This is a genomic window from Mesorhizobium metallidurans STM 2683, assembly GCF_000350085.1.
In the GTDB taxonomy this organism is placed as follows: domain Bacteria; phylum Pseudomonadota; class Alphaproteobacteria; order Rhizobiales; family Rhizobiaceae; genus Mesorhizobium; species Mesorhizobium metallidurans.
Genome location: NZ_CAUM01000093.1, coordinates 1 through 55,011, shown reverse-complemented (window position 1 = coordinate 55,011; position 55,011 = coordinate 1). Strand labels below are relative to the sequence as shown.

Here is a 55,011-nt window from a genome sequence, read left to right as displayed (position 1 = left end):
GGATGAGGGGGCACCTTGTGGGGAGGGGCTAGGGGTCTGCCGCAACAAAGGATGGCTCATCCCTTGCTCCCCAGCTTCGGCCCCACCACCATGATCGACGGCTCTGGCGAAAGCAGCTTCTTCGCCACCGCCTTGACCTGATCCAGCGTCACCCCGTTGATGAGCGCGGCGCGGCGCTGGATATAGTCGATGCCGAGCTTGTCGAGCTGCAGTTCGAGCAGCGTCGAGGCAATGGAGCTGGAAGAATCCAGATTGCTGATGGCATAGGCGCCGACCATGTATTTCTTGGTCGCTTCGAGTTCGGCCTCGGTCGGGCCCTCATCGGCCATCTGCTTGACCACCTTGCGCACCAGCGCCAGCGTCTCGGCCGCGCGGTCGGAACGCGTCGCGGTGGAGATGACCAAAGCATTGGCATGCCGGTGGTCGACAAGGCCGGAGCTGACGCTGTAGGCCAGGCCGCGCTTTTCGCGCACTTCGTCGTAAAGGCGCGAGGTGAAGGCCGAGCCGCCGAGGATCTCGTTCATCAGCGCGGCGGCGAAGAAATCCGGCGCCTGGCGCTTGACGCCGGGATAAGCGAGCTGCAGCGAGGTCTGCGGCAAATCGTAATCGACCGCGACCTGCTCGCCGAGCTTGGGGGCGATATCGGCGACGGGGGCGAGCGCCGGCTTTTCCGGCAGGTCGCCGAAGACGGCGTCGAGTTTCTTCTTCAGCGTCTCGGCGTCGATGGCGCCGACCACCGCCACATGCAGGCCGCCACGGGCGAAGTTCGCCTTGTGGAAGGCGGCGAGATCGGCCGGCGTGATGGTGGCGATGCTTTGCCTGGTGCCCTGGTCGGGCCTGGAATAGGGATGCGCGCCGTAGATCGCGCGCAGCCATTTGGTCTGGGCGATCGTGTTGGGGTCGCGCTCACTGGCGATGATGCCGGACAGGACTTGGGAGCGGATGCGGTCGATCGGCGCCTGGTCGAAGCGCGGATGGTTGATCGCCATGCCGAGCAGGTCGAATGCCCCGTCGCGCTGCTCGGCCAGCATGCGCATCGAACCATAGGTGCCGTCGCGCTGCGCATCGAAGCTCATCTCGGCGCCGACCTCGTCCAGTTTTGCCTGGAAGGCCTCGCTGTCGAGATCGCCGGCGCCCTCGTCGAACAGGCCGGTCATCAGATTGGCCAGCCCCTCCTTGCCCGCGGGGTCCTGCGTGGAGCCGCCATCGAAAGCGAAGCGGATGGCGATGATGGGCACGGAATAATCCTCCACCAGCCAGGCGGTGATGCCCTTGGGCGAAGTCACCTGCTGGATGTTCATCGCCGCGCGGGCGGTGAGTGGGGGGAGGATGAGGAAGAGGATGGCGAGGAAGAGGGTGGAGAGGGCGACGCGCCACTTGCCAAGGTCGGCGCTCCCCCTCACCCAGCCTCCGCTTCGCTCGGCTGACCTCTCCCCGTGGGGGAGAGGAGCTTGCCAGCGCCGGCGGAACTCTCTTCTCCCCCACGGGGAGAGGGTGGCCGCCAAGCGGCCGGATGAGGGGGCGGTCTCGCGAACAGGCATGATGCTCAAGCTCATCATCAAATCAATTCCCCGCCTGTGTCTGCGGCAGCAGATACCCCGTCGTCGAATGATCGAGCTTGAGATACCTCGCGGCGACCGCCTTGACCTGGTCGGCGGTGACCTTGCGGATCCGGTCCGGCCATTCCTGGACATCCCTGACATTGCCGCCGGTGGCCAGCGTCGCGCCATACATGTTGGCCATGTCGTCCTGCTTGTCGCGGGCGAAGATCATCGACCTGATATAGCGGTCCTTGGCCTTCTCCAGCTCGCTGTCGGTGACGCCGCCGCTGGCGATGCGGGCGATCTCGGCATAGACCGCGGCCTCGACATCGGCCAGCCTGGCATCGCCGCGCGGCGCGCCGTAGACGGTGAAATTGGTGGCGTCGAGCATGCTGCCCTGGAACCAGGCGCCGGCAGTGGCGGCGATGCCCTGGCTGACGACAAGCTGCTGGTAGAGCCGGCTGCGATTGCCGCCGCCGAGGATCTCGGCCAGCAGATCGAGGGCTTCCGCCTCGCCGGGCTTTGCCGTGTGATAGGACGGCACCACCCATTGCGTGGTAAAGGCCGGCACGGAAACGCGCGCGTCGGTCAGCGTCACCGTGCGCCTGGTGTTCTGCTCGGGCTCGACCGGACGGATGCGCGGCGGCAGATCGGGCCCACGCGCGACCTTGCCATAGGTTTTTTCGGCCAGCGCCTTGACCGTTTCCGGCGTCACGTCGCCGGCAACGATCAGCACCGCGTTGTTGGGCGTGTAATATTTGTCGTAAAAGGCCTTGGCGTCGGCGCGGTTCAACTGCTCCATCTCCTTCATCCAGCCGATCACCGGAATGCGGTAGGGCTGGTTCTGCCAGAGCGTGGCGTCGACCTCCTCCTCCAGCACCGCTTGCGGATTGCTGTCGATGCGCGAGCGGCGCTCCTCCAGGATGACATCGCGCTCGGTCTTGATGACATCGTCGGTGAGGATGAGGTTGCGCATGCGGTCGGCCTCGAAGCTCATCATTTCACCGAGCGCGGACGGCGCCACCGTCTCGTGGAAGGCGGTGTAGTCATAGGAGGTGAAGGCGTTGTTGGAGCCGCCGATGGCCGAGACGGCGCGGTCGAACGCGCCGGCGGCATGGTTGGTCGTCGCCTTGAACATCAGGTGCTCGAAGAAATGCGCGATGCCGGATTTGCCCGGCGGCTCGTCGGCGCTGCCGATCTTGTACCACACCATATGGGTGACGATCGGCGCGCGGTGATCGGGGATGACCACCACCTCCATGCCGTTGTCGAGCAGGAAATTCGTCACCGTGCCATCGCCGGCGGCGAGTGCGGGCGTCGTCGCCAGGGCCAGCGTCAGCAGCGTTCCGCGCAGCCATTCAGAAGGTTTCATCGATGGCTCCGGTTGTTGTGGCGAGACGATAGGCAGGGTTGCTGGCCGAGGCAAAGTGAATTGTTCGTCATTTTGAAGGCGCTGCGCTTCCTCGCCCCGCTCCATGGCCACGTCCGGCAAATGCTGGCGGAACTCGGGCCTAGCGGAATACAACACCCCTCACCCAACCTCGATAAACCGGATCACCGTCTCGCCATAACCGCGCTCGTCGACCACCACAAAGCCTGGCCCAACCTCAAACGGCGCCGCCGCGGCTTCCTCGACCACGCAGAGGGCGCGCGGCAAAAGCCAGCCGCCGTCCCTGGCCGAGCGCAGGGCGCGCTCGCCGAGGCCTTTGCCATAGGGCGGATCGGCGAAGACCAGTCCAAAAGGCGAAAGCGTGCCAGCCTCGCCCAGTGCCGTGGCGTCGCGTCGAAAAATCTTGGTGCGTCCGGTGAGCCCAAAGGCCTCGACATTGGTGCGGATCAGGCCGCGTCCTTCGGCCGATTCCTCGATGAAGACGCCATAGCCAGCACCCCGCGACAGCGCTTCGAGGCCAAGCGCTCCGGTGCCGGCGAAGAGGTCGAGCACGCGCGCGCCTTCAAGGCTCTGCGGAAAGCGATGCGCCAGCACGTTGAAGAGAGCCTCGCGGGTGCGGTCGGTGGTCGGGCGGATGGCATGATCGCGCGGCGTCGCCAGCGGGCGCCCGCGAAACTCGCCGCCGACGATTCTCATCTCGTCCTGGGTCCCTTGGGGCCGCCGCCCCGTCGCTCACCGTCCCTGCCGCCACCTTCAGGCCTGTCGCCACGCGGCTTGCCGAATGGCTTGGCGCCACCAGGCTTGCCATAGGCCGGCTTGAACGAGGCCTTGCGCGCCTTGGCCTCGGCCGCCTTGGCGGCATCGGCTTCCGCCCTGCCCTTGCCGATGGGACGCGAGCCGGGCGCCATCCAGACATTGGCCTTGCGCTGGCCCGGCGGCTCGATCGGCCGCTGCTCGCGCTCGGATTTCTTGCCGCCGAAACGGGGCTTGTCGCCAAAGCCGCCACGCGGTTTGTCGCCGAAGCCGCCGCGCGGTTTATCGCCAAAGTCGCTGCGCTCAGGTCTCGGGCCGCGCTCGCCAAAACTCTTTTCCGGCCGCGCGCTTCTTTCGGGACTTGTCGAAAGCTTGCCCAACGCCTCGTCGCGGCTGCCCTCGCGACGCTTGCGGTTCTTGATCAGCCCGCCCTCGCCGATCGGACGGCGGTCGACCCCGTCCCGCGCAAATTTCGGCCGCTCGACCTCTTCGTGGCGCGGCTCGGTGCGCCGCACCGGCTTGTTGGAAAACGGCTTGGTGATCTCGGCGTCGAAATTGGCGCCGGATTCCTCGACCAGGCGCTCGCCGAGCTGGTCGCGCAGCACGCGGCCCTTGATCTCCAGCACGTGGCCCTCCGGCAATTCGTCGAGTTGGAACGGCCCGTAGGAAATGCGGATCAGCCGTGTGACATCAAGGCCGAGGGAACCGAGGATGTTTTTTACTTCCCGGTTCTTGCCCTCGCGCAAGCCGATCGTCAGCCAGGCGTTGGAGCCCTGCTCGCGGTCGAGGCTCGCCTCGATCGCGCCATAGAAGACGCCATCGACGGCGATGCCTTCACGCAGACCGGCGAGCGCGCTTTCCTCGACCTTGCCGTGGACGCGCACGCGGTAGCGCCTGAGCCAGCCGGTGGCCGGCAATTCGAGCACGCGCGACAGGCCGCCATCATTGGTGAGCAGCAGCAGGCCTTCGGTGTTGATGTCGAGCCGGCCAATGGTCATCAGCCGCGGCAAATCGGCCGGCAGCACGTCGAAGACGGTTTTGCGCCCCTCGGGGTCGCGATTGGTGGTCACCACGCCGGCCGGCTTGTGGAACAGGAACAGCCGCGTGCGCTCGATCGGCGGGATCTCCATGCCGTCGAGATGGATGATGTCGCCCGGCATGACGTTGAAGGCCGGCGAGGTGAGAGCCCGGCCGTTGACCTTGACGCGGCCGGCCGCGATCAGCTCCTCGGCATCGCGGCGCGAGGCGAGGCCGGCACGGGCGAGCCGCTTGGCGATGCGCTCGCCGGCCTCTTCCGTTGCCTCGGCGGGACGCGGGCGCGGCTTGAAGCCGGCTTTTGAGGTCGGCGGCCGATCTCCACCGAAGTCCCGCTTCGGGCGATCGCTGAAGTCGCGCTTGGGACGCTCGAAGCGCTTTTCGCCACCGGCCGCTGCGGAAGCCGGCCGGTCGCCGCGTGGCGCGTAAGGTTTGCGCGCGCCCTCGCGCTTCTCATAGGGCTTGCGCTCCGGGCGCGGACCTTTGTGGAACGGTCTTTCGGCGCGCGCTTCGCCTGGCTCGCGCGGCTTGTACTCGCGCTTGAAATCGCGCTGCGGCCGCTCGCTTTCGGCTGCCATCGGACGATCGCCGCGCGGCGCGTAAGGCTTGCGCGGACCTTCCCGCTTCTCGAAGGGCTTGCCTTCGGGACGCGGTCCTTTGTGAAACGGCTTGTCACCGCTTTTGAAATCGCGCTGCGGCCGCTCGCCTTCGGCCGCCATGGGCCGGGCGCCGCGCGGTGCATAAGGTTTCTTGGCGCCGAAGCCGCCACCCTTGCCGGCGCCATCGCGGCGCGGCCCGGCCGCTCTCGGGCCGCTTTTGCCCGGACCTTTTTGGCGCGGGAATTTCTTGTCGTTGTCGTCCATGTGGCCTTTGCTCGTTTGCGCCGCTACAGCGCCGTGGGTCCTCACGGACGCGCAAATGACGCTGCAGTACTTTGATTTTGCGCACGATCCCCAGCGAAAACCGATTCCGGTTTTCAGGGATCATGCGCTAGATAACAGGATCGCCGTCGAGTAGCGAGGGGATAATCGGAATGGAAACCGCGTGAAGCGGCCGGATTTCATGGCGCTGGCGCTGCGCGAGGCCGAGGCTGCCGCCTTACGCGGCGAAGTGCCGGTCGGCGCCGTCATCGCCAGCGGCGATACGGTCGTGGCAAAAGCCGGCAACCGCACCCGCGAGCTTGCCGACCCCACCGCGCACGCCGAAATACTGGCGATCCGCGAAGCTTGCCGCAAGCTCTCCAGCGAGCGGCTCACCGGCCATGATCTCTATGTCACGCTGGAGCCTTGCGCCATGTGCGCCGGCGCCATTTCCTTCGCCAGGCTGCGCCGGCTCTATTTCGGCGCCGCCGACGAAAAAGGCGGCGCGGTGGTCAATGGCGTGCGCTTCTTTACATCGCCCACCTGCCATCATGTGCCCGACATCTATCCGGGCCTGGCGGAAAGCGAGGCAGCCTTGCTGCTGAAGGATTTCTTCCGGGAGCGGCGCGAACCCTGAACGGATCGGCGTCGTCAAAGCGACGAAATATCGGCGGTACCTACCAGGTCGGTAGCCAGTCGAACCAGCCGCTGCCGCCCTTGCTCTTGGCGGCCGCCTCCTTCTTGAGGCGACGCTCCTTCTTGTACTCGTCCTCGCCGAGCTCATTTTGCGGCGCGGTGTCAGAGGCAACACGGTATTGCAACGGCGGTTCGCTGAGATATTTGCGGGTGTTCGGATCACCCTGGTTGGCTTCGGCCTGGCGGCGCTTGATCTCATCGGCGCGGCCCTTGTCCGAATCCGACGGTGACCAGGCCGGCGGGTGGCTGGAGGCCGAGTCCGCCATCGCCTTCTTCACCGAGGCGGGATCGGTCTGCACATCATCGACGATCTGCGCCTGGTAGGACGGATCGTCCTGATTGGCGGTGGCATCGGCGCGCAGGCGGGCGCGGCGCTGCTCGGGCGATTCGGGCCAGTCGGCGCTCGCCGTCTCGATGCTTTCCTGCGGCGGCGGCAGGTTTTCCTTCTGCCCCGGTCCCGGCTTCACCAATTCGGGGCGCGGCTTGTAGTCGATCCGCTCCTTGCGCTGGGGCGAGATCGAAAAGGCGCTGGTCAGATCGCCGGCAAGCTGTTCGCCGGCGGTCTTGTCGGTGCCGTAGGTCGGAGAGCCCATGCAGCCGGAGAGGGCGAAGCCCGATACGACAAGCGGCGCCAGCAGCGCAATGCGCGCGCAAGTTCTTTCGGTCATGCCAAAAAGTCCCACTCTAGACTGCCTCTCGATCGCCACCGGCCGAAGGTCCGATCCCCATCATCCATGCACTTGCGACGGAAATCCGGCGACAATTTGTCGGCCGGAGTTTCGCGTGTTTACCTCAACCACCCGTTAAGGGCAACGCGCGGGGGCCGATCAGCCGCCCCCCGTGGCACTTTTGCACCGATATGGTGGCCATGCATTTCGTTATCCCAAAACCGCTTCGCACTTTTGGGCGACATGACTCTTTGCTCGATGCATGTCGTTGTCCCAAAACCGCTACGCACTTTTGGGCGACATGCATCAGATACGACCGAGAGCCTTCAACTCGTGCAGCACAGCGGCGTCCCGTGCCGAAACATCGGGGAATTCCGCGTCGCTGCCGACATCGGCGGTATAGCGCCAGGAGCGCGCGCATTTGACCAGGCCCCGATCCTCGGCCTTCTCCACCACCACGGCGACGCCCTTGACGTCGTCCAGCGTGAAGGCCTCTGCCGGCGCCTGGCCATGGACAATGACCAGGTCGCTGGTGATCGCCATCTCGGCCATGTCGACATCAGAAATCGCTGCTTCCAGCGCCGCATCGTCGAGGGTGACGACCGGCACCGCCTCCAGCGACGAACCGATGACCTTCCGGGCGCGCGCGATCTCGAGTGCACCGGTCACGACACGGCGAACCTGCCGCACCTTGCGCCATTTTTCCGCCAGCGCGTCATTCTTCCAGTCTGCCGGGATCTGTGGAAACTGGTCGAGATGCAACGAGACAGCGTCGGGATGACGGTCGAGCCAGGCTTCTTCCATGGTAAAGGGCAGCATCGGCGCCAGCCATTTCACCAGGCAATCGAAAAGATGGCGCACCACCTGCACGGAAGCCTTGCGCTTCACGCTGGACGGCGCGTCGCAATAAAGCGCGTCCTTGCGGATGTCGAAATAGAAGGCCGACAGCTCGACCACCATGAAGTCGAGCAGCGCGCGGGTGATGCGCTTGAACTCGAAGGCGTCGTAGCCCTGACGCACGACTTCATCCAACTCGGCAAGCCGGTGCAGCATCAGCCGCTCCAGCTCCGGCATCTTGTCCAGCGGCACTTCCTCGCCATCGTCATGGGCGAGCGTACCCAGCATCCAGCGGATGGTGTTCCTGAGTTTGCGGTAGGCGTCGATGTTGGTCTGCAACACGTTCTTGCCGAGCCGCTGGTCTTCCCAGTAATCGGTCGTCACCACCCACAGGCGCAGGATGTCGGCGCCCGACTGCTTGATGACGTCCTGCGGCACGACGGTGTTGCCGAGCGACTTCGACATTTTGCGCCCTTCCTCGTCCATGGTGAAGCCATGGGTGACGACGGTGTCATAAGGCGCCCTGCCCCTGGTGCCGCAGCTTTCGAGCAGCGAGGAGTGGAACCAGCCGCGATGCTGATCGGAGCCTTCGAGGTAGAGGTCGGCCGGCCATTTCAGGTCCGGACGGTCCTCAAGCGTGAAGACATGGCTCGAGCCGGAATCGAACCAGACGTCGAGGATGTCCATGACCTGATGCCATTTCGAACCATCGTGGTTGCCGAGGAAACGCTCCTTGGCGCCGGCAGCGAACCAGGCGTCGGCGCCCTCGGTCTCGAAGGCATCCATGATGCGCTGGTTGACCGCTTCGTCCTTCAACACATTGCCGTCCTCGTCGGCGAAGACGGCGATCGGCACGCCCCAGGCGCGCTGGCGCGACAGCACCCAATCCGGGCGCTCCTCGATCATGGCGCGGATGCGGTTCTGGCCCGCCCCCGGCACGAAGCGGGTGTCGTCGATGGCCTTCAGCGCGCGGCTGCGCAGCGTCGTGCCATCGCCGAGATCCTTGTCCATGTAGACGAACCATTGCGGCGTGTTGCGGAAGATGATCGGCTTCTTCGAGCGCCAGGAATGCGGGTAGCTGTGCTTCAGCCGGCCACGCGCGAACAGCGCGTTGCGCTTGATCAGCTCGTCGATGACCGCCTGGTTGGCATTGCCCTTCTTGCCGTTGTCGTCGATGACGCGCGCCGGCCCACCCTCGCGATCCGGGCCAAAGCCCGGCGCGTCCTTGGTGAAGAAGCCGGCATCGTCGACGGGGAACGGGATCGCCGTGTCGATGCCGCGCGCCTGCAGATCCGATACGGCATCCGTCCAGGCATCGAAATCCTCACGGCCATGGCTTGGCGAGGTGTGGACGAAGCCGGTGCCGGCATCGTCGGTGACATGGTCGCCGGCAAGCATCGGCACCGGGAATTCGTAACCACCGTTCAACCCCTTGAAGGGATGCGAAAGCGTAAGGCTTCCAAGCTGTTCGGCCGAAACGCTATGAAGACGATTCAAGGTGACTTTTGCCTTGGCGGCGGCATCCTCGGCCAGCGCGTCGGCGAAAATCAGCTTTTCTCCGGGCTGCGGGCCGAACGCATTCTCAGCCGCCGTCACCTCGTAAAGGCCATAGGCGACGCGCGGCGAATAGTTGACGGCGCGGTTGCCGGGGATGGTCCATGGCGTCGTCGTCCAGATGACGACATGGGCCTCGAGCAAGTCGAGCGCGGTCTCGCTCAGCGTTGCCGGCTGCCCGTCTTCGGCAGAGATGACAGGCCGCGCGAGGCTGACGACGGGGAACTTCGCCCAGATCGTGTCGCTCTCATAGTCCTGGTACTCGACTTCGGCCTCGGCCAGCGCGGTGCGCTCGACCACGCTCCACATCACAGGCTTGGAGCCGCGATAGAGTTGGCCCGACAGAGCGAATTTCAACAGCTCGCCGGCGATGCGCGCCTCGGCATGGAAGGCCATGGTCGTATAGGGATTGTCGAAGTCGCCGACGACGCCCAGCCGCTGGAATTCGCCGCCCTGGACCTTGATCCAGTGGGCGGCGAATTCCCGGCATTCCTTGCGGAATTCGTTGACCGGCACCTCGTCCTTGTTCTTGCCCTTGGCGCGGTACTGTTCCTCGATCTTCCATTCGATCGGCAGGCCATGGCAGTCCCAGCCGGGCACGTAATTCGAATCGTAGCCGCGCATCTGGAACGAGCGGGTGATGACGTCCTTGAGGATCTTGTTCAGCGCATGGCCGATATGGATGTTGCCGTTGGCGTAGGGCGGGCCGTCATGCAGCACGTATTTGGTGCGGCCGGCAGCACTTTCGCGCAACTTGCGATAGAGGTCCATGTCCTGCCAGCGCTTGACCAGCAGCGGTTCCTTCTCGGGCAAGCCGGCGCGCATCGGGAAATCCGTCTGCGGCAGATAAAGCGTCTTGGAATAGTCGATCGTTTCAACAGTATCGGTCATTGCGGTGTCGGTCATTGGTCTGCCATGTGCGTTGCCCGGCGGCAAAGGAGCTCGGGCGTTGAAATCTTCGCTTTGACACATATCGTTTTCCCAAAACCGGACCCACTTTTGGGCGATATGCGTTGATGATCAGGAGAAAGCGCGAGAGGGCACGCGCAAGACACCCGGCGGCTCCGGCGGCGCTCAGGCCGCAGGGAACACCGGGCTCGTAATTCGTATCGCAATCGCCAAGGTGTGGGTAAACTGCGTCATAATCGGGCTTTTAGACGAGGCCGGCCCCGTTGGAAAGCCCGAACTCGTGCCCGCTTTCCTGTCGCCGGCTTTCCTGTGGGGATTCTTGCAGTCCGTGCCAATTGCGCCTATGTATATGGGCAAATGGCAACGGAGCCAAACCGATGTCCAGCTTGCGCCTCAAGGTCCAGCCAAACTCGAAAACAGAACGCTCCGGCGCGAATGCCGCTATCCCGGATGCAGCGACAGAGCGGTTTCTGGTTCACATCTCCAGGGTCGAAGGGCTTCGTCAGATCGGCTTCAGCAATGATGAAATCTTTCAAATCGTTGGCCCGCGGCGCACGCTGGCGCGGCGCAAGGAGCGAAACGAAACGCTGACGATCGCCGAATCCGACCGCGTGGTGCGGCTTGAACGGATCTCGGCGATGGCGGATCGGGTTTTCGGCAATCACGAGAAGGCACAGCGCTGGCTGCGCAAGCGCAGCAGGGTGCTCAACGAGACACCGATCAACCTGATGCAGTCCGAAACGGGCGCAGTCCTGGTGGAGGAAGAACTCCATCGTATCGACCATGGCATCTTTGCCTGACTTATGCGGCTTTGGCGCATTTCCGGTTACGCCGACCTTTCAGGCATTGGCGGCCTAGTCAGTGCCGGCCGCTGGAACGTCATGGGAGTGCCTATAGTCTACTGCGCCGATCATCCGGCCACCGCGCTGCTCGAAATCCTGGTGCATGTCGACGCGGAAGACATGCCCGAGACCTATCAGCTGCTGGAGATCAGCGTGCCGGACGACATTGCCGTCACATCTGCGGAACTACCCGATGACTGGAAGGACGATCTGGCCACAACGCAGCGGCTCGGGACGGAGTTTGTTGCTGCCGCCAGCCATTCCGTCATGGAAGTCCCTTGTGCAATTATCCCGTTCACAAGGAACTATCTCCTCAACCCGGATCTGCTGGCTCGCGACGGCATCCACATCGTTGGCGTCACGACGCACCCGATCGATACGCGCTTGCTGGGATAGAACCTACATCGAAAAGTCGAAGCGGTAAGTGGTCGACACGCCGACGGTGAACTGGTTGCGGTCGCCGCGCTCCTTGACCAGGCTGGAATCGGCCGCTGGACCCATCAGGCGCGAATACTCGCCGAACAGGCTGGCCGTCATCGGCTCGGTCACCTTCCAGGTCACCGCGCCGCCGAGACCCGCCGATTTCACGCCGCCGCCCGGATGGTACTCGCTGAGGCCTGAAGCCACGGCCTCCTCGGCATTGACCCCGTAATAGGCGTCGAAATAGTCCGATGAGGCGAACGAAACACGCGGCCCCCCCGAAAGCCTGACCTCCGGCGTCACATCATAGAAGGCGTCGGCGGCAATGTCGGCGACAAAGCCGTTATGGGCGCGAATACCGCGTCGCAACTCGGCGCGGGCGCGCAGCCAGTCCAGCGGATAGAATTCGAAGAAGCCGCCGGCCTCGCCGCCCCAGCGTACCGGGTCGAGGCCTTTCAGTTCGTCGGCGTCGCCGCCGTCGCGCGAAAACAGGATCTTGCCGGTCAAGCCTGCGCGGACACCACCCTCATCGATCAGCGCCAGCGAGATGTTGTCGTTGCGCGAGGTGAAGCGGGCCTGGGGGCCAGCCTTGCCGAGCGAGATGATCGGCTGGGCGCCGAGCATATAGCTCTTGGCGCCTTCGAAGTCCGGGGCGACCAGGCCGGTGGCGCCGACCGTCAGGTACCAGTCGCCGGAGAGCCAGCCGAAAGCGCCCTCGCCGGCTTGGGCGATATCCGGCGCGCTTAACAGAGAGGCGGCCACAATCGCCGGGATCGCTCGAACGGAACGCATCGTTGCCTCATACGCGAAACACGCCGGGGAAAATACCCGGCATCACCCAAGCCATGGCGCCAGTTCGGTAAAATTTGACTTAATAGCCGTAACATCGGGGCGAGACTCTTCGACATTGTCGCCAACCATATGGCGCGCCAGACCGAAACCTCAGGCGCCAGAAACCGCTTCAGGGAGATTACAAATATTCGCGGACGAATGTGCCGGCGCTGTGGAGAGCGCGGCGGCCGGCGCTCAAACCCGCATTCCAGACCGGCCAGGCGTGGATCATATGCGGCCAGATTTCGAGGCGCACCTTGACGTCAGCCACGCCGGCGGCTTCCGCGAGCCGCGTCGCATCCGATAACAGCGCCTCGGCGGAACCGACTTGTATCAGCACAGGGGGAAATCCACTCAGATCGGCAAACAGCGGCGAGATCAGGGGATCGCGCCGGCCAACACCATGCGGGACATAGGCTGCCGCCAGTTCCTCCAGATATGCCCGGTGAATGACGGGGTCGATCGCGTCCTTGCTCGACAGTGTCGCGCCGGACATCGAAAGGTCCGTCCAGGGCGAAACCAGCCAAAGACAGCGCGGCAACCGCTCGCCTGCCGCGCGCAATCTGCCGGCCAGGCACAGGGTCAGGTTGCCGCCCGCACTGTCTCCGCCAGCCACAATGCGATCCGGTGCGATTCCCTCCCGGGTCAGAAAGCGCCATGCGGTGAGCGCGTCTTCATGCTGCGCAGGAAAGGCATGTTCCGGTGCGCGTCGATAGTCGATCGCAAGCGTGCGCATCCCCATTGCCCGGCCTGCCTCGGTCACCATTCGACGATGACTTTTGAGCGAGCCCGAGCAATAGCCGCCTCCGTGGAAAAAGAGCAGAACCTTGTCCCTGTCGCACCCGGGCGCCAGGGACCACTCTCCCGCGAGGCCGTCGAAAACCACATCCTCGCATCGGATGTCATCGGCGACCGGCCAGACCGAACCGACCTCATCGAGCCGCGCCCGGCGCTCGTCCCAGCCCACCGGCCGTGGCTTTGACGTGAGCAATTGGCGGACGGTGTTGATCTCGCTGAGATCGAGGTGTTCGTCGACATTGCTCATTTTGAACCAGCGGTTCCCATTAGATCAGCCTTCGGCAATCTTGCGTCGATATGCTCCCAATCCTCTCGATGCCGAAACATATTGACGTGGTAGAACCAGTTGATGAACGGTCATTATCATGCCGGGGGCAAGCGCCTTCCGCAGCGCAGAAATGTGCACCTGCAGAGTATTGTCCCCTACCACCATATCGGGCCAGACGCTGTCCAAGAGTTCGGTCTTACCGACCACCGCGTCCGGCCTGTCCAGCAAGGTGACCAGGATATCGAAGGAACGCGCGGCAAGCTCCACCGATCCGTCCGGGCCGAGCAATTGCCGTTCCGCGCGTTTCAGCCGGTAATGTCCGAAGTGGTTGTCCATTCGACAGGTTCCCGCCCGAGGACAGGAGCTTAGCCGAAGCCGCGATGAAAGCGAACTTCAGTTTGTTCAGCACTTTTCAGGAACGCGCCGACCTGAAGCAGGTGTGGTGCTCGCAAGCTGCTCGCTTTACGGGCAAGCCTATCGGCGTTACCTTCCAAGCCGGCAAAAAGCCAAATAATTTTGAGGGAGAAGGGCGATGACACTGCAGGGCGATGCCTTGAAAGACGCAATCAGCCAGACGAAGGCGAAATGGGGATGGTTCGTCGCACTCGGCGTGCTGCTTTTGATCTTCGGCGGTATCGCCTTCGGCAATCTGTTCATCGCCACTGTAGCTTCAGTCTATGTCGTCGGCTGGCTGATGCTGATGGCCGGCGTCATCGAGATTATCCATGCTTTCGGGGTCAAGACATGGGGCCGCTTCTTCTACTGGTTGCTCAGCGGCCTGCTCTACGCCGTCGCCGGGTTCTTCGCCTTCTATAATCCGCTGCTGGCCTCGGCAGTTCTGACTTTTCTACTGGCGGTCGCCCTTCTCGTTTCAGGCGCGCTCAGGGCCTGGGTCGGCTACAAGCACAAGCCGGAGAAAGGCTGGGGCTGGCTGGTCGCGGCCGGCGTCATCAGCGCGCTGGCGGGGCTGGTCATCGCCATGGGCTGGCCGGTCAACAGCCTGTGGGTGCTGGGGTTGTTCCTGGCCATCGACCTGATCTTCCAGGGCTGGAGCTTCATCGCGGTCGGACTTGCGCTGAAGGAATAGTTCAAAAAGCAACGGCCGCGTCGAGCTCGGACAGCGGGCTGACGCCGGCAAGCAGCGCCCTCGCCTCGGCCTCGTCGCGCTTCATCTGCGCGACCAGTGCGTCGAGCCCGTCGAACTTCACTTCGCTGCGCAGGTAGCCGAAGAAGGACACCGCGCAGATCTCGCCGTAGAGATCGCCGGAAAAGTCGAAGACGAAGGTTTCCAGGAGCGGTGCGCCATTGTCGTCAACGGTCGGACGGCGGCCGAAACTGGCGACGCCGTCATAGAGCGTGCCGTCGGCGCGGCGGAAGCGAACGGCATAGATCCCTTCCTTCAGGGTCGCTTCCGCCGAAAGCCTCATATTGGCGGTCGGAAAGCCCAGCGTGCGGCCAAGCTGCTGGCCGCCGATCACTTCGCTTTCAACCGTGAAGCGGTAGCCGAGCAGGCCGGCGGCCTCGGCCACCTCGCCCTCGCAGAGCAGCGTGCGGATGCGGCTCGACGACACCACCTCGGCGCCCTCGTCGCGAAACGCGTCGACCAGGGTGACGCCGAAGCCGTGGCGTTCGCCGGCCGCCATCAAATAGGCCGGGCCACCTTGCCTGTCCTTGCCGAAATGAAAGTCGAAGCCGGTCACGGCATGACTGATGCCGAGATTCCGGTCCAGCACGTCGGTCACGAAGGCTTCCGCCGACAAGGAAGCGAAGCCGCGCGTGAACGGCTGTTCGACAAGCGCGGCAAAGCCCAGGAGCGACAAAAGCCGCGCCTTCATCGGCGGCGGCGTCAACACGAACAGCGGGATGTCGGGCCGGAACACTTTTCGCGGATGCGGCTCGAAGCTCAGCACAAGAGCAGGCACGCCGCGCCGCCGTGCTTCGGTGAGCGCGCGCTCGAGCACGGCCTGATGGCCGCGGTGAACGCCGTCGAAATTGCCGATCGCCACCACGCCACCGCGCAAATCGGGCGGCAGCGGCGAGGTTGCGGAAACGCGTTCGAAGGCTTCGGTCATTTCGAGGCTTCCATGGGAACGACCCTACTGTAGTCTCGGCCCTACCGCAGTCTCGGAATGACCGCGACCGGCCGGTAGCCATGCTTTTCAAGAAAGGCGGCGAGCCTGGCCGGATCCGGTTGCAGCGGATCGCCATAGTCGCGGGCGTGGATGCCGCCCGATACGTAGAGCACATCGAAGCCGTTGTCGGCAGCGCCCTTGATATCGGTCATCATGCCATCGCCTATGGCCAGCACAGCTGAGCGCTCTACCGGGCGGCCGAGCAATTCGGCGACCTCCCTCAGCGCGACATCATAGACCGGCGCAAAAGGCTTTCCGGCAATCAGCGTGCGTCCGCCAAGCTGGGCATAGTCGCGGGTGAGTGCCCCCGCGCACCCGATCATCCGCTGGCCGCGCTCGACCATGATATCGGGATTGGCGCAGATGAAAGGCAGATTCCTGGCGCGCAGCCGCCGCAGGAGATCGGCATAGTCTTCCGGCTTTTCCGCCTCGTCGTCGAACAGGCCGGTGCAGACCACGCCGGAGGCCTCGAACTCCTCGACCAGATCGACGTCGAGACCGTCATAGAGCGTGAAATCGCGGTCGGCGCCGATATGGAAGATCTTTCGCGGACCCTCCGCAATCAGGTCGCGGGTGACGTCACCGGAGGTGACGACGCGGTCATAGGCGGCGGCCGGAACGCCGATCGCGTTCATCTGCGCCACCACGTCGGCGCTTCTGCGCGGTGAGTTGGTGATGAGAACCACGGGTATCTTCATCGTGCGCGCGGTGGCCAGCGCCTCGGCCGCGGCCGGAAAATGCCATTCACCATTGTGGACCACGCCCCAGACATCGCAAAGGATGGCCGCGTAGGCTCCCGACAAATCCGCGAGCGAGCCGATGATGTCGGGCGAATGCGCCATACCATTTTCCCAGGGTCATGATGTTGCAGAAGCCGCAGCCGACGGTCCGCCGCAGCCGGGTTTGGATTAGCTGAAGCTCTTAACCCTGTCACCAGCTTTCGCCAATGGCATCGACATGAACGCAGCCTGCTGTCCAAAGCCAATCATCTCGCCCGCGGTGGCTTGGGAACGGCCTAATACCGGGTCGGAAAGATAGTTAACCGGCTTTAAAAAGATGAGTTCGTCTTGAACATATTTTAGCAATCTGAAATTTAGCGATTGATGACAATGTCCAGCGATAACTGGGGCTTGCTGGGGGCAATCAAAGACATGTTGGGCAAATTCTGGCGGGATCGGCGTGGCAACTACACGCTGATGACGGTCATTACCATAGTGCCGCTGATGGGCGGGCTGGCACTCAGCATCGACTACTCGCAACTGCTTCGCCAGAAGCAGGACGCGCTGAACGCCCTGGATGCCGCCGGCATCGCCACCGCTCAGCAGATCGTCTCCGGCGCGAGCGACAGCGACGCCAAGGCCTATGCCAAGAGTTTCTTCGAGGCCAATCTCGCTCACGTCGATCCGGCGGATACGGTGCTTACCGTCACCCTGCCCAACAACAATGCCGGTGGCGGCACGCTGAAGCTCTGCAGCGCCCTGACATACCGTCCCTATTTCCTGCCGGCCGCCGGAATGCTGATCGGCGGGACCGCCAAGGATACGACCTACACGGCGTGCTCGGACATCCGCCTCAAGAACACGCTGGAAGTTGCTCTCGTGCTCGATAATTCCGGCTCGATGGACTACCTCGGCTCCGGCACCGGCCAGAAGCGGATAGACCTGTTGAAGGCAGCCGCCAAGCAGCTTGTCGGAACGCTGGCGCTGCAGGCGCAGCAGATGAAGCAGATCAGCAAACCGGTGCAGTTCTCTCTCGTGCCGTTCGCCGCCTCGGTCAATGTCGGCCCCACCCATGACGAAGACAGATGGATGGATCAGGACGGCATCTCCCCGATCCAGCACGAGAATTTCGACTGGACGACGATGACCCCCGCCAATGATCCGGACAAATACGCGGAGAAGCTCAGCGGCGTCTGGTACAAGCGCGGCACCGGCTGGGGCGACACCCAGGATCAACCACTGACCCGCTTCAGCCTTTACGCCGACATCACGGTCGAGTCTGGCCGCGAAGAAGTGCCGAACACGAAACAGTATATCTGCGACACCTATAACAAAAAAGGCAACTGCAGCAGCGGCCATTGGACCACCCCGGAATATATCTACACCACCAGCCGCTATGCGAGCTGGCAGGGTTGCGTGGAGGCGAGACCGTATCCGTACAATAATGACGACACGACGCCGGATACCGCCAGTCCGGCCACGCTGTTCGTGCCGATGTTCGCGCCCGACGAAGCGGGCACGCTGTGGCGCGATTTCAACCGTGATGGCGTCGATGATGTCACCGCCCTTTCCTATAATTACGGCAACAACTGGTGGGCCGACTGGCCCTACGTCGCCGATCCGACCGCGGCGCAACGGCAGTCGGATATGCGTAAGTATTTCCTGGTCAAGCCTTACGGCTCGAAATCGGCAGCCGCGGGCGATGGCCCGAATTCTTCCTGCACGACCAACCCGATCACGCCGCTGAAGGACGTCAGCCAGCTTGGCGAGAAACAGGAGATCGAGAACGCCATCGACGCCATGGCGCCGAACGGCAATACCAACGTGCCGGAGGGGCTGGCCTGGGGCTGGCGGACGGTGTCGAGCAACGAACCGTTCACGGAAGGGCGGCCCAACAGCGAACGGGGCAACGACAAGGTGGTCATCGTGCTGACCGACGGCGCCAACACCTACAGCGCCGTCAGCGACAGCAACTATGCCAACAACAGGTCGACTTACGCCGCTTACGGCTATACCGGCCTGATATATCCCGCGTCGGGAAGCGTGACGCGGCTGTTCATGAACACAAGCGACGATGTCGGCAAGACCACCTATACCAGCGGCAACTACACCGCCGCGCTTGACGAGCAGATGCAGACCCTTTGCGCCAATGCGAAGAATTCGAACATTCTCGTCATGACCGTGGCGCTCGACCTGTCGGCCACCGACGACAAGAAGGCGCTCGACGCGCTGAAGGCTTGTTCCTCGGACTCGCGCTTCCGCAAGGATGCGACCGACCCGACCAAACCAGCCAAGCTGTTCTGGAATGCGACCGGGGCGACCCTGTCGGACAATTTCAAGGAAATCGCCAACGAATTGTCCAATCTGCGCATCGTCGGCTGAGCGGCTCGCCGTCGCCCAGAGATGACAGGCTGGCGGGACAGCGCCTCCCCTCTGGTCTGCCGGCCTACATCGGCCGCCTTATTTGCTGTGCCCGCTCCGGCTCGACCACCCTGCGGTAGAGATGCCAGGTCGCGTGGCCGAGGATCGGCATGACGACGGCGAGCCCGGCAAACAGCGGGATCGAGCCGATGACCAGAAGCACGGCGACGATCAGGCCCCACAGCGCCATCTGCAGCGGATTTGCCATCACCGCGCGCGCCGAAGTCTCGATGGCCGAGACGGCGCCGACATCGCGGTCGAGCAACAGCGGAAACGCGATGACAGTCGTTGCCAGCACGACCACTGCAAAGACGAAACCGGCCGCATTGCCTAGCAGGATCAGCGTCCAGCCCTTGCTGGTCGTCAGAACCTCACGGATGAAGGCGCCGATCGAGGCCGGCGGCTGGTCGCCGAACAGCCCGGTATAGATCGCCTGGGCCGTGTACAGCCACAGCAGGAACAAAGCGAGCAGCATGATGCCGATCGCCGCGATCGCTGGCAGCGCCGGCGAGCGGCGCACATCCAGCGCATGCCGCCAGTCGGTGTTCATGCCGAGCTCGCGCCGGCGGCTGATCTCGTAGAGGCCGATGGCGGCAAACGGACCGACCAGGGCAAAGCCCGACATCAAGGGATAGATGAGCTGGATGGCGTTGGAACCGGAAGTCCACCGCGTCAGGATCAGGCCGACGATCGGATAGATCAGGCACAGGAACACGTAGTGCGAGGGCTTGGCCCAGAAATCGTCGGCGCCGAGCCGCAGCGCATCCAAGAGATCGGCGCTGGTGATGCGGCGCACCGTGGGCTGCACGTGCATTCCACGCGCGTCCGCCATGACATGAAAGCCGGCCATAACCTTCCTCCCGTGTGTCGGGGCGGTCACCGCCTGGATGGCCGCCCGTAGCTGCCACTTCTCATACAAGCACCATGATAGTCGATTTAGGGGTGGTTGTCGTCAAGTCGATGGTATACTGGCCGTCATCGCGCGATTTCATTGCCCCTGCCCGGCAAAAGCCATCATCGCGACTATGTCAGTCAGGCATGACCCTTGCAAAAAACGAGAATCAACAAGCAAAACTGAACCGGCGCACGCTGCTGAGGGGCGTCGGCCTCGCCGCACTGGCTGGGCTCGCTGCCTGCGGCACCGTGCTGCCCACCGGAGAACGCGCCGGTGTTTCTGCCTCAGCCGTCGGCACGCTGACCGGCATCCGCGCCTCGGCCGGCCTCGCGCCGCTCGTCGTCGATCCTCAGCTCGAACTGGCAGCCTTGCAGCAGGCAAGCTATATGGCCGGGCGCGGCCGCATGACCCACACGACCGGCTGGGGCAAGGGATTTGCCTCGCGCGTCAAGGGTAACGGCATCACCGGGGCGGCAGCCGAAAACATCGCCGAGGGCCGTTTCGACCTGGAGAAAGTGTTCGACATCTGGATGCATTCAGAAGGCCACCGCCGCAACATGCTCGACCCTCGCTTCGCCCGCTTCGGCCTCGCCTATGTGCGCGACGGGCGCGACAGCGCGATCCGCTACTGGTGCCTCGTGCTGGGAAAGTAAGCCTGTTCGTCAGTCCATATGCGCGGCGGGTGCGCCACCGGCGGCCGGACCAGCCTTTGGCTTGCGCAGCAGGAAGACAAACGGGACGGCAAGCAGTGTCATCATCATCAGCAGCTTGAAGTCGTTGATGTAAGAGATCATCATCGCCTGGATATTGACCATTCTGTCCATCTGGGAAAGCGCCGTTGGATCGCCGCCAGCCGCCGCTGGCGAGACCGTCCACAGGTTCGGGTTGAACGGGTTGATGAAGGCCGAGAGCTCGCTGTGGTTGACCTGCGTGTTGCGCACCAGGAGAACCGTCACGACCGACACGCCGATCGAGGAGCCAAGATTGCGCACCAGGCTGAATAGCGCCGTGGCATCGGTGCGGTAGCGCGCGTCGAGCGTGGCGAAAGCCACGGTCGACAGCGGCACGAACACCATGCCCATTCCCAGGCCCTGGATGACGCCGGAGGAGAGGATCAGCCAGTTGTCCATCTGCGGCGTGAAGCTGGCCATGGTGTAGAGCGACTGCGCGGTGAGCAGGAAGCCGATGACGACGAGGATCCTGGCGTCGACCTTGCTCATGAGCCGCCCGACGACGAGCATCGCAACCATCGTGCCGATACCGCGGGGACCGATGACGACACCGATGGTCATGGTCGGATAGCCGAAGATGGTCGCCAGCATTGGCGGCAGCAGCGACATGCTCGCAAGGATGAGCACGCCCATGACGAAGATGAACGCCAGCCCGGTCACGAAATTGCGGTCGAGGAAGATCTTGGGATCGATGAAGGGATGTTCCGCCGTCACCGTGTGAATGATGAACACCCAGAAGCCGGCCAGCGAAAGACCGAGCTCGATCCAGATCTCGACCGAGGAAAACCAGTCGACCTCGCCGCCGCGATCCAGCATCAGCTGCAGCGCGCCGACGCCGAGCGATATCATGGCGAAGCCGAAGAAATCGAAGCTGCGTATCCGCCTTGCAACGGCCGGCAAATAGGCGGCCATGCCGAGGAAGGCGAGGATGCCGACCGGCAGGTTGATGAAGAACACCCAGCGCCAGTTGAAATTCTCGGTCAGCCAGCCACCGAGCGTCGGGCCCAGGATCGGCCCCAGCATGATGCCGGCGCCCCAGATGGCCATGGCCTGGCCGTGGCGTTCCTTCGGGTTGATGTCGAGCAGGAAGGTCTGCGACAGCGGCACGATGGCCGCGCCGAACACGCCTTGCATGAGCCGGAAGAACACCATGGTCTCCAGGCTCCAGGCGATGCCGCACAGCATCGAGAAGATGGTGAAGCCGACCACCGACGTCAGGAACAGTTCCTTGCGGCCGAAGCGGTCCGCCAGCCAGCCGGTCACCGGCGTCATGATGGCGGCGGCAACGATGTAGGAGGTCAGCACCCAGTTGATGTTGTCGGGAGAGGCGCCAAGATCGCCGGTCATGGTCGGCAGCGCGACGTTGGCGATCGTGGTGTCGAGCGCCTGCATGATCGTCGCCAGCATGAGCGCAACGGTGATCAGGCCGCGGTGCGGTACTTCGCGAAAGGGTTCTGGCGTGCTCATGATGTGGAACTTCCGGCAGGTAACAAAAACGTGTACACGAGAGCGACGTGCGTGCATTTGGACGCACAAAGTACGCTCTAGTACTTTGAGTCTGCGCATCGTGCTTTCCGAAAATCGATTCCGATTTTCGGGCCGATGCGCTAGGTTTCCGGGCGGCGCGGCCTCCGTGTGGAGAGACCCTCATCGCGGTGGGACGCGACTTATCGATGTGGGGGTTACATCGACTGAGCGTCTCGATTGAGCGGATGCCCGCCGCCCGGAAACCTGAGGACCGAAAAGACCCGCGTCGGGTTGTCCGGGTTTTGGCCAAGCCGCAGCGCGGCCCGGTTCAAAACCCCAACCCTTCGCCAACCTCCCATCGGACCAATCCTGTCATTCACCTCGCCAGACTGGCGAGTATTCTGTTCAGTGCTCGCCCGCCGTAGCGTGGCCAAAGATGTTCGGAAAGCCGCGCGCAACGCCGGTATCCACGGTTACGGTCGCGCTCATGCCGGTGCGCAGCGCCATCTTGGCGTCGGCATTCGTCAGCTCCAGACGCACCGGAATGCGCTGGGTGACCTTGACCCAGTTGCCAGTGGCGTTCTGGGCGGGCAGCAGCGAGAACTCCGCCCCCGTGCCGGCGCCGATCGCCTTGACGGTGGCTTCGAAAGTCCGGCCCGGATAGGTGTCGACCACGATCTCGGCCTTCTGGCCGGGCTTCATATGAGTGAGCTGGGTTTCCTTGAAATTGGCGTCGATCCAGGTGTCATCGGTTTCGACCAGCGAAAACAGCGGCGTGCCCCAGCCGACATACTGGCCGACCTTGAACGAGGAGGCCTGGCTGATGACGCCGTCGGCAGGCGCCTTGATCGTGGTCTGCGCCAGATCGTAGGCAGCCTTGTCGCGCGCGGCGAGTGCCGCCATCACGGTCGGATGCTTGTCGGTCTCGATATCGGGATTGCCGCCAAGTGCTGCCCTGGCGCTGACGATACCCTGCTGGGCGACAGCCAGTTGCTGCTTGGCCTTGTCGAGATCGTTCCTGGCCTCATCCAGCGCGGACTTGGCGTTGATGCCCTTGCGGGCGAGATCGGCGGCGCGGTCGTATTGCGACTGCGCATAGCCGACTTCGCTGGTGTCGGATTTCTCCTGCGCCACCGCCTGGCTGTAGGCAGCGCGCAGTTGCTCGACATTGAGCCGCGCGCCGGCGACCGCCGCATCGGCCTGGGCCAGAGCGATCCTGTAGGGCTCGGGATCGATGGCGAACAGCACATCGCCCTGCTTGACAAGCTGGTTGTCGGCGATATCGACCTGAGCGATGCGGCCCGCCGTATCCAGGCGATCGACACCTTGGCCTGCTGGAGATTGGCGTTCTCGGTCTCCTGGTAGCGGCCGCCGGTCACCCAGACGTAAGCGCCACCGATGACAAGCGCTGCAGGCAGCGCGACCATCAGCAGGAAACGGCCAAGGCGGCGCTCCTTCCTGGGCGCCACCGGCGCCGGTGCTACCGGCGGAGCGGCCGCCACGGGGTTTGCCACCGGCTGTGCGGGAGCTTCCATCTCCAGTTCGGCCACATTCTCGTCTATCTTGGCTACCGCGTTCATGCTGCTGCGCCTTCCGCACTCTTGACTTTTACGCAAGACGCCTCGGCGTCCGTCAGGTTCTCGACCATCACTTCCAGCGCCTTGATCAGGACGCGGCGATCTTCCGGGGACACGCCGGTCAGCGATAGTTCATAGACTTCGCCGGCGAGGCTCTTGACCTCCGCATAAGCCTCGCTCGCCTTGGCGGTCGGAAAGATCATGCGGACGCGGCGGTCGGCGGCGTCGGAACGGCGCTCGATCCAGCCGCCCTCTTCCATGCGGTCGACCAGGCGCGACACGCTGATCGGCTCGATTTCGAGAAGCTCGGCAAGCCGCGCCTGGGTGATGCCTTCTTCCTTGGCAACGCGGACCATAAGCCGCCACTGCGCCGAGGAAAGGCCAAGCCCGCTGGCGCGCGCCTCGAAGCGCTTGCGCATCAGGCGCTGCACGTCGTGGATCAAAAAGCCCAATCTGTCGATGCCGTCGGAAACCATGAGCGGTATATATAATAAGCGTGCTTACCATTCAAGGCGCCGCATTGTGCCAGAAGCCGGCAAATCTGCATGACAGCCGTGCGATGCAATCATGGTTAGCCAATAGTGAACGGCAGAGCGCTTGGATCTGAGTGAGATCCCTGTGGCCGGTTCCCTGCAAATTCAAAGGCGGTTGCGAAAAAGCATAGTGACGACGAAGAAGGCGCCGAGCGAACTGGTGATGATGCCGATCGGCAGCTCCTGCGGCGGCAGCAGCGTGCGCGCGAGGAGGTCGCTGGCCAAAAGCAGCACCGCGCCGAACAGCGCCGAGCTTGCGATCAGACGCAGATGCAACGGGCCTGCCAGTGGCCGGCACAGATGCGGGATCATCAGACCGACGAAGCCGATGACGCCGGCGACCGAGACCAGGATCGCGGTCGCAAGTGCTGCGACCAGAAAGGTGGTGCGGCGCATGCGCGCTACCGGCACACCGAGGCTTTCGGCGGCGTTTTCGCCGGCGAGGAAAGCGTCGAACTTGCGGTTGTTCCACAACCCATAGGCGAGGATGATGGCCGCGCCCAGCGCCGCCAGGCCGATATTGCCCCAGCGCGCCAGCCCGAGCCCGCCCATGGTCCAGAACAGCACCGAATAGGCGGCGCGCTGGTCACCGGCGAAGACGAGATAGTTGGTGAGCGCGGTGAAGATGAAGGAGACGGCAAGCCCGGCCAGGATCAATCGCTCCGGGCCTTGCCCCCTGACCCGCGATACCAGCAGAAGGACGATGCCAGCGGCCAGCATGCCGCCGGTGAAGGCGGCAATGGGCAAGGTCCAGATGCCGAAACCGTCGCCGAAAACGGTGATGACGGAAACCGCGCCGGCGGCAGCACCGGAGGAGAGGCCGAACAGGAACGGATCGGCGAGATCGTTGCGCGTCACGGTCTGCAGCAACACGCCGACGACGCCCAGGCCGGCGCCGACGGCGATCGCCAGCAGCGTGCGCGGCAGCCTGAGGTCGACGACGATCTTGCCGACCGGTCCGGACACCGGATGCGCATCCAGTCCGACCGCATGCGCCAGCGCGCCAACGACGTCCGCCAGCGGGATCACCGTCGAGCCATAGGCGATCGACAACAAAGCGAGTGCGGCGACCAGCGCCGCGCCTGCCATCATTGCCAGGACGAATGACTTCTGATGCAAGCTCAGAATGCTTCCGGATGCATCGCCCTGGCGATCTTGCCGATCGCCTCGATATTGGCGGGTCCGGGCGTCAGTTCGGCATAGCGCAGCGCCACGAAGCGCTCGTTCTTGACCGCGTCGGTCTCCTTCATCGCGGGATGCGCCTTGAGGAAATCGAGCAGTTTTTTGTAGCCGACACCGTCCTGGTAATCGAGCAGGATGAGGAATTGCGGGTTGCGGGCCGCCACCGTTTCCCAATCCGTATTGCCCCAGCTCGTCTCCATGTCGGCCATGATGTTGCCGCCGCCGGCAGCCGCGATCATGGCGCTCGGGATCGCGAATTTGCCCGCGGTGAAGGGTTTGTCCTCGCCGGAATCATAAAGGAAGACGCGCGTGCCCTTGCGGTCGCCGACCTTCGCGGTGATGTCCGCGAGTTGCGCTTTCCAGGCCGACACAAGCTTTTCCGCCTCGGCCTCCTTGCCGAAGATCTTGCCCAGCTTTTCGACGTCGCCATAGAGCAGGTCCATCGAGGCGGCGGGCCGGCTCTTGTCGAGATGGACACAGCTTTCCGTCAGCACCAGCGTCTTGATGCCATGTGGGGCGAGCGTGTCGGGCGTCACCTCGCCGCCCGGCTTCATGCCGTAATACCAGCCGGCGAAGAAGAAATCGGGCTGGACGGCGACGAGGTTTTCCAGCGTCGGATATTTTGGCGCCAGTTCCGGGATCGAGCCTTGCTCGGCCTTGAATTCAGGGCCGACCTTGTACCAGCCGGTGATGCCGGTCAGGCCGACGATCGACGGCTGCAGCTTCAGCGCGAAAGCCATCTCGGCCATGTTGAGATCCTGGACGACGGCGCGCCTGGGCGGCGAGTCGAAGGTCAGCGGCTTGCCGCAACTGTCGACGGTGAGCGGAAAGGCGAAGGCCGCCGAGGCCAGCAGCGAAAAGGCAAGAGAGAGGACGAAGCGCTTCACGGATGTTGCTCCTTGGGTTCGGGGAAGGTTGTCAGGATGGCGAGGACGCACGGTTTGGAACGTCGAAGACGGTGAGTTCGCGGTCTTCGGTCGGGTGGCGCAGGCGGAACACATCGATGCCGAACACCTCGCGGATCAACTGCTGGGTCAGCGCGTCGTGCGGTGCTGCCAGCGCATGCAGCCGGGCGTTGTTCATCACCGCCACCCTGGTGGCGAAGGGCGCAACCAGCGCCAGGTCGTGCAGCACCGCCACGACGGTCATGCCGAAACCGGCGACCAGTTCGAGAAGCTCGCCACGGGCGCGTGGATCGAGGTGGTTGGTCGGCTCGTCGAGGAACAGGATTTTTGGCTCCTGGGCGATGGCGCGTGCCAGCTGGGCGCGCTGGCGTTCGCCGCCGGAGAGCGAGCCGATAGTGCGGCCAAGCAGAGGCAGCAGGCCCGTCCTGCGCAGCGCCTCGACGACGATGTCGCGCTCTTCGTGCCGACGTCCGAGGCCGGCATGCGGGACACGGCCAAGTTCGACATAGTCGATCAAGGCGAGCCTGGGATCGGGCTGGTCGGTCTGGCCGACAACCGCCATGCCAAGCGCCCGTTCGGCCGGCGTTATCCTGTCGAGACGGCGCCCCGACAGACGCACCTCGCCGACGCTAGGCGGCAGCGCGCCGCACAGCATGCGCAAAAGCGTGGTCTTGCCGGCGCCGTTGGGGCCGATGATGGCCAGACGCTCGCCCGCCGACACCGAGAGGCTCACCCCATGTACCAGGCGGTGACCGTTTGCCATCGCGGCCACGTCGCGGGCTTCGAGCAGGGCCACGGTCATCGGCCCTGCCCCGGCGGGTTGGCCGCGGCAGGGATGCGCGCCAGCGTCTTGCCGGCGAGCCTCGCCGGGCGCTGTCCGGAATTGCACCAGCCATCGGCCAGCGAAGCATAGAACCTGGCGAACTCCACGAGAGCCGTGGCATCGGTGCCCCTGTCGATGGAGCCGAAGAGATAAGAGGCCTTGCCGTTCGCCTGGAATGCGACGGTCAGTGGGCGCGCGCAACCGGCCATGCAGTCGACGGTCTCGATTGCATAGTCGAGCACCTGACTTTGGTAAGCGGACAGCCTGGAGCGCAGATCAGCGCACAGATCCTCGCCGGACCTGAGCCCGGTTGCGGAATCGCGGCACAGCGAGCACACGATGATGCGATGGGTAAAGTCTGTGGCGCCCAAATTTCCGTCACTTTCCAAAACTGGCGACGGAAGGAAGCAGGGCCGATCGGACGACAGACCGATGGCTACGTCTCCTCCCGGCACACCCCGTCCGGTCAACTCAGCTGATGGCAGGTCTCCTGGCTCGCGGGTCTCGGCTTCATCCTGCCTTCCCAGCCTTGCCGGCCAGTGGCATTTCCGGATGTCGCTCGCCGCTTACAGTTGCGGGGGCAGCCACGGCCTCGACCCGAAAGCGGATCTCACCGTGTTCCCTTTTCACCCCTCGCCTTTCGACTCGGGGACCATCATCCTTTCAGCCTAGATTTCCCCCGACCGCGCCGCAACGGTTTTTTGATTGCGCATACAGGCATTGGCGGTCGCTGACTGACCGCCGTATTCTGTCAACACCATGAGAAGCATAATTGCGCGATGCGCAATTTCGATCAAACTGGCCTCGCCATGACGCGGCAGCATAATCCGCCCAATGCGAGGAGATTGATGAACCCGACCGAGAAAGCGCTGTGGTTCGTCGAGAGCCATCTGCCGGAAGCTGTTTCGCTCGACGATGTCGCGCAAAGCAGCGGCGTGTCGCGCTTCCATGTAACGCGGGCCTTTGGTGCGGCGACCGGCCGTTCGGTGATGGGCTATATGCGTTCGCGCCGGCTGAGCGAAGCGGCGCGAAATCTGGCTAGTGGCGCCCCCGACATCCTCTCGGTCGCGCTCGACGCCGGCTACAACTCGCATGAGGCCTTCACCCGCGCCTTCCGCGACCAGTTCGGCACCACGCCGGAACTGGTGCGCGCGCAAGGATCGACCAAGACGCTTGATCTCGTGGAGCCCATCCTGATGGATCAGTCCCTGCTTGCCGCTCTCGAACCGCCGCGCTTCGAGACCAGCCATCCCTTCCTGATCGCAGGGCTGGGCGAACGCTACAGTTGCGAAACCAGTGCCGGCATCCCGATGCAATGGCAGCGCTTCGGCCCCTATATCGGCAACATTCCAAGCGAAATCGGCGACGCCGCCTATGGCGTCTGCGTCAATGGCGACGATGCCGGCAATTTCGACTACATCGCCGGGGTGGAAGTCTCGGATTTTTCCGACCTGCCGAAGGAATTTTTCCGCGTGCGCGTACCAGCACAGAAATATGCCGTCTTTGCCCATCGCGAGCACATCTCGACCATCCGTCGCACGGTCAACACGATCTGGAACAGATGGCTGCCGGCCTCGGGCCACGAGATATCGGACGCACCCGAATTCGAACGTTACGGTCCCGAGTTCGATCCGCGCAGCGGCAATGGCGGGCTGGAAATCTGGATACCGGTCAAGGGCTAGAGTTCCAGGTTCCAGTTCTGGCCGACCAGATCCTTGCCGAAGGAATGATGGCGTTCCTCCTCGGCAAGCTTGAAGCCCGCCGCCTCATAGATGCGGCGCGCCGAGACGAGAATGTCGTTGGTCCACAGCGTCAGCGTCCTGTAGCCCCTGGCGCGGGCAAAACTCACGCATTCATCGACCAGCCGCTTGCCGATGCCGAGGCCGCGCGCCGAAGGCTCGACATAGAGCAGGCGCAGTTTTGCCACCTCATCCGACTTGCGCACGAGAAAGACCGAGCCGACGACCTCGCCTTCCCGCTCGGCGATCCAGCTGCGCTCCCATTTCGGATCGAAGGATTTCACGAAGGCGCCGAGGATCTCGGCGACCAGCGCCTCATAGGTTTCGTCCCAGCCATAGTCCTGCGCGTAGATGAGGCCCTGGCGACGCACGATCCAGCCGACGTCGCCGACCTGCAAGGGCCTCAGCAAATAGGGAACCTTCGGCTCGGCACCGTCGCCGCCCAGCAGGCGCTGCACCGTCTGCATGGCCTTGACCAGCCTGTCCTGGTCCGATGCCGCCAACCGATCGAGCAAGGCCGCGACCTGATCGTGCGAACCCCGGTTCAGCGGCGCGAAGGCCTGCCGCCCGGCCGGCATCAGCGCGATCGACGAGCGCCGCGCATCGGCTTCTATCGCGGCGCGCTCGACCAGGCCGCGCTCCTCGAACTTTTTCAGCAGCCGGCTGAGATAGCCGGGGTCGAGACCGAGATCGCGCGCAAGATCGGTGGCGGTCAGGCCATCGCGATGCGCCAGTTCGTAGAGCACCCGCGCCTCGGTCAGCGAGAAGGCGCTTTTCAGCAACCCTTCGTCGAGCAGCCCGATCTGGCGGGTGTAGAAGCGGTTGAAGGCACGCACCGCGTCGATCCGTTCCTTGCCGGGGTGATGATGAATCGTCATGGGATTCTCCTACCAGAGCAGGATCAATCATTTACTTGACTTAGTCAAGTATCCGAAGGCAAGGCCGGAACACGATGATCAGGCACCGGCTCGCCGGATCAGCCCCTCGAAACCATCGGCCAGATGAGCGGCGCCCGCCGCGAACATCTTCACGAGGTTTTTGGGGCGGCCGGGGGTCTTGTTGGCATCCAGCAGCACGGCCCTGCCCTCATGCATGACGAAATCGAACTTGCCGTAGTCGAAGCCAAGTTCGCGCCGCAGTTCACGCATTTCCTGGGGAACAGGCACGGGCTCGCGGCGGATCGTTTCGGACGCCTTGACCAGGGCGTTCGGCGAGACGTAGCGGGTGCATCGTTCGCTCTCTCCGCAAAACACCCAGAACCGCGCCGCAAAACCATCGGGCTCCTTTTCCGGAATGAACTTGTCCACGACCAGATCGTCGCGCTCGAAGACGCCATCCGGAACATCGCCGAGGGAATCGTGGACCTCATATGGCTGCAGTGTCGGCACGTCCGGAAAAGGCGGTGGTTTGCCTGCGCGCTGCGCTCGCCGGTTGAGGAACCTCTCCGGAATGCCCTGATAGTTTAGATTGCTTTTGACGATGACCGGGCCTTGCCAAGCGTCTCCCTGGTTTACCAGCGCTCCGCTGATCCGCCGCTTGGATATGTCGGCCGTCCCGAGATTGAGGCAGAAAGGAAAACTCCGGGCATAGTCGAGGTAGTCCGCGGGCGTTGTCGTCGCATCGACATGCAGAACGGCGATGTCGGCGCTCGATGCCTTCGATAGACCTTGCTCGATCCGCACCGAATGGCCGCGTCTTTTCAGCGCCCCCAGAACATCGAAAAGCAAATAGGGGCTGTCCCTGCGCAACAGCATATTGCGCTTGCCTACGAACTGATCGTGTTCGTGCGTTATGACAACGATACGAGCCAGGAGTATCTCCGCTTGGCTTCCCCATCGACTTCCATTAAGCGACTATGGGCAATGGACGCCAGACTTCTTTGGTCCGACGGGCTTGCATGGCAAATCACTGGGACAATTATCACCGTCACTGGACGCTTCTGGGCGCGCCACTCCGGCCGACCCCCGAGACGGTCGGCATTGTCGAACGCGAGCTTGATCTGGACGAGGCAGACGTTCTCCTGCTGGGCGTTACGCCGGAACTGGCCAGTCTCGGCAAGACGACGCTGGCCATCGACGGATCCGCCGCCATGGTTTCCGGCGTATGGCCGGGCGACAACGCCCGCCGCAAGGCGATCACCGGGAACTGGCTGGACCTTCCGCTCAGCAGGGCCAGCGTCGGCGCGGCGATCGGCGACGGTTGCCTGACAGTCGTCGATTCCGCGCAGGCCCGCCATGCCCTCCTCGGCGAGGTCGCCAGGGTGCTGAAGTCTGAAGGACGGGCGGCGATCCGCGTTTTCGCCGGTCCTGAGACTTTCGAGGATTTGGCCGATATCAAAGCCGCCGCCCTGGCCGGCGAGATCGAGAATTTCCACGCGCTCAAATGGCGCATCGCCATGGCGTGCGCGACTAGCGATGCCAATCGCGCCGTAAAAGTGCAAGCGATCCGCGACGCTTTTGGCAAGACCTTCCCGGACCGCGAAGCCCTTGCCGCACGAACGGGCTGGAGCACGGCCGCCATCGGCACGATCGATGTCTATGCGGGTTCCGAGACGACTTATTGCTTCGCGACGCTGACCATGCTGATCAACGAGGCGGGCGACTGGTTCGACGAGGTGCGCGTCGTGCCGAGTGGCTCTTATCCGCTGGCGGAACGATGCCCGCTTCTGGTGCTTGGATCGCCGAGGGCAATCGACGAAGCGGAAATAGGATCATCTTCGGTGCCGATCGGCTCACGAGCGCCTTGACTCTCGCATGCCGCCAGCCTATTTCAGCGCCACGTTAGCACTCGCCTTTGGTGAGTGCTAACTCATATCCGGCATCGCCGGATGGAGGAACTGTTCTCACCAGTCTCATTCGAGGAAGAAAAAATGGCAAAGTCGAAGTTCCGCCCGCTTCATGACCGCGTGGTCGTACGCCGGGTCGAATCCGAATCCAAGACCGCCGGCGGGATCATCATCCCGGATACGGCGAAGGAAAAGCCGCAGGAAGGCGAGATCATCGCTGTCGGCTCCGGCGCCCGCGACGAAGCCGGCAAGCTCGTCCCCCTGGACGTCAAGGCCGGCGACCGCATCCTGTTCGGCAAGTGGTCGGGCACCGAAGTCAAGCTCAATGGCGAAGACCTTCTGATCATGAAGGAATCCGACATCATGGGCATCATCGGCTGAATATCGGCCTCACCTTCATTTAAATCTTCGGGCTCGATCCGAGCCTCTGCCAGGAGTTAAACATGGCTGCCAAAGACGTAAAATTCTCCCGCGACGCCCGCGAGCGCATGCTGCGCGGCGTCAACATCCTCGCCGACGCGGTGAAGGTCACGCTCGGCCCCAAGGGCCGCAATGTCGTCATCGACAAGTCGTTCGGCGCTCCGCGCATCACCAAGGACGGCGTCACCGTCGCCAAGGAAATCGAGCTTGAGGACAAGTTCGAGAACATGGGCGCGCAGATGGTCCGCGAAGTCGCTTCGAAGACCAACGACATCGCCGGCGACGGCACCACGACCGCGACCGTTCTGGCGCAGTCGATCGTCCAGGAAGGTCACAAGGCGGTAGCCGCCGGCATGAACCCGATGGACCTGAAGCGCGGCATCGACCTCGCCGTCAGCGACGTCGTCTCGACGCTGATCAAGAACGCCAAGAAGATCAAGACCTCGGAAGAGGTTGCCCAGGTCGGCACCATCGCCGGCAATGGCGATGCCTCGGTCGGCTCGATGATCGCGGAAGCGATGCAGAAGGTCGGCAATGAGGGCGTCATCACGGTCGAGGAAGCCAAGACCGCCGAGACCGAACTCGAAGTCGTCGAAGGCATGCAGTTCGACCGCGGCTATCTCTCGCCCTACTTCGTCACCAACGCCGACAAGATGGTTGCCGATCTTGAGGACGCCTACATCCTGCTCCACGAGAAGAAGCTCTCCAACCTGCAGGCCATGCTGCCGATCCTTGAGGCTGTCGTGCAGACCTCGAAGCCGCTGGTCATCATCTCGGAAGACGTCGAAGGCGAGGCTCTGGCCACGCTGGTCGTCAACAAGCTGCGTGGCGGCCTGAAGATCGCCGCCGTCAAGGCGCCGGGCTTCGGCGATCGCCGCAAGGCCATGCTGGAAGACATCGCCATCCTCACCGGTGGCCAGGTCATCTCGGAAGACCTCGGCATCAAGCTCGAGAATGTCGGCCTCAACATGCTCGGCCGCGCCAAGAAGGTGTCGATCTCCAAGGAGAACACCACCATCGTCGACGGCGCCGGTAAGAAGGCCGAGATCCAGGGCCGCGTCGCCCAGATCAAGCAGCAGATCGAGGAGACCACCTCGGACTACGACAAGGAGAAGCTGCAGGAACGTCTCGCCAAGCTGGCGGGCGGCGTTGCGGTGATCCGCGTCGGCGGTGCGACCGAGATCGAAGTCAAGGAAAAGAAGGACCGCGTCGATGACGCCCTCAACGCGACCCGCGCGGCCGTCGAAGAAGGCATCGTTCCCGGCGGCGGCGTCGCCCTGCTGCGCGCTTCGCTGAACATCAAGGCCACCGGCGCCAACTCCGACCAGACCGCCGGCATCAACATCGTGCGCCGCGCGCTGCAGGCTCCCGCCCGCCAGATCGCGGCCAACGCCGGTGCGGAAGCATCGATCGTTGCCGGCAAGATCCTTGAGAACAAAGGCGCGACCTACGGCTTCAATGCTCAGACCGGCGAATATGGCGACATGATCGCCATGGGTATCGTCGACCCGGTCAAGGTCGTGCGTACGGCCCTCCAGGACGCGGCCTCGGTCGCCGGCCTGCTGGTCACCACCGAAGCCATGATCGCCGAGGCTCCGAAGAAGGAGTCGGCTGGCGGCGGCATGCCTGGCGGCATGGGCGGCGGCGGCATGGGCGGCATGGGCGGCATGGATTTCTAAGGAATCCATAAGCACGCCCATGAACCAACATTGCTCAAGCCCGCAAGCGGGCTTGAGTGGCGGCATGGATTTCTAATCCAGCCCCTACCAACCTTCAGAATAGAAAGGGCGGCCGAGAGGTCGCCCTTTTCTCTGTCACGATGTTTAGTTTGATCGTATAATCGGGCAGAGTTACAATTCCGCATCCGCGCAAGAACATACCGACAGGCACCGTCCGCGCCTTGTTGAAGCAGGCGGGCCTTCTGAACCAGAAGTGAGACATTTGCGCGAGGGCGCGATGAGAACCGTCGTTCCACTGGTCCGAGACCGCGGCTCGACCACACGCATCAACGTGTCTTTCGATCCAGGTTTGCTCGAAGCTATCGATGCTGCAGCTCGCGAACGTGGGCAGACCCGATCGGCTTTCCTTGCGTCGGCGGCACGCAGAGAAATCGTCGATTAACTACAGGCCGCAACAACAGAAGCGCCGCTGCCTTCAGATGGCAGATCCGCGCGGCGCCGGCTGGCGCTACCTCTCAGTCAGCGCCAGCTTCGCGCCAAGCATGACGAAGGCGCCGGCGAAGGTGCGGCGCATCCAGGTCATCACCATCGGCCGCGACACGACATGGCTGCGGATCGAGGCGGCGAAGATGCCGTAGCCGACAAAGACGACGAAAGTCAAAAGCATGAAGACGCTCGAGAGTTCCAGCATCTTCGACAGCGCATTTGGCTCAGTGGTGCTGACGAATTGCGGCAGGAAGGCGAAGAAGAAGATCGACAGTTTCGGATTGAGGATGTTGATCAGGATTCCGGAGGTGATCACCTTGCCGGCCGAGCGCGGCGCGAGATCCTGCTCGACGCTCAAGCTGCCCTTCTCCTTCAGCGTGTTCCACGCCATGTAGAGCAGATAGGCGACGCCCAGATATTTCAGCGTCTCGAAGGCGACCGCGCTGGTGTGCAGCAGCGCCGCCAGTCCGGTGATGGCCGCCGCCATATGCGGGATGATGCCCAGCGTGCAGCCGAAGGCGGCGATGATGCTGGCCCGGGCACCGCGCGAAAGACCGGCGCTCAGCGTGTAGAGAACGCCGGTGCCGGGCGAAGCCACGACAATCAGCGACGTCAACAGAAATTCGATGCTCACGGATGCTTCTCCACGGCCCTGCCTGGCACGCAAGGTATCGGGCCGGAGGCGGTCGCACAAGCAGCGGCGATTAGCAGTTCCTCGCCCCCGCAAAAGCGGGGGAGAGGAAACGACCGCTATGTCGGCAATCCATGGGCGCGGCGCGCCATCAGGCAGTCGTCGCCGGCGGGCATGCAGGCGCGGCAGACGTCGGGGCGCAATTCGTAGATACCGCAAGCCGTGTGCTTGCCGACCTTGCCGGAAAGCGCGGAACAGCGGACACCATCGCAGCGCATGCCGGACTGATCGGCGGCGACATGGTCCGGAGGGATCCTATCGAGCTGTTCGTCATTCTCGGTCGAGAAGCGCGGCCAGTCGGCCGAATAGGAACAGCAGGCGCCGCAGCTCTGGCAGTCGAAGAGCGGCGGCTGAGCGCCCTCCTCCGGCGACAAAACGTTCCCGGCCGCCAAAGCGACCAGCCCGGGCGCAACGGGATTGCGATCGGCCTGGCGCGGCAAAGCGCTATTTCTTCTTGCCGGTCTTGCGTGGCCGCACTTCGGCCGGCGACTCGAACAGATCGGTCGCAGCCTCGGCTTCGCCCGCTTTCGGCGCGGCGGCCGGCTTGGCCGGCTTTGCAGTGGCAGCCGGTGCTGCCGTCTGGTCCTTGGCGGAAAACTTGATGGCCATATCAATCCTCGTCGGAAAAACGCGATGACGGCGCGCGCGGGTTGCGCAGGCGGCCGATCAGCGCCGAGACCGCCGTGATGTTCATTTCCTCCGGCGACCAGTTCCTGGCCTCCGCGATATGATGCGGCGCCAGCTCGCGGTGCGTGCTGCCGCTATAGGCGGCATCCTGATAGGTCTCACGCTCACGGGTCTTGGCATTTTCCCGCGCATATTCGATCAGATAGTTCGGGGCTTCGGCGCGACCGCGCACGCCGACCCGCACCTGGGCATCGCCGTGGGCGCGCTTGCAGCGCTCGAGCTTTTCCAGCACGCGCCGGACATATTCGACCGGCTTGTCCAGGACCTCGACCATATCGGCGATGGTCGCGTCGGCGGCGATCGGCGTTTGCGGCACGCGCTTGGTGGCCATCAACGTCTGCCCGCGCGTTTCGGCCCAACGCCTTTCGGCACCCCGGCAAGGGCCGCGGCGGCAGCCATGTCTTCGGCTTCCCTCTCCAGGCGCAGTTCGCGCAGCCGGGCCGTTTTGGCTTCGCGGGCCTGGCTGACGGCATCCTGCTCGGAAATGATGCGGTTGAGCGACATGGACTGGGTGCGGGTCCTGCTGAAAATGGATTCGGCCTGGTCGCGGGATTTGTTCGAGGTGGCGGTCAAAGTCTTTCTCCTGTCCGGAGCGTGATGCCGAGGAATGCCAGAGCGGTCTTTCGACCAAGACCAGGCACAAAGCAATACGGCTTCGGGTTCAATTGCCGAAACGTCTTAGCACATCCAGGCGGACGGGCGGCGCTCTTTTCGATCTGTGTCTGAAACGAAAAAGGCCAGGCGTTGCCTGACCCCTCCTCCGCCAATCACCGGTGCCAGTACATCCGTGGTCACCGGCGAGGCTGAATTCCGTCTTGTTAATGCATGTCGTTATCGCAAAACCGCAGCGCACTTTTGCGCGACATGCATTTAGGCCGCCTTCAGCTGGTCGGCCGACATCTTGCCCGACTTGTTGTCGCGGACCATCTCGTAACCGAGCTTCTGGCCTTCGACGATGTCGCGCATGCCGGCGCGCTCGACGGCCGAGATGTGGACGAAAACGTCTGCCGAGCCATCGTCAGGCTGAATAAAACCAAAACCTTTGGTGGCGTTGAACCATTTTACTGTGCCGGTGGACATGAAGAACCCTTTCCCTGGCAATATTCGTTCGCCGTCGCGCGAATGCACAACAGCGTTTGTCTCGATTTTTGATGGGAGAAGTTCGTCAAAGGCGCGCTTGACGCGCGGATAACAAAAGTCGGTCAAACAAATATCGACAAATCTTTCATAGACTTCTTTTGAAGCGATGTCAATTTTTTCATGACTGTCCCGGTAGGAACCTACCGCGGGAGCCTGAGTGTGGATCGAACGAAAAAAGCGTCGGCTTACAAAAAAATGCACGATGCTGGGAACCATTCTGGCTCCTGTGCATTTTGGCATTGTCAGCACTCCAGAAAGCAATTTCGGAAGGCTGACAAAAAGGACGCCTCCCGTGCAATAAAACGCGCGAGGGGCGTTCTTGTTTTTGGGCCGGGCAAATCGTTATAGCGCAAGCCGGCCCCTCCCTCAGCGTTCCTGGTCGGTCGGCCTGATGACGATCTCGTTGACGTTGACGCGCGGATGCTGGCTTACCGCATAGAGGATGGCGGCCGCGATGTCCTCGGCGGTCAAAGCCTCCATGGTGGCGAGCCGCTTGCCCAGATCGGCCTTGAACGCCGCATTGGTGATGTGGTCGCCAAGCTCGGTGCGCACCAGGCCGGGCTCGATGACGGTGACGCGGACCTTGTCGGCATAGACTTCGCGGCGCAGCGATTCGGAAAAGCCGACGACGCCGAACTTGGTCGCGGCATAGCCGCTTGCGCCGGGGTTGGCGACGCGGCCGGCGACCGACGAGACATTGACGATATGGCCCTTGGCGGCCTTGAGGTGCGGCAGTGCCGCCTTGGTGACGCCCATCAGCGCCAGCAGATTGAGCTCGACCATGCGGCGCCAGTCGTCGAGGGCCGCTTCCGCCGCCGGCGACAAGAGCATGACACCGGCATTGTTGACGAGGATGTCGAGGCGGCCCCAATCGGAGACGACCTTGTCGACCATGGCGGTGACATCGCCGGCGCTGGTGACGTCGGCCTCGATGCGAAGGGCGGTGCCACCGGCCTTGTCGATGCGTGCGGCCAGCGCTTCGAGGCGATCGGCGCGGCGGGCGGCAACCGCCACCTTTGCGCCGGCGGCGGCGAGTGCCGAGGCTGTCGCCTCGCCGATGCCCGACGATGCGCCGGTGACGAGGGCAACCTTGCCGGCAAGTTGGGAAGAAACAGATGTCATAAGGAATCTCCAGGTGCCCGGCCCGGTCCATCAGATAGGTCGCGCACGGTATTCTTGGAGTCCCGTCATCAGTCCTGTTCGTGCGGCCCCGGTTCCGGCCAGGTCTCCTTGGCGGCCTCCGCATACCAGTGCCGCATCGCCGGCGTTGAGAGCACGGCGTCGACATAGGCCCTGGTATCGGGCGCCAGTTCGCCGCCATAGGTGTCGAAGCGGGTGACGACAGGTGCATACATGGCATCGGCCGCGGTGAAATGACCGAACAGGAACGGCCCGCCCTTGCCGTATTGCGCCCGGCATTGCCGCCACAGGTTTTCAATGCGCGCCCGCTGCGCCTCGCCTTCGGCGTCGAGCGGCTTATGGGCCTTCGGCCGCCGCAGATTCATCGGCCAGCCATAGCGGACCTCGCGAAAGCCGGAATGCATCTCGGTCGCCGCCGAGCGCGCCAATGCGCGGGCCTCGATATCGGTCGGCCAAAGCTTCTTCTCGGGATAAAGGTCGGCAAGATATTCAAGGATGGCGAGGGTCTCCCAAATGATCTTACCGCCGCCATTCGACTGCTTGTGATTCAAGACGGGCACCAGCCCGGTCGGCGACACTTTGGCCAGGTTGGCGGCAGTTTCTGGCGTGCGCAGGCGCACGAACCCCTCCTCGAACGGGATTTCCAGATGCTTCATTGCCACCCATGGCCTGAGCGACCAGGACGAGAAGCATTTGTTGCCGATAAAGAGCGTGAATTCAGCCAAGATGGTCTCTCCGTGATGGGCGCGGTGGGCTCAATTTTCCTGTGCCGCAGCTATTTGCGCTCCCGGTGCGACACCGGCGCGGGCGCGGATGGCGGCGATCGCCCTGGCGATATCCGCATTGACGAGCAGCGCCTTGCGACCAGCCTCAATGGTGAGGTCGACCTGCTCGACCGGCAGCCTCAGCCTGGTTGGAACGGCATTCAGCTTGACCTGCATTGCCTGATCCATATCGGCGAAGGACAGATGCTGGACCACGAGCCGGACGTCGCGGCAGTTCCAGCCGGCAGCCGAACCGCGATAGGCAGACACGGTCGAGGCAGGCAGGCCGCAGCGATAGCGGACGAGTTCACCCTGCCATTGCGAGACAGCCAGCGTCAGCGCGTCGAATTCGTCGCGCACCGAGGCGGCGAGCGTTGTGCTGGTCGTGACGTCGAGCAGTTCGCTGGCCTTTGGCCCGTGCAGCGACCTTGCCCAGCTCCGGTCGCTGCCGCTGCCGGCATCGGCGACGATGAAGATCAACGTCGTCAGCCGAACGGCGGCCGATGGCGAAAGCGGGCCGTACGGCGTGCCGGCGGCGGCGCGTTCGAGCGCGAAGCCGGTGACGCCGATATTGTCGGTCAGGCCACCATCCAGCAGCTTCACATAGTCGCGCGGGCCGGCATTCTGGTAGGCATCGAGCGCCGCGGCGTAAGCCTTCAACCTCAGCGGAGCGTTGTGGTCGGCGAGCGCCCGGCTCAGCCATTGCGGCCGCTGATAACCGCAATCCGGGCTGGTCGCGGCAACGACGATCGGCGCGAAGACGATCGGCACGGCGGCCGAGGCCGCCACCGCATCGGCAAGCCGCACCTTGTCGAGGTCGCTGCACAGAGCCGCGAAGGTGTCGTAGGTGAACAGGAACGGCGTGCGGTTGTAGATGTCGGAGGCATTGATCCAGACGATGGGGCCGCCAGGCCTGCGGAAGGCGTCGAATGTCGCGCCATCGAAGAGATAGTCGTTCAGCCATTTGGCGAAGCCGCTGCGATCATTGACGCCGCCATAATAGGCGCGCATGAGATTGACCGGCGAAATCCCCTCCCTGAGGTCGGCTTCCGCGTTCTGGATCAGGAACCGCTCGCGAAAGTCGCGATAACCGTCCTTGCCCTTGTAGCCGAAATAGGCAGCGGCCACCGCGCCACCGGACGCACCGGAGATCATCCTGACATCATCGATCAGGGTGCGCCTGCGCGGCCGCTCGTCGATGACGATGTCGTCCAGCGCCCGCAGCACGCCGTAGGAGAAAGCCGCGGCCCTTGTACCACCGCCGGAGAAGGCGAGGCCGACCACGGTCGAGCCGTCGTCTCCCGGATCGGGAATGTAGGTCGGCGACGGCTGGCCGGCTTGGGGGGTGAAGGCATTGATCGGCCCGACATCGTCGGCGACGCAGCCGGCCAGAAGCACGGAGGCCACAACGGCACAGACAAGGCGAAAACGCATCGAACTCCCCCGGCCTGTCCTCACACGCAAGCCGGGCAGAACCTAGCCGCATTGCCGCGCCCGGCGCAACCAGTCGCTCAAGAGATTACAGGGAACGGAATTCAGATTCCGAGGCTGGAACCGAAGCCGGACCGGTCCGTTCTGTCTCCTGCGGACGAAACAATCCCAGGAGATGCGGACAATGGTGAACAAGGATCAGGTTGCGGGCGTGGCCAAGCAGGTCAAAGGCTCGGTCAAGCAGGCCGCCGGCAAGGTTACCGGTAACCGGCAGACCGAGGCCGAGGGCGCAGCCGACAAGATCGCCGGCAAGGTCCAAAAGACGTATGGCGACGTGAAGGACAAGGTGAAGAAGGCGTTTTGATCGGGCATGGCGCTACCATAGCGACGAGGAAGGCGGCTGAGGCTGCCCTTTTTTTTTTCTAGAACTCCTTGGAGAAAGCGTCGGTGAAAGCGACTTCGCCGTGGTCTCCGGTTGCCTCGCCCAGCACCACATCCATGCTGTCGCTGGTCACCCTCGCCAGCGCGAAGCCGCCCATATAGGCGGCTTTCGGCTTGAACAGATCGACCCCGTCGCTGCGGTAGATCATCGGCACCTCATGCTGGTGGCCGTGAAAGATGGCGATGACATTGTAGCCCTTCAGCGTTGCCAGCAGCGCCTGCCGGTCCGCCTCGCTCCACCAGTGCGGCGCGCCGGCGCCGTCATCGTCAAAGGTCGTTTTGGCCGGATCCCACCGCTCGATGGAGAACGTGTCCCAGCCATAGTGCTGGAACAGGATTACCGGACGGCCGTCGCCGGCATAGGTCGCCAGATCCTGCCTCAGCCATGGCAGGCTGGAGACCGCGCCGTGGCCGGTGTCACCGGCGAAGCGGTGAGTCTGGATGAGATGCAGGCCACCCCAGTCCCAGGAATAGCAATCGGTATCGACATCGTAGTCGGTCGCCGGCACCGGCGGCTTGAAGAACACGCCCGGGCGGTGGTTGATCTCGACATAGTCGCGTAATTCGCGCCGGTACCAGTCGACATGAGGTGGCGGACCGTTCTGGTCGAGATCATGGTTGCCGAGCCCGACATAGACCGGCATGTGCACGCGATCGGGGCCGACGCCTTGCTGATAGCGCTGGCTGAACTGGAGAAGCTGCGTGCCCTCGCTTGGCTCCGTGATCTGGCCGCCGCCATCGTCGGTCATGTCGCCGCCGACGACGAGACCGAGCGGCGTGGCGATGCGGCTGCCGGCCGAGCGCAAGCGGGTGGCGACGCCGCCGATTTCGGCAGGCCATTGCTTGTCGCCAATGCCGTTCAAAGCGGTGACGCTGCGCAGCAAGGCAGCGTCGGTCTTGCCTTCCTGCTGGCAATTCGGGCTCAAGCCGCTGGCCATGCGGCAGGCATGGACATCGGCGATGAACAGAAAGGTGGCGTCGATGGGCTGAATGCGCTGCCCGGTCTGGCCGAACGCGGGACGCGCAAAGGCGCCCGCTACCGCAAGGCCTGCCGCTTGCACCAGGAAGCGGCGCCGAGAGACCGATTTCAGCGAACGGCAATTCTTCATGCACCGAAATTCGCATGACCAGAGCCCGGCCGTCCAGTGTCGCACAGAGTTCCATCGGCCATCGACAGCGTGGCATGAGTCTGGCATTTCTTTGCGACCAACGCCCAAGTTGTGAAGGAAAAGAAGAGGCCCTCATGAGAGTTGCCGCCACCAGCATTACACTTGTCATCCTGGCCACGGCGGGCGCCGCGCATGGCGCCGAATGCATCGATGCCAAGGCCGCCAAGGCCGGTTTTGTCCTTTCGAAGCCCGGCATTAGCAGCGAATTTCGACCCGCGGCGGGCGGAATGGTGCATGTCGCCAACACATACGAATCCGCCTCGCCGCAGACGCAGTTCCTGTTCGGCGGTCTGATCGAGGTGTTTCGCGACAGCAATACGGGCCAGCTTGCGATGATCCCGTTTTCCGATCTCAGAAAGCTGTTTCCGCTCAAGGCAGGGGCGAAAAGCAAGACGATTTTCGTCCGCCTGGCGCCAAACAAGCAACCGAAAGGCACAGAGACGCTGGAGCTCGCCGTCAAAGGCAAGGAAACCTTCAGCCTGGGGACCTGCAAATACAATGTGCTGGCCGTCAAGGAGACGATCAAGAGCCAGGCCGGCGAAACGCTGGATGAATTCACCGCCCTCTACGCGCCCGATTTGCAGGCGGTTCTTGCCAAACGCTATGACGAGGGCACGAGCGCCGAAAGCGTGGTCGGCTACGAGGTGATCAAGCCGTTGGCGGAGTAGAATCCCCTCAGCGGCGCAGGATGAAAATTGTTCCGTAGCGATCCTTCCCACCCCCTCTGGCCTGCCGGCGTCAAGGAGTTCTGGGTCGCAGCAACACCCGGCGACGTCGCTTCGCTCCGCCCCTAGCGGCTGGGGAAGCTCCCAGTTCCAGCGCGTTCAGGCAATCGCGCAGCACGCCGGCGTCCTGCGCCGTCTTGGCCATCGACATGGCGCCGGAATAGGTGGCCACCGCGAGTGCCGCGAAGCGCTGCGCATCGGTGCCTTGCTCCCTGCCCGCCTGCTGGTCGGCCCTCACCTTGTCGGCGATCGCTTTACGCCATGCGGCAAAGATGCCGGCAAGGGCGGTGCGAAAATCCGTATCGGCGAGCGACAATTCATGCGCCAGGTTGTTGAACTGGCAGCCGCGCACGAAGCCCTGCCGTTCCAGCTCGGTCGCCACGGCCTCGAACACCGTGCGCACGCCCTCGCGGGCCGAGCCCGCCGCCCGCATCGGCGCGATCCAGGTCTCCCCCCTCGAGGGGGGAGATTGCCGGCACCTTCAACCGATTTGCATCATTCCCGCCTGCAATCTCTGCTTGAAGGCTTTTGTGCAACGCGATACGCCGTTGCCGAATTCGACAGACGGAGAGGCAAGTGAGCGCGCCAAAGACCAGAACCGAAACCGACACATTCGGTCCCATCGAAGTCGCCGCCGACCGCTACTGGGGCGCGCAGGCGCAGCGTTCGCTTGGCAATTTCAAGATCGGCTGGGAGAAGCAGCCGGTCTCGATCGTCCGCGCCCTGGGCATCGTCAAGCGCGCGGCGGCAGAAGCCAATATGGAGTTGAAGCGGCTCGATCCGGCGATCGGCAAGGTGATCATCGAAGCCTCGCAGGAGGTCATCGACGGCAAGCTCAACGAGCATTTTCCGCTGGTCGTCTGGCAGACCGGTTCAGGCACGCAATCCAACATGAACGCCAATGAGGTGATCTCCAACCGGGCGATCGAACTCTTGGGCGGCGTCATGGGCTCGAAAAAGCCGGTGCATCCCAACGACCATGTCAATATGAGCCAGTCGTCGAACGACACCTATCCGACGGCCATGCATATCGCCTGCGCCGAGCGCATCGTGCACGACCTCTTGCCGGCGCTGAAGCATCTGCACAAGGCGCTTGAAACCAAGACCAAGGCCTTCGCCCACATCATCAAGATCGGCCGCACCCACACGCAGGATGCCACTCCCCTCACCCTCGGCCAGGAATTCTCGGGCTATGCAGCGCAGGTCGCCTCGTCGATCAAACGCATCGAGATGACGCTGCCCGGCCTGCAGGAACTGGCGCAGGGCGGCACAGCCGTCGGCACCGGCCTCAATGCTCCGGTCGGCTTCGCCGAGAGAGTGGCGGATCGCATTGCCGCCATTACCGGCATTGCCTTCGTCACGGCGCCGAACAAGTTCGAGGCGCTGGCGGCGCATGATTCCATGGTGTTCTCGCATGGCGCCATCAACGCCTGCGCCGGCGCCCTGTTCAAGATCGCCAACGATATCCGCCTGCTCGGCTCCGGCCCACGCTCCGGCCTCGGCGAATTGTCGCTGCCGGAAAACGAGCCCGGCTCCTCGATCATGCCGGGGAAGGTCAACCCGACCCAGTGCGAGGCGTTGACGCAGGTCTGCATCCAGGTGTTCGGCAACAATGCCGCAGTGACCTTCGCCGGCAGCCAGGGCCATTTCGAGCTTAACGTCTACAACCCGCTGATGGCCTACAACTTCCTGCAATCGGTGCAATTGCTGGCCGACGCCTCGATCTCCTTCACCGACAATTGCGTCGTCGGCATCGAGGCGCGTGAGGATAACATCAAGGCGGCGCTCGACCGCTCGCTGATGCTGGTGACGGCACTGGCACCGACCATCGGCTACGACAACGCCGCCAAGATCGCCAAGACCGCGCACAAGAACGGGACCACGCTGCGCGAGGAGGCTTTGGCCACCGGGCTGGTCAGCGAAGCCGATTACGACCGGCTGGTGCGGCCTGAGGACATGACTCATCCTGGCTAAGAAGGGGCTGGCTAAGAAGGGGGCTGGCTAAGAAGGGGGCTGGCTAAGAAGGGGCTAATCACAAGTGGGCCAATCACGATAGCTTTACCGCGGTGAACGATCTGTCACCGCTTATGCATCTTTGGTGAACAGTCGCCCTCCTCTATCTGAACGGGCATCAAACCCATTCGGAGAGTCGCCATGTCCACCAACACTTCCGTCGCCGGCACCGGCACCGCTTCAAGCGCTTCGACCACGATCCTGCTCGGCCGCGTCCTGCTGTCCGTCATTTTCCTGCTTTCCGGCTTCGGCAAGCTTACCGCGATTGCCGGCACCGCCGGCTATTTCGGCAGCCTCGGCCTGCCGCTGCCGACCGTAACGGCCATTGTCGTCGGCCTGATCGAGCTGCTCGGCGGCCTTGCCATCCTTGTCGGCTTCCAGACGCGCATCACTGCCTGGGTGCTCGCGATCTTCACCGTCGCCACAGCCCTGGTTGCCCATACCGGCTGGGCCGACCAGATGCAGATGATCAACTTCATGAAGAACCTGGCGATTGCCGGCGGCTTCCTCGTACTGGCTTCCTCGGGCGCTGGCGCGTATTCGATCGACGCCAAACGCGGTCAGTAATCACCTATCAGGCTCGATGGCTTTCTGCTCAGCAGACCTTTCCAAGACGAGGCGGTGGCCGTGAGCAACGACACGGCGAGCGGCGCGATCCGGTTTCGCAGCCATATGCCGAGCCGCGTCTTGGGGATCATCAGGGGGGCGGTACCGCCGATCTGCTTCTGCGCCGCCTCGACGAGCGGCTTCAGCGCGGCCTCATAGGCCGCGAATGCGCGCGCATGGTCGCCCTGGGCTCGCTTCAGTTCGCCGGCAAGTATGTAGGCAGACGTCAATGCGAGTTGCGTGCCCTGTCCGGTGAGGAAGGACGGCGCGAACGCCGCATCCCCCAGGAGCGCCACCCGTCCCTTCGACCAGGACGGCATCCTGATCTGGCTGACTGAATCGAAATAGAGTTCGGAAACGCCCATCGCCTTCGCGACCAGCTCCGGCGCCTCCCAGCCCATGCCCCGCATGCCATGGGCCAGGATCTCCTTGTGGCGAGCGGGCTCATGGGGACCGCAGTCGAGCTTTTCCTTCTGCGTGAACAGGAAGAAGGCCAACGCCTCGTGTCTGTCAGTGGGCCGATAGAGATAGACCCCTCTTCCCGGCTCCGAATAGACCAACGCGGTGTGAAGCGACGGTTCGGAGGTCTCGACGGCGGCGACGGCGACATAGTAGCCGAGATATTTTTCGAAGGACACGTCCTCGCCGAATGCGAGATTGCGCACATTGGAGCGCTGGCCGTCGGCGCCGATGACGAGGTCGAAGCGGCGCTCGGTCCCGCTTTCGAAGGTGACATCGACGCTGTCGCCATCATCGGACAGCGCCTTGATCGAATCGCCGAAGAGATACTCCACCTTCTGACGGGTCTGGTCATAGAGAAGCCGCGAGAGATCGGTCCGCATCACCTCGACCCAGAACTCATCCATCTCCAGCGCTTGCCGGAGCGCGCCGACTTTAAGCACGGCGACCGTGCGGCCATCGCCGTCCACGCAGACGAACTTCTTGAAGTTGGTGCTCAGCGCCTGGACTTGCGGCCAGAGCGTCATCTTCTTCACGACATCCGCGCCGGGGCCGCGGACGTCGATGGCGAAGCCTCCTGTCCGCAGTTGCGGCGCTATTTCGACGATTGTGGGCGTGAAGCCGTGCTTGCCCAGCCAATAGGCAACGGCCGGTCCCGCGATGCCCGCGCCGGAAACGAGGATTCTTCCGTTCTTCATCGCCGCTCCTCAATCGCGCGCAAGTCGCCACATTCCCCACCAGACGACAGCAGTCGAGGGCGAATTGTTGCGCAATCGCGCCTCCCTGCGAGTAGCCGAGGATTGCGATCGACTCGACGCCCAAATGATCGAGCAGTCGAGCAAGATCGCTCGCGAATTGGGGGGCCGTGTAGGGCGGCGGCAGGTTTCGGCTCCGTCCGTGACCCCGCAAGTCAGGAATGATGACGCGATGTCGGTTCGCGAAGTGTTCGATGACCGGCTCATACATTACGCCGGAGACCATCACGCCATGGGATGAGCAGGAGCGAAGACCCCGAACCGCGCTCGGTGAGGTGGAGGAGGTTATGCGCGAGGGTGTTATCGTGTCTCGTACTCGTCGATGTGCTCATCGCCGTGTCTCCAGTTGTCGCTGCGATCCTTCAGCGGAACCACCGTCATTCGCGCAAAACGCGCCACCCGAGCCAGCGCAGGCACGAGGACACTCGCCATGCCCGGGAAGTAACCGTACGACTCATTCATTGGTTCCGCTCTGAACGCGGAATGACAGGGCGAAACTTGCGGCCTTGGAGTGCTCCAGCGGCTCCTCGGGACGCTCAATCGTCACCTGGCGGAGCTGGCGGCGGGCGAGCAAAATGCTTCAATTGCTACACAACTCTTTGCCTGAGGCGCCCGGAGCATCAAGTCCGAAGCGACGTTTACCCGACACGCATCTTCATTGAACTTCTAGCGATTTTGGAACTTACAGATGCCGCAAAGGGTTACCCAAGTCGATGGCCGTACATTGGGCGGAGAAATGGCAGAAGACCAGGAGTATCGCGGCGGACTTTCCAAATCGCTTGGGCTTGCGCGGCTGTCGCTCTACGGCGTCGGCACCATCATCGGCGCCGGCATCTACTCCGTCATCGGACCGGCAGCGGCCACTGCGGGTGACGGCATTTGGCTGAGCTTCCTCGTCGCCGCAATCATCTCGGCTTTCTCGGGCCTATCCTATGCCGAGATCGCCTCGGCATTGCCCGGAGCCGGTGCAGAACACAATTTTCTCCGCAAGACCTTTCCGTTCTTCCCCGCCCTTGCATTCACCGTCGGGCTGTTCATCGCCGTCCACGGCGCCGCGACGCTCGCTACCGTGGCGCTTACGTTTGGCAATTATGCGCAGGGTTTTATCCCTCTGGCTCCCGTGCTCGCCGCGCTTGCCCTGATGGCAGTCGCCACCGCGATCAATATCGCCGGCATTGGCAAGGCCTCCTTCGTCAGCGCCGGGCTGACGGCCATCCAGGTGGCCTGCCTGATCGGTTTCGCGCTGTTCGCTATCCCCTCCGGCGACCGCGGCCTGCCCAACCTGTTGGCCTGGCCGGACAATCCCGGCGGCGTCCTGCAGGGCGCGGCGATCCTCTTCTTCATCTATTCGGGCTACGAGCACATGGCTTCGCTCTCCGAAGAAGCGAAGCGACCGGATCGCGACCTGTGGCGCGCCTTCATGATCGCGCTGGGCGGCACCACGGCGGTGTATCTCGCTGTGATCCTCGGCGTCCTCAGCCTTATGAGCGCCGCCGATCTCGCCGGTTCGCAATCCCCACTTGCGGACGCGGCGGGGAAACTGGGCGGAACCTTCGCGACGGTCATCATCGGCGCCGCGCTCATCGCCACGGCCAACGCGGTGCTGAGCAGTTCGCTGTCGGGGAGCCGGCTGCTGTTCGGCATGGCGCGCGACGGCGACTTGCCGAAGCTTCTGGCGAGGACGCTGGGCTCGAGCCGCAGCCCGTGGGTCGGAGCGCTTGCCTATCTGGCAGTGGCCTGCGGATTTGCCGCTGTCGGCAAGATCGAGTTCGTCGCCAGCCTGTCCTCGCTCGGTGTCACGCTGGTCTTCGCCGCGATCAACCTGGCCGTGATCGTGCTACGCTTCTCGCAGCCCGACCTGAAGCGGCCATTCCGCCTCCCATCGATTGCGAACGTACCGCCGACGGCGGTGCTGGGAGTCGTTGCGTCGCTCTTGCTCGCGGCGCAGTACGACTGGACCGTTTATGCGACCTTCGCCGGCGTTTTCCTGCTCGGCGCAGTGCCCTATGTGCTCATTCATCGGCACGAGGGTCGCACGAAGCCTCGGGGCGCCATGGGAGCGTCACCCGGCAACCGAACCCCCCGCGACCGGGGCGGCGCGGCATCATGAAGAACAGAAGACTCTCACGGATCGCCGCCCAGGCGCTGGGCGCGCGAGATGGCCAAGTCGGCATGAGGGCTTGGTCCCTTTAGGACGGTCGGGCGATCCCGACTACCCAGGATTCCTTCAGCCGGAGCCGCAGGATGTCGGGTCAGACATATCGCGGAAGACAACGCAATCGCGTCCGGCACCGCCGCGCAAACAGCATCGCACTGCGTGACGAACCGTTCCAGGCTGCCTTCGAGCGCTTTCAATTCATCGAGCTTGCTGCACACTTCGGCGAGGTGCGCGCTCGATATATCGCGAACCTGGGTGCAGTCCTCGTCGCGGCTGATCGACAGTCCGACGAGCTTGCGCACCTGCTCGATGGAAAATCCGAAATCGCGCGACCTGCGAATGAAGGTCAGAGGCTCGAGGTCGCGGTCGGTTTACGTGCGCTGGCCGCCCATTGTGCGTCCCGCCGGCAGTAATAGGCCAATCTCCTCATAGTAGCGGACGGTCGGCGTGGTCACGCCCGCCACTTTGGCGAGATGCCCCGTGGTCAACACGCGAACGTGAACGTTGATCCCGTAGCGCTTCGCCAGCGCCCTCAGGCTCTCTTGACTATGCTATATCGCTCGACGGACCGCCTCTGTCGTCGTGGCGCTCCCATGAAGAACCTGGCCCATAGCTCATCCCTTGATTCGGAGGACAAGGATGCCCCATCAAAGCCTGGTATCAAACAGCTAGACTAAGCTGCTAAAGACGACCGGGGATTGTCCATGGCAAAGGGGCGCGGAATTTTCCGTGCCCCTTTTTCGTTGTCTGTGCATGCGCCCCAGCGATGTCTGCTAGACTGGATACCGAGCAGGCCAACCGGCCGCCGACAACGGAGGTGACCATGCCCCGTAATGTGCTGCTTCTCGTTTCCCGGCTGTTGCTCGCCGCGCTGTTCGTCCCTTCCGGCTTCGACGCGCTTGCCGACATCGCCGGCACCTCAGGCTATTTTGCCGGGCTCGGCCTGCCGCTGCCGACGCTCGTTGCCTGGGCAACGGGGTTGTTCGAGCTGATTGCCGGGCTCGCCATCCTCGTCGGATTCAAGACGCCGATCGTGGCGCTGCTGCTCGCCGCCTTTTGCGTTGCCGCCGGCTTCATTGGCCATTACGGCCAAGGCGGCGGCGATCCGACGCTCACCTTCATGCATTCACAGATGCTGATGAAGGACATCGCCATCGCTGGCGGCTTTCTCGCGCTGGCGATGGCGGGCGCCGGCGCCTGGTCGGTCGACGGTCGAGCGTTTGGAGTCGGCGCCGACGTCACGTGACTGAAACGACCTATTTGACCGAAACGACCTATTTGACGGAAACACTGGGCCCGCCCTCGACCGCCAGCACCAGCCGGCGATTGGTGACTCTCGCCAGTTGCGCCAGCCGGCCGGCCGGCCGCTCGCCGTAAAGATCGGCCAGCGGTGCCGGCAGCACCAGCGCCAACGCCCCATTGGGGCGGCTTTCCCATTTCAGCCGCGGCATGATGCCAGGCATCGCCGCGGTCAGCAGGTAGACGACGCGCATGGTGGCGGCCAGCATGCGGGCGCGCTCGATGTAGCGTGGGCTCGCCAACGCCTTGATTTCCGGCGCAATGGATTCGTTGAAGATGCCGTCGTGCCGATAAGCATTGGTCAGCGCCAGGAAGGCGCGGCCGGGATGGTCGACGCCGATGAAGGAGGCGTGGGCGATGATGTTAAGTGACTGCCTGCCGCGATATTCGGGATGCGCGCGCCAGCCAATATCGGCAAGCAGGCAAGCCGCCTGCCGGTAGCGCGTCTCGTTCTCGGTCTCGTCCAGGCCGAAGGCGGCAAAGGTCTTGCCCGTCCATTCGACCAGCTCATGCGCATGGGTAACCGAGCGCGAGCGCAGCCGGGCGAGTTCCTCCGAGGCGGAAATCAGCGGATCGGCCCTTTGCTCGGCCTCTTCGAGCAGCGAATAGAGAAAACCTTCGCGCACGCCCAGCGCCGAGACGATGATCCTGGAAGGCTGCATCGCCGCCATGATCTCCTGCAGCACGATGGCGCCATAAGGCAGCAGCGAGCGGCGGTTCTTCGAGACGCCCTCAATGCCCTTCACCTTCTCGATCTCGCCCTTGGCCACCTGCTTGAGGAAATTGGCGGCGCTGTCGATGCCGATCTCGTAGTGATGCATGACGGCCAGCGGATAGTTGGTCATTTCCATGTGCAGCCGGGCGAGGTTTCGCCAGGTGCCGCCGACCGCGTAGAACGGCCGGCCTTGCCCGCCCTTCAGCAATTTCGCCTTCGCGAGTTCGTCGCGCGTGATCTTCGCTGCCTGCGCCAGCGAATTCTTGGCCATGTCCTGCAGGCGCAGGCCGCCCAGCGGCAGCGTGATGCCGTCGCCGATCGCCTCGCCTTCGACATCGACCAGTTCGAGACTGCCGCCGCCGAGGTCGCCGGCAATTCCGTCGGCCGGATGGAAGCCGGAAATGACGCCAAGCGCCGAATAATAGGCCTCCTGGCGCCCGCTCAGCACCTGGACCTCGGTCTTGAGCACGTCTTCGGCGCGGTGGATGAAGTCGGGACCGTTGACCGCCTCGCGGGCGGCGGCGGTCGCCAGCACATACATGCGCTCGGCGCCGGCCTGTTCGGAGAGCGCGCGGAACCGCCGAAACTCCTCCATCGAGCGCGTCACGCCCTCGGGATCGAGCTTCCCGGTCGAAACGATGCCGCGGCCAAGGCCGGCAAGCATCTTTTCATTGAACAAAGTGGTCGGCGAGCGCGCCAGCCCCTCATAGATGACAAGACGGATCGAGTTCGAGCCGATGTCGATGATGGACAGCGGTCGGCGGTCTTGCAGCCGGCCCTGGGACGTTGAAATCATCAGCTGGACGCTGCGCCGTTTTTCTTGCGGCGCTTGAACTGCGCGATGCGCTTGGGCGCATGCGATTTCAGCGCATCGCCCCGCCCGGAAAGGCTCGGATTGGTCATGAAATATTCCTGCGCGTTGAACGGTTCCTCGCCCTCCTCCAGCACCGCGCGCCGGGAGGTTCCGTCAGCCAATACGTCGAAACTTTGCTGGTTGTCCATGATGTTGCCCAGCATGATCTGACCAAGAACCTGTTCATGCACAGTTGGATTGGTGATCGGCACCATGGTCTCGACGCGACGGTCGAGATTGCGCGGCATCAGGTCGGCCGACGAGATGTAGACGATCGCCCCGTCCGACGGCAGGCCATGGCCGTTGCCGAAGCAATAGATGCGGCTGTGCTCGAGGAAACGGCCGACGATCGACTTGACCCTTATGTTCTCCGACAGGCCCGGCACCTGCGGCCTCAGGCAGCAGATGCCGCGCACGACGAGGTCGATCTCGACGCCGGCACGGCTGGCATCATAAAGCGCGTCGATGATGATCGGATCGACGAGCGAATTCATCTTCATCCAGATGCGCGCCGGCCGGCCTTCCAGCGCATGGGCAATCTCGTCGGAAATGTGCTTGAGGATGCGGTTGCGCAGCGTGAAGGGCGAGATCGCCAGACGCATCTCCTCGGTAGGCTCGGCATAGCCGGTGATGAAATTGAACAGCTGGGCGACATCGCGGGCGATCGTCGCATCGGTGGTGAAGAAGGACAGGTCGGTGTAGATGCGCGCCGTGACCGGATGGTAGTTGCCGGTGCCGAGATGCACGTAGTTGCGCAGCTTGCCGTCCTCGCGCCGCACCACCAGCGACATCTTGGCGTGGGTCTTCAGTTCGAGGAAGCCGAACACGACCTGGACGCCGGCGCGCTCGAGGTCGCGCGCCCAGCGGATGTTGGCTTCCTCGTCGAAGCGGGCCTTGAGCTCGACCAGCGCCGTCACCGACTTGCCGGCCTCGGCCGCGTCGACCAGAGCGCGCACGATCGGGCTGTCGTTGGAGGTGCGGTAGAGCGTCTGCTTGATCGCCACCACTTCCGGGTCGGCCATCGCCTGGCGCAGGAACTGCACGACCACGTCGAAGGATTCATACGGGTGGTGAACGACGATGTCCTTTTCGCGGATGGCGGCGAAACAGTCGCCGCCATGCTCGCGGATGCGCTCGGGGAAGCGCGGATTGTAGGGCCTGAACTTGAGATCTTCGCGGGGAACGGCAACGATCTCGGAAATCTGGCTGAGCGCCAGCGGACCGGTGAGTACGCTGATGCGGCTCGACGACACGCCGAGTTCGACGGCGACGAAGTCGCGCAGTTCCGCCGGCATCAGCATGTCGAACTCGATGCGGATGACCGAGCCGCGGCGGCGGCGCTTCAGCGCCGTCTCGAACAGGCGCACGAGATCCTCGGACTCCTCCTCGACCTCGATATCGCTGTCGCGGATGATGCGGAACGTGCCGGAGCCCTTGACCTCGTAGCCGGGGAACAGCTTGCCGATATAGAGGCCGACCGCCTCTTCGAGCGGGATGAAGCGGACAAGATTCTTGCGATCCGGCAGACGGATAAAGCGCTTGAGCGCCACCGGCAGGCGCAAGAGCGCGCTCATTTGCTCGCCGTTCTTGCGATGGCGCAATTGCAGCGCCATCGAGAAGCCGAGATTGGGAATGAACGGGAATGGATGCGCCGGATCGATCGATAGCGGGGTCAGCACCGGAAAGACCTGCTCCTGGAAATGGTCCTCCAGCCAGGTTTTTTCGTCCTTGGTCAGGCCATCGCGGGTGATGCTCTCGATGCCTTCCTTGTTGAGCAGTAGCATCAGTGCCGAGAGGCTCTTCTGCTGGTCCTCCTGCAGGCGCTCGACCTCGCGCAGCAATTGTTCGAGCTGTTGCTCGGGCGTGCGGCCGTCCGGGCTCTTCAGCGCGATGCCTTCACGCACCTGGCCGGCGAGGCCGGCGACGCGGACCATGAAGAACTCGTCGAGATTGGCCGCCGATATCGACAGGAAGCGGACACGCTCCAGCAGCGGATGATTGATGTTCAGCGATTCCTCGAGAACGCGCCGGTTGAACTGCAGCCAGGAAAACTCGCGATTGACGAAGCGGTCCGGGTTGCCGCCTTCGGAGCTTGCCGTCTCGACGTTGATGAATTCGCTCTGGACCGGCTTCAGTTCGTTCATTGTTCCTGCTCTTTCCACCCGCTTGCCGGCGCAATCTATCCTCTGACAGGCTTTTGCGACAGTTTCATTTCATCGATCTTGCAAAGAGACGGGTTATGATCCAGATGCAATTGCACGATATGAAGGAGACGACGATGGCAGGCGGTTCCATTCCCCACTTCCAGAACGATGCGGGCTATCCGACGATCGACATCGGCGTCAAGGAATTCATGTGCACCGGCGCCAATCCGCCTTTCGACCATCCGCATGTGTTCCTCGACATGGGTGACGACAACGAGAAAGTCTGTCCCTATTGCTCGACGCTCTACCGCTATTCACCGAAGCTGAAGGCGACGGAAACGCAGCCCGCTGGATGCCTGTATATCGACCAGGCCGCCTGAAGCGCCTGCCACGCCCCCCTCTGCTACACCCATGGACGACACGCGGTCCCGGCAGGTGCTCATCGCCGGGGCTGGCATAGCCGGACTGACCGCGGCACTGGCATTTTCCGAGCGCGGCTATCTGGTGCGGCTGTTCGAACAGGCTGAGCATCTCGAGGCGGCCGGCGCCGGCATCCAGCTTTCGCCCAATGCGACGCGCATCCTTCGCCAGCTCGGTGTGCTCGAGCGGCTGTTGCCAGCGGCGGTGCGGCCGGAGGCGGTCGTGCTCAGCGATGCCGCCACCTTGCGCGAGCTGGCGCGGATGCCGCTTGGCGAAGCGGCCGAAAGGCGCTGGCAAGCGCCCTATCTCGTCGCCCACCGCGCCGATCTGCAAGGCGCGCTGATGGCGCGCCTTGCGGATCGGCCTGATATCAGCCTCGTCACCGGCGCGCGCGTCGGCGGCGTCGTCCCGGGGCCGCACCATGTCACGGCGATGGCCGAGATTGCCGGCAACACCGTTGAAGCCGGTGGTTTTCTGCTGATCGGTGCAGATGGCGTCTGGTCGAAGATCCGCGACCTAGGCGCTTCGGCCAGAAATGGATGGGCCAGGAATGAATCGGCGAGGAATGGGACTTCTGCCCCAAACGCCTCAAGCCGGTTTTCGGGCGAGCTTGCCTGGCGCACCACGGTTCGAGCCGACAGTGCTGCCGGAGAAGCCTTCGCCGCGGTGGCCGCCGCCGATTGCGTGACGACATTCCTGCATCCCGGCTTCCATATGGTCGCCTATCCCGTCAGCCATGGCAGCGCGTTCAACCTGGTCGCTTTCACCGCGGGCGAGACCATGGCCGAGGGCTGGTCCGGCCGCGCCGACCCGGAGATTCTCGCCGGCGCCATGCGCGGCACGGCGGCAGCGCTGGTCCGGCTTGCCGAGGATGCCGGCCCATGGACGGCGTGGCCGATCCATACCGTCGACCAGCGACAACCCTGGACGACATCAGCCGGCATCGCACTGATCGGCGACGCGGCACATGCCATGACGCCGTTTGCGGCGCAGGGCGCGGCAATGGCGATAGAGGATGCCGCGACCCTTGCCGGTCTTGTGGCCGCCTCGCCCGCCGATCCAGCAACGGCGCTTGTGGCCTGGGAAAAGATGCGCCGGCCGCGCGTCGCGAAGGTCGCCCGCCGCGGCGCGTTCAACCGTCTCGCCTGGCACGCTTCGGGCCCGGTGGCCGTCGCCCGCAACCTGTTTCTGAGATTGCGCTCGCCGGAAAAGCTCGCAGCGGATTTGGACTGGCTTTATGGGTGGCGGGCTAGCGAGGCGGTCGATCAAGGATAAAATTCTCGACCGCCTGGCGGGACAGCGCCCCCCTCTGGCCTGCCGGCCATCTCCCCCTCAAGGGCAGAGATTACTCACTCGACCGCTTTCGCCAATCTCAAACGTCGCAGGCGCGAGCGAAGTGCCGAAGCTGCCAATCTCCCCTCTTGAGGGGGAGATGTCCGGCAAGACAGAGGGGGGCGCGAAGGAATGAGACCTGAGCATTCGACAGCAATACCCGCGCCTAGTGG

57 protein-coding genes, 2 pseudogenes and 1 riboswitch are annotated in these 55,011 nt (G+C 63.6%); of the genes and pseudogenes, 21 read left to right on the top strand and 38 right to left on the bottom strand.

Going from position 1 to position 55,011, the window contains the following annotated elements; translation table 11 throughout:
• Positions 1–56: 56 nt before the first annotated feature.
• The 4 genes from MESS2_RS14590 to MESS2_RS14575 all read right to left on the bottom strand — a co-directional run bounded on the left by MESS2_RS14590 (position 57) and on the right by MESS2_RS14575 (position 5,582).
• On the bottom strand, positions 57–1,403 hold the full coding sequence (locus MESS2_RS14590; protein WP_008875118.1) for a M16 family metallopeptidase: 1,347 nt from the start codon (positions 1,401–1,403) through the stop codon (positions 57–59).
• Positions 1,404–1,563: 160 nt separating this feature from the next.
• On the bottom strand, positions 1,564–2,913 hold the full coding sequence (locus tag MESS2_RS14585; RefSeq protein ID WP_008875117.1) for a M16 family metallopeptidase: 1,350 nt from the start codon (positions 2,911–2,913) through the stop codon (positions 1,564–1,566).
• Between the two features lie 159 nt (positions 2,914–3,072).
• A complete protein-coding gene (gene rsmD, locus MESS2_RS14580) occupies positions 3,073–3,627 on the bottom strand; it encodes a 16S rRNA (guanine(966)-N(2))-methyltransferase RsmD (protein WP_008875116.1) in 555 nt (184 codons plus the stop codon).
• Positions 3,624–5,582 (bottom strand): pseudouridine synthase, encoded by a 1,959-nt coding sequence (locus MESS2_RS14575; protein WP_008875115.1) that lies wholly within the window; start codon positions 5,580–5,582, stop codon positions 3,624–3,626. The genes rsmD and MESS2_RS14575 overlap by 4 nt, the downstream gene beginning before the upstream one ends.
• Positions 5,583–5,763: 181 nt before the next feature.
• Here MESS2_RS14575 and MESS2_RS14570 point away from each other — a divergent pair, with 181 nt between their 5' ends.
• Positions 5,764–6,216 carry a nucleoside deaminase gene (locus MESS2_RS14570; RefSeq protein WP_008875114.1) on the top strand — a complete coding sequence of 151 codons (453 nt, stop codon included), beginning with the start codon at positions 5,764–5,766 and terminating at the stop codon, positions 6,214–6,216.
• Between the two features lie 40 nt (positions 6,217–6,256).
• Here MESS2_RS14570 and MESS2_RS14565 read toward each other — a convergent pair whose 3' ends face one another.
• Together MESS2_RS14565 and ileS are read right to left on the bottom strand one after the other, a co-directional pair.
• Complete coding sequence (locus MESS2_RS14565; protein WP_008875113.1) at positions 6,257–6,943, bottom strand: hypothetical protein; 687 nt, start codon at positions 6,941–6,943, stop codon at positions 6,257–6,259.
• Positions 6,944–7,249: 306 nt separating this feature from the next.
• Complete coding sequence (ileS, locus tag MESS2_RS14560) at positions 7,250–10,225, bottom strand: isoleucine--tRNA ligase (protein WP_083918527.1); 2,976 nt, start codon at positions 10,223–10,225, stop codon at positions 7,250–7,252.
• Positions 10,226–10,620: 395 nt separating this feature from the next.
• On the opposite strand from ileS, the gene parS reads away from it, so the two are divergent.
• Both parS and MESS2_RS14550 read left to right on the top strand, forming a co-directional pair.
• Positions 10,621–11,043: a type II RES/Xre toxin-antitoxin system antitoxin gene (parS, locus tag MESS2_RS14555; protein WP_008875110.1), complete on the top strand. Its 423-nt coding sequence runs from the start codon at positions 10,621–10,623 to the stop codon at positions 11,041–11,043.
• 3 nt (positions 11,044–11,046) lie between these two features.
• Positions 11,047–11,481: an RES family NAD+ phosphorylase gene (locus tag MESS2_RS14550; RefSeq protein ID WP_008875109.1), complete on the top strand. Its 435-nt coding sequence runs from the start codon at positions 11,047–11,049 to the stop codon at positions 11,479–11,481.
• A gap of 3 nt (positions 11,482–11,484) precedes the next feature.
• Here the strand turns inward: MESS2_RS14550 and MESS2_RS14545 are convergent, their stop codons facing one another.
• From MESS2_RS14545 to MESS2_RS14535, 3 genes are all read right to left on the bottom strand, one after another.
• A complete protein-coding gene (locus MESS2_RS14545; protein ID WP_008875108.1) occupies positions 11,485–12,297 on the bottom strand; it encodes a MipA/OmpV family protein in 813 nt (270 codons plus the stop codon).
• 178 nt (positions 12,298–12,475) lie between these two features.
• On the bottom strand, positions 12,476–13,381 hold the full coding sequence (locus MESS2_RS14540) for an alpha/beta hydrolase (protein ID WP_008875107.1): 906 nt from the start codon (positions 13,379–13,381) through the stop codon (positions 12,476–12,478).
• Positions 13,382–13,405: 24 nt separating this feature from the next.
• Positions 13,406–13,738: a winged helix-turn-helix domain-containing protein gene (locus tag MESS2_RS14535; RefSeq protein WP_008875106.1), complete on the bottom strand. Its 333-nt coding sequence runs from the start codon at positions 13,736–13,738 to the stop codon at positions 13,406–13,408.
• 44 nt (positions 13,739–13,782) lie between these two features.
• Here MESS2_RS14535 and MESS2_RS32320 point away from each other — a divergent pair, with 44 nt between their 5' ends.
• Together MESS2_RS32320 and MESS2_RS14530 are read left to right on the top strand one after the other, a co-directional pair.
• On the top strand, positions 13,783–13,938 hold the full coding sequence (locus MESS2_RS32320; RefSeq protein WP_157357718.1) for a hypothetical protein: 156 nt from the start codon (positions 13,783–13,785) through the stop codon (positions 13,936–13,938).
• Positions 13,935–14,489, top strand: a complete 555-nt coding sequence (locus MESS2_RS14530) for an HdeD family acid-resistance protein (protein WP_008875105.1) — start codon at positions 13,935–13,937, stop codon at positions 14,487–14,489. Before MESS2_RS32320 ends, MESS2_RS14530 begins: the two co-directional genes overlap by 4 nt.
• A 1-nt stretch (position 14,490) precedes the next feature.
• On the opposite strand, the gene MESS2_RS14525 is transcribed toward MESS2_RS14530, so the two are convergent.
• Both MESS2_RS14525 and MESS2_RS14520 read right to left on the bottom strand, forming a co-directional pair.
• Positions 14,491–15,474, bottom strand: coding sequence for a bifunctional riboflavin kinase/FAD synthetase (locus MESS2_RS14525; RefSeq protein ID WP_008875104.1), 984 nt, complete (start codon positions 15,472–15,474; stop codon positions 14,491–14,493).
• Between the two features lie 41 nt (positions 15,475–15,515).
• Positions 15,516–16,376 carry a TIGR01459 family HAD-type hydrolase gene (locus MESS2_RS14520; RefSeq protein WP_008875103.1) on the bottom strand — a complete coding sequence of 287 codons (861 nt, stop codon included), beginning with the start codon at positions 16,374–16,376 and terminating at the stop codon, positions 15,516–15,518.
• 309 nt (positions 16,377–16,685) lie between these two features.
• Between MESS2_RS14520 and MESS2_RS14515 the strand changes: the two genes are divergently transcribed.
• Positions 16,686–18,635 (top strand): pilus assembly protein, encoded by a 1,950-nt coding sequence (locus MESS2_RS14515; protein ID WP_008875102.1) that lies wholly within the window; start codon positions 16,686–16,688, stop codon positions 18,633–18,635.
• A gap of 64 nt (positions 18,636–18,699) precedes the next feature.
• On the opposite strand, the gene MESS2_RS14510 is transcribed toward MESS2_RS14515, so the two are convergent.
• On the bottom strand, positions 18,700–19,524 hold the full coding sequence (locus MESS2_RS14510; protein ID WP_008875101.1) for a DUF2189 domain-containing protein: 825 nt from the start codon (positions 19,522–19,524) through the stop codon (positions 18,700–18,702).
• A 188-nt stretch (positions 19,525–19,712) separates the two neighbouring features.
• Here MESS2_RS14510 and MESS2_RS14505 point away from each other — a divergent pair, with 188 nt between their 5' ends.
• Positions 19,713–20,222, top strand: a complete 510-nt coding sequence (locus MESS2_RS14505; protein ID WP_008875100.1) for a CAP domain-containing protein — start codon at positions 19,713–19,715, stop codon at positions 20,220–20,222.
• A gap of 9 nt (positions 20,223–20,231) precedes the next feature.
• On the opposite strand, the gene MESS2_RS14500 is transcribed toward MESS2_RS14505, so the two are convergent.
• From MESS2_RS14500 to MESS2_RS14470, 7 genes and pseudogenes are all read right to left on the bottom strand, one after another.
• Complete coding sequence (locus tag MESS2_RS14500; RefSeq protein ID WP_008875099.1) at positions 20,232–21,767, bottom strand: DHA2 family efflux MFS transporter permease subunit; 1,536 nt, start codon at positions 21,765–21,767, stop codon at positions 20,232–20,234.
• Positions 21,768–22,172: 405 nt separating this feature from the next.
• Positions 22,173–23,347 (bottom strand): annotated as a pseudogene (locus tag MESS2_RS14495) (HlyD family secretion protein).
• Complete coding sequence (locus MESS2_RS14490; RefSeq protein WP_008875095.1) at positions 23,344–23,820, bottom strand: MarR family winged helix-turn-helix transcriptional regulator; 477 nt, start codon at positions 23,818–23,820, stop codon at positions 23,344–23,346. Before MESS2_RS14490 ends, MESS2_RS14495 begins: the two are co-directional and overlap by 4 nt.
• 162 nt (positions 23,821–23,982) lie before the next feature.
• Positions 23,983–24,969: a FecCD family ABC transporter permease gene (locus tag MESS2_RS14485; protein WP_083918525.1), complete on the bottom strand. Its 987-nt coding sequence runs from the start codon at positions 24,967–24,969 to the stop codon at positions 23,983–23,985.
• 29 nt (positions 24,970–24,998) lie between these two features.
• Complete coding sequence (locus tag MESS2_RS14480) at positions 24,999–25,946, bottom strand: ABC transporter substrate-binding protein (RefSeq protein ID WP_008875093.1); 948 nt, start codon at positions 25,944–25,946, stop codon at positions 24,999–25,001.
• A 31-nt stretch (positions 25,947–25,977) separates the two neighbouring features.
• Positions 25,978–26,766 (bottom strand): ABC transporter ATP-binding protein, encoded by a 789-nt coding sequence (locus tag MESS2_RS14475; protein ID WP_008875092.1) that lies wholly within the window; start codon positions 26,764–26,766, stop codon positions 25,978–25,980.
• On the bottom strand, positions 26,763–27,158 hold the full coding sequence (locus MESS2_RS14470) for a DUF1636 family protein (RefSeq protein ID WP_008875091.1): 396 nt from the start codon (positions 27,156–27,158) through the stop codon (positions 26,763–26,765). The genes MESS2_RS14475 and MESS2_RS14470 overlap by 4 nt, the downstream gene beginning before the upstream one ends.
• A gap of 92 nt (positions 27,159–27,250) precedes the next feature.
• A riboswitch (cobalamin riboswitch) is annotated at positions 27,251–27,459 on the bottom strand.
• Positions 27,460–27,635: 176 nt separating this feature from the next.
• Between MESS2_RS14470 and MESS2_RS14465 the strand changes: the two genes are divergently transcribed.
• Positions 27,636–28,469 (top strand): AraC family transcriptional regulator, encoded by an 834-nt coding sequence (locus tag MESS2_RS14465; protein WP_008875089.1) that lies wholly within the window; start codon positions 27,636–27,638, stop codon positions 28,467–28,469.
• Here the strand turns inward: MESS2_RS14465 and MESS2_RS14460 are convergent.
• Positions 28,466–29,404, bottom strand: a complete 939-nt coding sequence (locus MESS2_RS14460) for a bifunctional helix-turn-helix transcriptional regulator/GNAT family N-acetyltransferase (protein ID WP_008875088.1) — start codon at positions 29,402–29,404, stop codon at positions 28,466–28,468. The genes MESS2_RS14465 and MESS2_RS14460 overlap by 4 nt on opposite strands.
• A 78-nt stretch (positions 29,405–29,482) precedes the next feature.
• The gene (locus MESS2_RS14455; RefSeq protein WP_008875087.1) at positions 29,483–30,280 is read right to left on the bottom strand and encodes an ATP-grasp domain-containing protein; all 798 of its coding nucleotides are present in this window, start codon (positions 30,278–30,280) and stop codon (positions 29,483–29,485) included.
• 143 nt (positions 30,281–30,423) lie between these two features.
• Here MESS2_RS14455 and MESS2_RS14450 point away from each other — a divergent pair, with 143 nt between their 5' ends.
• The 5 genes from MESS2_RS14450 (at position 30,424) to MESS2_RS31110 (ending at position 33,852) form a co-directional block, all read left to right on the top strand.
• Positions 30,424–31,272 carry a class I SAM-dependent methyltransferase gene (locus tag MESS2_RS14450; RefSeq protein ID WP_008875086.1) on the top strand — a complete coding sequence of 283 codons (849 nt, stop codon included), beginning with the start codon at positions 30,424–30,426 and terminating at the stop codon, positions 31,270–31,272.
• Between the two features lie 123 nt (positions 31,273–31,395).
• Positions 31,396–31,692 (top strand): co-chaperone GroES, encoded by a 297-nt coding sequence (gene groES / locus MESS2_RS14445; RefSeq protein ID WP_006203049.1) that lies wholly within the window; start codon positions 31,396–31,398, stop codon positions 31,690–31,692.
• 62 nt (positions 31,693–31,754) lie between these two features.
• Positions 31,755–33,410 carry a chaperonin GroEL gene (gene groL / locus MESS2_RS14440; protein ID WP_008875085.1) on the top strand — a complete coding sequence of 552 codons (1,656 nt, stop codon included), beginning with the start codon at positions 31,755–31,757 and terminating at the stop codon, positions 33,408–33,410.
• A gap of 176 nt (positions 33,411–33,586) precedes the next feature.
• Positions 33,587–33,667 (top strand): type II toxin-antitoxin system HicA family toxin, encoded by an 81-nt coding sequence (locus MESS2_RS34140; protein ID WP_083918523.1) that lies wholly within the window; start codon positions 33,587–33,589, stop codon positions 33,665–33,667.
• Between the two features lie 20 nt (positions 33,668–33,687).
• Entirely contained in the window at positions 33,688–33,852 is a 165-nt protein-coding gene (locus tag MESS2_RS31110) for a YlcI/YnfO family protein (protein ID WP_083918521.1), read from the top strand.
• Between the two features lie 66 nt (positions 33,853–33,918).
• On the opposite strand, the gene MESS2_RS14435 is transcribed toward MESS2_RS31110, so the two are convergent.
• From MESS2_RS14435 to MESS2_RS14400, 9 genes are all read right to left on the bottom strand, one after another.
• A complete protein-coding gene (locus tag MESS2_RS14435) occupies positions 33,919–34,530 on the bottom strand; it encodes a LysE family translocator (RefSeq protein WP_008875082.1) in 612 nt (203 codons plus the stop codon).
• 116 nt (positions 34,531–34,646) lie between these two features.
• Positions 34,647–34,979 carry a YkgJ family cysteine cluster protein gene (locus MESS2_RS14430; RefSeq protein ID WP_051069098.1) on the bottom strand — a complete coding sequence of 111 codons (333 nt, stop codon included), beginning with the start codon at positions 34,977–34,979 and terminating at the stop codon, positions 34,647–34,649.
• Positions 34,980–35,031: 52 nt separating this feature from the next.
• Positions 35,032–35,196, bottom strand: a complete 165-nt coding sequence (locus MESS2_RS32745; protein WP_008875080.1) for a hypothetical protein — start codon at positions 35,194–35,196, stop codon at positions 35,032–35,034.
• Position 35,197: 1 nt separating this feature from the next.
• Positions 35,198–35,605: a hypothetical protein gene (locus MESS2_RS14425; protein WP_008875079.1), complete on the bottom strand. Its 408-nt coding sequence runs from the start codon at positions 35,603–35,605 to the stop codon at positions 35,198–35,200.
• Positions 35,605–35,847: a hypothetical protein gene (locus MESS2_RS14420; RefSeq protein ID WP_008875078.1), complete on the bottom strand. Its 243-nt coding sequence runs from the start codon at positions 35,845–35,847 to the stop codon at positions 35,605–35,607. Before MESS2_RS14420 ends, MESS2_RS14425 begins: the two co-directional genes overlap by 1 nt.
• Positions 35,848–36,144: 297 nt before the next feature.
• Positions 36,145–36,354 carry a cold-shock protein gene (locus MESS2_RS33965; RefSeq protein ID WP_010915421.1) on the bottom strand — a complete coding sequence of 70 codons (210 nt, stop codon included), beginning with the start codon at positions 36,352–36,354 and terminating at the stop codon, positions 36,145–36,147.
• 426 nt (positions 36,355–36,780) lie between these two features.
• On the bottom strand, positions 36,781–37,536 hold the full coding sequence (locus MESS2_RS14410) for an SDR family NAD(P)-dependent oxidoreductase (RefSeq protein ID WP_008875076.1): 756 nt from the start codon (positions 37,534–37,536) through the stop codon (positions 36,781–36,783).
• 68 nt (positions 37,537–37,604) lie between these two features.
• Positions 37,605–38,279 carry a glutathione S-transferase family protein gene (locus MESS2_RS14405; RefSeq protein ID WP_008875075.1) on the bottom strand — a complete coding sequence of 225 codons (675 nt, stop codon included), beginning with the start codon at positions 38,277–38,279 and terminating at the stop codon, positions 37,605–37,607.
• Between the two features lie 30 nt (positions 38,280–38,309).
• Entirely contained in the window at positions 38,310–39,752 is a 1,443-nt protein-coding gene (locus MESS2_RS14400) for a patatin-like phospholipase family protein (protein ID WP_008875074.1), read from the bottom strand.
• A gap of 172 nt (positions 39,753–39,924) precedes the next feature.
• Between MESS2_RS14400 and MESS2_RS14395 the strand changes: the two genes are divergently transcribed.
• A complete protein-coding gene (locus MESS2_RS14395; RefSeq protein WP_167332441.1) occupies positions 39,925–40,113 on the top strand; it encodes a CsbD family protein in 189 nt (62 codons plus the stop codon).
• Positions 40,114–40,171: 58 nt separating this feature from the next.
• Here the strand turns inward: MESS2_RS14395 and MESS2_RS14390 are convergent, their stop codons facing one another.
• Entirely contained in the window at positions 40,172–41,299 is a 1,128-nt protein-coding gene (locus tag MESS2_RS14390) for a metallophosphoesterase (RefSeq protein ID WP_008875072.1), read from the bottom strand.
• A 134-nt stretch (positions 41,300–41,433) separates the two neighbouring features.
• On the opposite strand from MESS2_RS14390, the gene MESS2_RS14385 reads away from it, so the two are divergent.
• Entirely contained in the window at positions 41,434–42,027 is a 594-nt protein-coding gene (locus MESS2_RS14385; RefSeq protein WP_008875071.1) for a hypothetical protein, read from the top strand.
• Between the two features lie 70 nt (positions 42,028–42,097).
• Here the strand turns inward: MESS2_RS14385 and MESS2_RS14380 are convergent, their stop codons facing one another.
• Positions 42,098–42,517, bottom strand: a complete 420-nt coding sequence (locus MESS2_RS14380; RefSeq protein WP_008875069.1) for an LmrA/YxaF family transcription factor — start codon at positions 42,515–42,517, stop codon at positions 42,098–42,100.
• A 143-nt stretch (positions 42,518–42,660) separates the two neighbouring features.
• On the opposite strand from MESS2_RS14380, the gene fumC reads away from it, so the two are divergent.
• Both fumC and MESS2_RS14370 read left to right on the top strand, forming a co-directional pair.
• A complete protein-coding gene (gene fumC / locus MESS2_RS14375; protein ID WP_008875068.1) occupies positions 42,661–44,058 on the top strand; it encodes a class II fumarate hydratase in 1,398 nt (465 codons plus the stop codon).
• 180 nt (positions 44,059–44,238) lie between these two features.
• Entirely contained in the window at positions 44,239–44,664 is a 426-nt protein-coding gene (locus tag MESS2_RS14370) for a DoxX family protein (protein ID WP_008875067.1), read from the top strand.
• Here MESS2_RS14370 and MESS2_RS14365 read toward each other — a convergent pair.
• Together MESS2_RS14365 and MESS2_RS34135 are read right to left on the bottom strand one after the other, a co-directional pair.
• A complete protein-coding gene (locus tag MESS2_RS14365; RefSeq protein WP_008875066.1) occupies positions 44,658–45,860 on the bottom strand; it encodes an FAD-dependent monooxygenase in 1,203 nt (400 codons plus the stop codon). The two genes, MESS2_RS14370 and MESS2_RS14365, sit on opposite strands and share 7 nt — an antisense overlap.
• Positions 45,757–46,143 (bottom strand): annotated as a pseudogene (locus MESS2_RS34135) (alpha/beta fold hydrolase); the annotation flags it as partial. The gene MESS2_RS14365 and the pseudogene MESS2_RS34135, both read right to left, overlap by 104 nt.
• 510 nt (positions 46,144–46,653) lie before the next feature.
• Here MESS2_RS34135 and MESS2_RS14355 point away from each other — a divergent pair.
• Entirely contained in the window at positions 46,654–48,027 is a 1,374-nt protein-coding gene (locus MESS2_RS14355; RefSeq protein WP_008875062.1) for an APC family permease, read from the top strand.
• Between the two features lie 14 nt (positions 48,028–48,041).
• Here MESS2_RS14355 and MESS2_RS33395 read toward each other — a convergent pair whose 3' ends face one another.
• Together MESS2_RS33395 and MESS2_RS33390 are read right to left on the bottom strand one after the other, a co-directional pair.
• Positions 48,042–48,377 (bottom strand): MerR family transcriptional regulator, encoded by a 336-nt coding sequence (locus tag MESS2_RS33395; RefSeq protein WP_008875061.1) that lies wholly within the window; start codon positions 48,375–48,377, stop codon positions 48,042–48,044.
• A gap of 69 nt (positions 48,378–48,446) precedes the next feature.
• A complete protein-coding gene (locus MESS2_RS33390) occupies positions 48,447–48,530 on the bottom strand; it encodes a MerR family DNA-binding transcriptional regulator (protein WP_244439997.1) in 84 nt (27 codons plus the stop codon).
• Between the two features lie 368 nt (positions 48,531–48,898).
• Here MESS2_RS33390 and MESS2_RS14345 point away from each other — a divergent pair, with 368 nt between their 5' ends.
• Positions 48,899–49,321 carry a DoxX family protein gene (locus tag MESS2_RS14345; RefSeq protein ID WP_008875059.1) on the top strand — a complete coding sequence of 141 codons (423 nt, stop codon included), beginning with the start codon at positions 48,899–48,901 and terminating at the stop codon, positions 49,319–49,321.
• A gap of 28 nt (positions 49,322–49,349) precedes the next feature.
• Here MESS2_RS14345 and ppx read toward each other — a convergent pair whose 3' ends face one another.
• Both ppx and MESS2_RS14335 read right to left on the bottom strand, forming a co-directional pair.
• Positions 49,350–50,885: an exopolyphosphatase gene (gene ppx / locus MESS2_RS14340; protein WP_008875058.1), complete on the bottom strand. Its 1,536-nt coding sequence runs from the start codon at positions 50,883–50,885 to the stop codon at positions 49,350–49,352.
• Positions 50,885–53,086, bottom strand: coding sequence for an RNA degradosome polyphosphate kinase (locus tag MESS2_RS14335; protein ID WP_008875057.1), 2,202 nt, complete (start codon positions 53,084–53,086; stop codon positions 50,885–50,887). The genes ppx and MESS2_RS14335 overlap by 1 nt, the downstream gene beginning before the upstream one ends.
• A 134-nt stretch (positions 53,087–53,220) precedes the next feature.
• Here MESS2_RS14335 and MESS2_RS14330 point away from each other — a divergent pair, with 134 nt between their 5' ends.
• On the top strand, positions 53,221–53,466 hold the full coding sequence (locus MESS2_RS14330) for a zinc-finger domain-containing protein (RefSeq protein ID WP_008875056.1): 246 nt from the start codon (positions 53,221–53,223) through the stop codon (positions 53,464–53,466).
• A gap of 31 nt (positions 53,467–53,497) precedes the next feature.
• Positions 53,498–54,781, top strand: a complete 1,284-nt coding sequence (locus tag MESS2_RS14325) for an FAD-dependent monooxygenase (RefSeq protein ID WP_008875055.1) — start codon at positions 53,498–53,500, stop codon at positions 54,779–54,781.
• Positions 54,782–55,011: the final 230 nt, after the last annotated feature.

Bases quoted from the DNA above. Each gene is read 5' to 3' on its own strand.
- MESS2_RS14500 (WP_008875099.1), bottom strand. From the start codon at position 21,767: ATGAGCACGCCAGAACCCTTTCGCGAAGTACCGCACCGCGGCCTGATC.
- MESS2_RS14575 (WP_008875115.1), bottom strand. From the start codon at position 5,582: ATGGACGACAACGACAAGAAATTCCCGCGCCAAAAAGGTCCGGGCAAA.
- MESS2_RS14455 (WP_008875087.1), bottom strand. From the start codon at position 30,280: ATGCTGTTGCGCAGGGACAGCCCCTATTTGCTTTTCGATGTTCTGGGG.
- MESS2_RS14545 (WP_008875108.1), bottom strand. From the start codon at position 12,297: ATGCGTTCCGTTCGAGCGATCCCGGCGATTGTGGCCGCCTCTCTGTTA.
- MESS2_RS32745 (WP_008875080.1), bottom strand. From the start codon at position 35,196: ATGGCCATCAAGTTTTCCGCCAAGGACCAGACGGCAGCACCGGCTGCC.
- MESS2_RS14515 (WP_008875102.1), top strand. From the start codon at position 16,686: ATGTTGGGCAAATTCTGGCGGGATCGGCGTGGCAACTACACGCTGATG.
- MESS2_RS14335 (WP_008875057.1), bottom strand. From the start codon at position 53,086: ATGAACGAACTGAAGCCGGTCCAGAGCGAATTCATCAACGTCGAGACG.
- MESS2_RS32320 (WP_157357718.1), top strand. From the start codon at position 13,783: ATGAAAGCGAACTTCAGTTTGTTCAGCACTTTTCAGGAACGCGCCGAC.
- rsmD (WP_008875116.1), bottom strand. From the start codon at position 3,627: ATGAGAATCGTCGGCGGCGAGTTTCGCGGGCGCCCGCTGGCGACGCCG.
- MESS2_RS14485 (WP_083918525.1), bottom strand. From the start codon at position 24,969: ATGATGGCAGGCGCGGCGCTGGTCGCCGCACTCGCTTTGTTGTCGATC.
- parS (WP_008875110.1), top strand. From the start codon at position 10,621: ATGTCCAGCTTGCGCCTCAAGGTCCAGCCAAACTCGAAAACAGAACGC.
- MESS2_RS14535 (WP_008875106.1), bottom strand. From the start codon at position 13,738: ATGGACAACCACTTCGGACATTACCGGCTGAAACGCGCGGAACGGCAA.
- MESS2_RS14525 (WP_008875104.1), bottom strand. From the start codon at position 15,474: ATGACCGAAGCCTTCGAACGCGTTTCCGCAACCTCGCCGCTGCCGCCC.
- MESS2_RS14465 (WP_008875089.1), top strand. From the start codon at position 27,636: ATGAACCCGACCGAGAAAGCGCTGTGGTTCGTCGAGAGCCATCTGCCG.
- MESS2_RS14330 (WP_008875056.1), top strand. From the start codon at position 53,221: ATGGCAGGCGGTTCCATTCCCCACTTCCAGAACGATGCGGGCTATCCG.
- MESS2_RS14385 (WP_008875071.1), top strand. From the start codon at position 41,434: ATGAGAGTTGCCGCCACCAGCATTACACTTGTCATCCTGGCCACGGCG.
- groES (WP_006203049.1), top strand. From the start codon at position 31,396: ATGGCAAAGTCGAAGTTCCGCCCGCTTCATGACCGCGTGGTCGTACGC.
- MESS2_RS14550 (WP_008875109.1), top strand. From the start codon at position 11,047: ATGCGGCTTTGGCGCATTTCCGGTTACGCCGACCTTTCAGGCATTGGC.
- MESS2_RS14565 (WP_008875113.1), bottom strand. From the start codon at position 6,943: ATGACCGAAAGAACTTGCGCGCGCATTGCGCTGCTGGCGCCGCTTGTC.
- MESS2_RS14400 (WP_008875074.1), bottom strand. From the start codon at position 39,752: ATGCGTTTTCGCCTTGTCTGTGCCGTTGTGGCCTCCGTGCTTCTGGCC.
- MESS2_RS14475 (WP_008875092.1), bottom strand. From the start codon at position 26,766: ATGACCGTGGCCCTGCTCGAAGCCCGCGACGTGGCCGCGATGGCAAAC.
- MESS2_RS31110 (WP_083918521.1), top strand. From the start codon at position 33,688: ATGAGAACCGTCGTTCCACTGGTCCGAGACCGCGGCTCGACCACACGC.
- MESS2_RS14390 (WP_008875072.1), bottom strand. From the start codon at position 41,299: ATGAAGAATTGCCGTTCGCTGAAATCGGTCTCTCGGCGCCGCTTCCTG.
- groL (WP_008875085.1), top strand. From the start codon at position 31,755: ATGGCTGCCAAAGACGTAAAATTCTCCCGCGACGCCCGCGAGCGCATG.
- MESS2_RS14345 (WP_008875059.1), top strand. From the start codon at position 48,899: ATGCCCCGTAATGTGCTGCTTCTCGTTTCCCGGCTGTTGCTCGCCGCG.
- MESS2_RS14370 (WP_008875067.1), top strand. From the start codon at position 44,239: ATGTCCACCAACACTTCCGTCGCCGGCACCGGCACCGCTTCAAGCGCT.
- ppx (WP_008875058.1), bottom strand. From the start codon at position 50,885: ATGATTTCAACGTCCCAGGGCCGGCTGCAAGACCGCCGACCGCTGTCC.
- MESS2_RS14520 (WP_008875103.1), bottom strand. From the start codon at position 16,376: ATGGCGCATTCGCCCGACATCATCGGCTCGCTCGCGGATTTGTCGGGA.
- MESS2_RS14395 (WP_167332441.1), top strand. From the start codon at position 39,925: ATGCGGACAATGGTGAACAAGGATCAGGTTGCGGGCGTGGCCAAGCAG.
- MESS2_RS14380 (WP_008875069.1), bottom strand. From the start codon at position 42,517: ATGCGGGCGGCGGGCTCGGCCCGCGAGGGCGTGCGCACGGTGTTCGAG.
- MESS2_RS14410 (WP_008875076.1), bottom strand. From the start codon at position 37,536: ATGACATCTGTTTCTTCCCAACTTGCCGGCAAGGTTGCCCTCGTCACC.
- MESS2_RS14450 (WP_008875086.1), top strand. From the start codon at position 30,424: ATGGCAAATCACTGGGACAATTATCACCGTCACTGGACGCTTCTGGGC.
- MESS2_RS14505 (WP_008875100.1), top strand. From the start codon at position 19,713: ATGACCCTTGCAAAAAACGAGAATCAACAAGCAAAACTGAACCGGCGC.
- MESS2_RS14325 (WP_008875055.1), top strand. From the start codon at position 53,498: ATGGACGACACGCGGTCCCGGCAGGTGCTCATCGCCGGGGCTGGCATA.
- MESS2_RS33965 (WP_010915421.1), bottom strand. From the start codon at position 36,354: ATGTCCACCGGCACAGTAAAATGGTTCAACGCCACCAAAGGTTTTGGT.
- MESS2_RS14365 (WP_008875066.1), bottom strand. From the start codon at position 45,860: ATGAAGAACGGAAGAATCCTCGTTTCCGGCGCGGGCATCGCGGGACCG.
- MESS2_RS14585 (WP_008875117.1), bottom strand. From the start codon at position 2,913: ATGAAACCTTCTGAATGGCTGCGCGGAACGCTGCTGACGCTGGCCCTG.
- MESS2_RS14425 (WP_008875079.1), bottom strand. From the start codon at position 35,605: ATGGCCACCAAGCGCGTGCCGCAAACGCCGATCGCCGCCGACGCGACC.
- MESS2_RS14530 (WP_008875105.1), top strand. From the start codon at position 13,935: ATGACACTGCAGGGCGATGCCTTGAAAGACGCAATCAGCCAGACGAAG.
- MESS2_RS14540 (WP_008875107.1), bottom strand. From the start codon at position 13,381: ATGAGCAATGTCGACGAACACCTCGATCTCAGCGAGATCAACACCGTC.
- MESS2_RS14355 (WP_008875062.1), top strand. From the start codon at position 46,654: ATGGCAGAAGACCAGGAGTATCGCGGCGGACTTTCCAAATCGCTTGGG.
- MESS2_RS14460 (WP_008875088.1), bottom strand. From the start codon at position 29,404: ATGACGATTCATCATCACCCCGGCAAGGAACGGATCGACGCGGTGCGT.
- ileS (WP_083918527.1), bottom strand. From the start codon at position 10,225: ATGACCGATACTGTTGAAACGATCGACTATTCCAAGACGCTTTATCTG.
- MESS2_RS14490 (WP_008875095.1), bottom strand. From the start codon at position 23,820: ATGGTTTCCGACGGCATCGACAGATTGGGCTTTTTGATCCACGACGTG.
- MESS2_RS14510 (WP_008875101.1), bottom strand. From the start codon at position 19,524: ATGGCCGGCTTTCATGTCATGGCGGACGCGCGTGGAATGCACGTGCAG.